The following is a 44,573-nucleotide window of genomic DNA, read 5'->3' as shown; positions in this document are numbered from 1 at the left end:
CTAACGACCTTGTTTGATTGGCTGTGTTTCATAGTTTAAATGGTTTTTAAGTGGTTAATAATTAATAGTTTATGAATTGCCAAGGGCAATATCTTTTCTTATCTAATTGCCTTATAATTAGAATAAAGAACATTATATGTTATTGAAAAGTAAAGGCAATAGAATCCCTGTACGCATCTAAGTGGCTGATCTTAGTAATAGCGTATTGTGATTGTTTTCGATAAGTAAGAGGATTGCTTTTGCAATAAGCTATCTTATAAGTAAATAAGAGGCTTAAGTACAATTTGAGTTTTGGCGGACTTTTTCATTTTTTATGTTTTTTGTGGTTTGTCAATTAAAAAATACCATTACTGTTACTAAGTAGTATTACTTGAATAACAAGTAATGGTATAGGGTGGCCTGGTCGCGCTTCAATATCCCATTGAAAAATGCGAAAATAAACTAGTAACCGTGCCTTTAGGNTGAAAAATGCGAAAATAAACTAGTAACCGTGCCTTTAGGCAACTAACTAATCAACTAATTCAATTTAAAATGTTAAAATCAACTGCTTTACTAAGAGTAGGTAGGATTTTAAAGAAGATCCAAATAGGAATAAATTACACATTTGGTTTAAGTTATAAACTACCCTTGTAAAGCGAAATGTTTCATGAATTTAAATGGTTTAGCTTGGTTAATAATAGTTTGTTGTAATAAAAAAATAATTGAAAAATTCTCGAATAGATTTATTCGATAAGTCCTTTAAGGATGAGGTACTGATCTTTTAAAAGAGCAATACTAAGTTTTAAACCTCTTTATGCTTATTTGGGAGACAGCAGAATAAGAGGTTATAGTATGTTTTGTCATAGAATAGAAGATAAAAATCTAATATTTTATGAATTTAGTTTCTCTGATAGTCCAGTACAGAGTACTGAACTATCGTGTATTAGCATCACATTATAAAAATCATGTACTGATTTTAAGTCTTCCTTTTGGAAAACATATAGAAAGGAGTTACTTTTAGAGTGCGAATCTTAAAAGAAAAAACCAATTTCTATCTACGTTCACTAATGTGAAGGTAGGTGGGGATGCTATGTGTATGAATAAGGGAGTTAACTCCTTTATTCACTATACTGTTTTGTGTGAAACAATCTAAATATTACTCTTCATTTAAAACAACCCTTTTTCTTTCTAAGAGCCGTATTAACAGAATTATAAATAAAAAAATCGCTCACATAATTTATATGAACGATGTCTCTGTAGTATGATAAATCAAACCTTGTAAAAATGCAAGGAGCGGCTATATACTTCCAAACCGTAGGGGGCCTATTCCCTATAGAACAAAAATTCTATTTGCTTTTGAAAGCATACGTGAGTACCGCTCACATGCAGTACAAAAGTAAGAAACTTTTTTGCATGGAGCGACTTCACGGTTACTCGTAAGCAAAATAGGCCTTCACGGAACGAGATAACATCGTTTTAAGCGGTTAAGCTTAATAGTCATTGTAATTATTATAGACAAATATATAAATAAAAAACCAAATACCAAAAAGCTTTATATAAAACTTTATTGTATTTGAGTTTTGAGCGGATATCTATTGAAAAATGACAACTAGAAAAATAATTGGAGCAAAAATTAAAACTAGAAGAGAAGCAATGGGGTATTTGCTGAAAGATATTGTGCCTTTAGTTGGTATTTCTCTTTCTAGTGTTAAAGGTGTAGAGTCTGGAACTGCAAAAGATATTGATTTGTATCTAAAATATGCTGAATTTGTGAAATGTTCTATCGATCTAATTTGTGAGAAAAATGACTTTATTAAAAATAGCAAAACATATAAGCCAACTGATGCTGTTCGAACTTTATTAAAGGATAGTTTTTTTGATATTCCTAAGTTTGCTTTTGAAGTACGTGATAAACTTTTGAGTTTAGATTTAATTGATGAGAATGCAAGTAGTAGTTATGTGAGTAATATTCTGACTAATCTTGAGGAGCAAGGTGAAATTAATGTTGATCGTAGCAATAAAATACATAAGTATTATAAATAGGAAGCTTTACTCTTTAGAACACGTTATTTTAGAATTCTAAATACAAAATAATGTAATAAAGAATTTATGGAACATAGAATTAGTGAGTATATTAATATGAAGCTAACTCAAAAAAGAATGAGTTTGAAAGAGCTAGAATTTAAATCTAGTATTTCACAGAGTCAGATTAGTAAATTAAGTAGGGGATTAGTTTCAAAACTAAGTGCAGGTACTTTTTATTCTTTGATAAAAGCTTTTGACGATAATGTTAAAGATGCTAGTGGTATAGTCTATAAAGAATTTAATTTTAAGCTAAATAAAGTTGATTATAAAAAGAGAAATGACTTTGGTGAACTTATGAAGAGTTTTGAAACTAAAGAAAATACTATTGATATTATAGCTCAAAAAGCGGGATTGAAGGAATCAAGAGCTTTTGATTTGTATTATCGCAATGGGGCATTAGAAGCCTTCGAATTAATAATGATAGAAAAAGCGATTGGAGTAGAAGCAGGAACCTTGTTTGAATTGTATTTTAAAGAAAACTAACCCAACCAAAAGGATACTTTAAGCCAAATAATGCCAACTATTGTGTATTGGCATACATTTAGAATTTTGTTATGTAGCTTTCAGATAAATAAAAATATATTTATTATGGAAACAAAGAAAACTATAACAAAAAAGAGTGCTTACCACGGTTTTCATCTAAACGAAGCAGAGAACAAACAGTTTCTGGATTTACTGGAAAAGTATCAAGTTAGAAATAAGTCTCAGTTTATTCGTAAGCTTATTACTAAAAGAATAAATAAAGTGGTAGTTGTTGATCCGGTAACTAGTCAATATCATGTAAGCTTATCCTCCTTAGTTAACGAGTTTAGAACTTTAGGTGTAAACTATGCTCGTGTTGCAGATACTTATGTTAAAAATAAAGATTGTATTATCGCTTTTACTTCTTTGCAAGAACAAACCCTTGTTTTGTCAATGTTATGTGAAAGAATCTTAGAATTAGCTCTTGAGTATGAAAAAAAGCATTTATCTAAATCAAATTAGATATGATTTCAAAGATAGGGAAGAGTAATAATTTAGAAAATGCTTTAGATTATAATATATTAAAAGTAAATCTAAATCAGGCGTATATTCTTTTGAGTGATTATGTTTCTATACCTCTTGATTCTAATGCAGGTCTTAGAAGGGCTATACAAAAAAGCTTTGAGCCTTTTCTGTTGTCAAACTATAGGTCAGAAACTACAGTTAGGCATATCTCTTTGAACCCTAATCCTAAAGATAAATTAGACGATCTCACACTTAGAAGTATCGCAAAGGATTATATGGAAATTATGGGATATGAAAATCAGCCCTATATCGTGTTTAAGCACTTCGATATAGAGCGTATTCATCTTCATATTGTAACTACGCCTTTGACTCTTAAAGTAGCTAATAATCAACGTGACTTTGAGTTTTTTAGATCGATGGAAGCATGTGAGGATATTACCCGGAAGTATGGATTAACACCTTGGCTTAAAAAAGAGAAGATTAAAAAGGACTTGTCTTTGGCGGTTGTTGATTATCGCAAGCCAGATTTAATAGGTCAAATAGATAGCGTACTTAAAACCCTTCCTTATCATTATAGTTTTAAAGATATTGAGAGCTTTAATGCTTTACTTAGTTTATTTAAGATAAAATGTATAGTTAGCGTAAGTAAAAAGACCGGTAAAAAGCAAGTAGGGTATTTGGCATTAAATCTCCAAAATAATGCTGCAAGTAATTTTATAGTACATCACCGGTTATCTTCTAAATGTGATTTTGATTTTTTGACTATGTGTTTTAAAGAGTCAATTAAACGTATAGATAAACAAAGCGAGGTAGAAGAGGATTTAAAAAAGAAGATTCTAATGTGTTTGAAGGATGCCTTGGATTATAACGGGTTTAAAACCTCTTTAAAAGGAAGCGGGATTAATATTGTCAGACAAAAGGATAGTGCTTTAGAGCATAGCTATTATTTTATTTCTCATAAATACAAACATGTTTACTCATGTAAAGAGATTGACCAAAGATTAGTTAATAAGCTTGATCAAATAGGGTTTAATACTCTTGATTATGATAAAGAAAAAAGACAAGAGTATCTCGATTCTCATAGTTCTAAAATATATAATCAAATGAAGGATAGTTATAATGATTTAAAAATACACCCCTATTTTTCTTTTTTAGACGATTATACCACAGAATATAATAAGGGTGTATTTGTTAGCTTTTTTAATGCTTTTATGAATAAGGCAACAATGCAGGATAACACCCTTGAGTTAGAGGAGGATTATAGACGTAAAAAGAAAAAGAAGTCTAAGGGTGTTAAAGTGTAAATTTAATTTGTGAGTGAATATGGTTTATTTAATTGTTACAGGTAGCGTGCTTATTGGCTTGGTGTTGCTTTTATTAAAGGTTTATTTTAGTAAATCCAAAATAGGACACCCTGTTCAACCTGAAGATGTAATAGGGGAGAGTAAGACAGAATTTAGCAGAGGTGTTTTAATTAAAGAACATGAGTCTGAGCTTGATAGTCTAATTAAACAAAATACAGATTTATCAGCTAAAACTTTAGCTGATAAACTGGATTTGTGATGACTTATTTTCGGTTTAAAAGATGAATCAGATCAGGGTCGTTTTCAATTCTCTTGATTTCACTTTTGATAAGGTTTTGGATATCTTTTTTAATCTTATAATAGTTATCTTCGATAGCTTTGTCCAATAAATCTTCTTTATTAGAATTGGTAAAAGAAGTAATTATTGGGATTGGTTTGTAATTTCTCTCTTGCTGGCTTACTTTTTTATGATCCACTACTATTTCACAGTGAAATATCTTTTGATGTATTTTTTCATTAAAATTATCGGATACCGCACCAACAAACATTCCTTGTGATAAAGTTGATATTTTAGAAGTAGGAATAAGCATATCAAGTTGTGTGGAGAAAGATTGTGATCGATCGTTTCGATTAATAGAAATGCTTTGACGCTTTTGTAAAACCTTCCCAAAGCGCTCAGAAAGGCTTTTAGCTGAATCCCCTACTACTTGACCAGAGAATATATTTCCTACTGTGTTTTGGATAACCCTACTTTCTTTATCTCCGTAGTCTCTATTTAATTGAGAAAAATCCTGAAACCCTAAACAGACAGCTACTTTATTGCTTCTAGCTGTAGCAATTAAGTTGTCTAGGCCTCTAAAGTAAATTGTAGGTAGCTCGTCAATAATGACAGAACTTTTAAGTTGTCCTTTTTTGTTTATTAATTTAACAATGCGGGAGTTGTATAACCCCAGAGCTGCAGAATAGATATTTTGACGCTCAGGGTTATTTCCAACGCATAGTATTTTAGGCTCTTTTGGATTGTTTATGTCTAAAGAAAAATCATCACCGCTCATAACCCAATACAGCGATGGTGATATCATACGAGATAATGGAATCTTAGCCGAGGCTATTTGTCCTTGTAATTGATCTTGAGCTCCTCCTTGCCATGCATCCATAAAAGGAGAGAGGTAATTCTCTAAAGAGTCATAAGAGGTTAGAATGGTAAACACATCCGCATACCTTTGATTTAATAGTTCAATAGCGTGAGGAAAAGTGCAGTATTGTCCGTTTTTATAGATTTTTAAATACCATATTATTGAGGCTAATAGTATAATGGGTGACTCTACAAAAAAGTCACCTTGTTTTTGGATCCACGATCTATTTAGGTTTAGCATAATGGTATAGGCCGATTCATACGCATCAGATATATCGGTTATAAACTCAGGGTTAATGGGATTACAACGATGACTTTTTCTTGGGTTATCGAAGTTTATAACATAAAACTTAGGGCTAACTTCATATTTATCTTTGTGTTTCAGTAAATGATTGTATGCTATGGTTGAGAGATCATCATGTTTGAAATCATAGATATACATGGCAAAACCTTTTTCAATGTGTTGTTTGATATAATTATTGATAACGGCATAACTCTTCCCTGATCCAGGAGTTCCTAAGGCAATCGTGGCTCTAAAGGGGTTGACTATATTAACCCAGCCTTTATGCCACTTTTTTTTATAATAAAACTTTGTAGGTAGGTTCACTGAGTAAGGATTCTCTATAAGTTTGGTTTCTTGCATAAAGCTTTCATTCTCGGTGTTAAATACATCATCGAGTAAGTTTTCGTTTAGTAAACGACTTATCCAACTACCCGATACTAAAAGTAAAATATAACCTGTAAAGCAGGTTACTATATATAATAGGTGAGTAGGAGTGGATTCGATGTATAATAGAAAGAAGTTTAAAAAATATAACATGATTCCTAAAGAAAAAACAACAATGATTTTTTCTTTGGTTATTCTAGGGGTTTTAATACCTCTGTTTCCCCAAAGGCTTAAACTAAGAAGTAAAACACAGAAGAGTTTTGTGTATAATGGATGGGTAAAGAGATTTATTTTATAGTTAAACCCTATTAAGATTTTATTGACTATAAAATGAGTAAAACCTACTTTATCAAAAACTAAGTAACAATACCAGTATAAATGCATAAGTAAAATAATAATACTTACAGCTCTTAGAAAAGCTAATATTTTAGCTAGTGATCTTAAGTCGTCTTCTGATTGCATATCTATATTTTAAATGGTTAATATTTAAAAATAGTATGTGAAAAAATAAATATGAATTTTATCAGTTTATAGGAAACGTTTGGCGGGATAAGTCCTTTAAAATGAAAAAATGTCTTTACAGAGATGAGATTATGGCTTTTTGTTTTTAGGTGTTATATTGAAAAAAATATAGATAAATATGCATATTAAATATCATATTTCTTCTATATTCACGTGTAATATAGGTATGAAGAGTATTGTTGTTAAATTATTGTTTTATTAGAAATATATGATAAAACAATAAGTTTTGTCTTCCCTCATAAAATATAACCTTTCACACAAAAAATTGTGTTTTTAGTATAACTCAATATTTTAAAAGTGTACATTTGTAACTTATTGTTAAAAAACGTTGACACTTACTGACGGAGAAGTATTTTTTAAGACGAACAATAAACGAAAAAAGAAGATGAAAAAAGACATTAAAATTGCTGTAATAGGGCAAGGGTATGTAGGACTACCTTTGGCGCTTGCCTTCGCACAACATTATCCCGTTATTGGATTTGATATCAAGGCGAGTCGTGTCGATGAATTGACCCGAGGAATAGACTTGACCAAAGAGGTGGACGAAAGTCAACTCAGTGTTTCGGTTGTGACTTATACTACTTCTGGTGGGGTAAAGGGATATAAGCCGAGTACGGATATCAGCGATATTGCAGATGCTAATGTTTATATCATAACGGTGCCTACACCGATCAATCAATTCAATGCTCCTGACCTGAGCCCGTTAAAAGCTTCGTCTAAACTGGTAGGGTCTGTACTGAAAAAAGAGGATATTGTGATTTATGAATCGACAGTATATCCTGGCTGTACAGAGGAGGAGTGTATCCCTGTGTTGGAACAGGCATCACAGTTGGTGTTTAACCGTGATTTTTACGCAGGCTATTCGCCAGAGCGTATCAACCCAGGGGATAAAGTTAATACCTTAGAGACGATTGTCAAAGTGACTTCGGGAAGTACCCCAGAAGTAGCTGATTATATCGATGAATTATACCGCACGATTATCAAAGCGGGAACCCATAAAGCCCCTTCACTAAAGGTGGCAGAGGCAGCTAAAGTGATAGAAAACGCTCAACGCGATGTCAATATCTCTTTTGTCAATGAGCTAGCCTTAATCTTCGATCGCCTAGGCATCGATACACGAGATGTATTGGAAGCGGCAGGGACGAAGTTTAACTTCCTTAAATACAAACCGGGATTGGTAGGGGGACACTGTATCTCCGTTGATCCGTATTACTTAGCTCATAAGGCGATTCAAGTGGGGTATTACCCCGATGTGATTCTTTCTGGTCGCCGTGTAAACGATGAGATTCCGGTCTTTATCGCAAGTAAGGTGGTCAAGCTCATGATACAGAAAGGAATTGATGTGAGTCGCTCTCGCGTCTTGTTGCTGGGTATGGCGTTTAAGGAGAATTGCCCGGATACGCGTAATACCAAGGTGGCTAAGATCTATGAGGAGTTGATCTCTTACGGTTTGACTGTTGATGTGTACGATCCTTGGGTGAATAAGGCGGAAGTGATGGAGGAGTATGGGATAGAGGTGATGACGACGAAGGAGGAGTTGAGTCATCCAAAAGATGTGACGTGCGATCATCGTTTTGGAAAAAACACACAGTGCTATAATGCCGTTTTACTCCTAACTGCTCATGGTGAATTTAAGGAGCTTGATGTTTTTGATTACCTTGTGGAGCAAGGGGTGGTTTATGATGCCAAGGCGGTATTGGATAGAGGTATTGTAGATAGTAGATTGTAAAAGAAAAATAAATAATAAATCTCAATGAGAACAGATTATAAAATAGCAGTAATAGGACAAGGATATGTTGGATTGCCTTTAGCAATTGAGTTTTCAAAGCATTTCCCAGTAATAGGGTTTGATATTAATAAAGAGAGAGTTGATGAGTTAGACAGAGGAGAAGATCATACTCTAGAGGCTGATTTAGAACAGTTGAATTCTTCTTTAAGAGAAGCTAAAGGAAATAACTTCGAAAAAGGATACCAAGCTTCAAATGATTTATCGATATTAAGTACTGCTAATGTATTTATAGTAACTGTTCCTACTCCTATTGACGAGTTTAATGCACCTGATTTACAACCATTAAGAGGAGCATCTGCTATGTTGGGTAAAGTATTGAAAAAAGGAGATATTGTGATTTATGAATCTACTGTATATCCTGGTTGTACTGAAGAGGTGTGTGTACCCTTATTAGAAGAATTTTCAGGATTAGTGTTTAATCAAGATTTCTACGTTGGTTATTCACCTGAGCGTATTAATCCAGGAGATAAGGTAAATACCTTAACGACTATTATGAAAGTAACTTCAGGAAGCACGCCTGAGATAGCAATCGAAATAGATAATTTATATAAGACAATCATTAAAGTAGGAACGCATTTAGCGCCTTCTTTAAAAGTGGCTGAAGCATCGAAAGCAATAGAGAATGCACAACGTGATGTGAATATCTCTTTTGTGAATGAATTAGCTTTAATTTTTGATAAAGTAGGTATAGATACCAACGATGTGTTAGAAGCAGCAGGTACAAAGTTTAATTTCTTGAAATATAAACCAGGTTTAGTTGGAGGACACTGTATTTCTGTAGATCCTTATTATTTAGCTCATAAAGCTACTCAATTAGGATACCATCCAGAAGTGATTTTATCAGGACGTAGAGTAAATGATCGTATGGCATCGTTTGTAGCGTCTAAGACGATCCAATTAATGATAGAAAAGGATCTACATATTAAGGGAGCTAATATTTTGATTTTAGGAGTTACTTTTAAAGAGAATTGTCCTGATGTACGTAATACCAAAGTAGCAGATATATATAAAGAGTTGAAGAAGTTTGGAGTAAATGTAGATGTTTATGATCCATGGGCTAAAGCTTCAGAGGTATATCTTGAATATGGTATTGAGATAGAAGAAACATTACCAAAAGATAAGAAATATGAAGCTGTGGTAATAGCAGTTGCTCATAAACAGTTCTTAACGTTAGAGTTAAAGCACTTGACTGTAGATAATGCTGTGGTGTTTGACACTAAAGCATGTTTAGATAGAAATATTGTTGATGCTAGATTATAAGTAAATTAAAGAGAATGAAAAAGATAGTAATCACAGGAGGAGCAGGATTTATAGGTTCCCATGTAGTTAGACAGTTTGTAAATAAATACCCAGCGTATCAGATTTACAATTTAGATGCCTTGACGTATGCGGGTAACTTAGAGAATTTGAGAGATTTAGAAAAAGCTTCTAACTATACTTTTGTCAAAGGAGATATTACAGATGAACAGTTTATCTACGAATTGTTTCAAAGAGAACAGTTTGATGCAGTAATACACTTAGCGGCAGAGTCACATGTAGATCGTTCGATTACAGACCCATTGGCATTTGTTAAAACCAATGTAATTGGTACTGTGAATCTATTACAAGCTTTTAAAGAGGTATGGCAAGACAATTGGGAAGGAAAGCGTTTTTATCACGTGAGTACAGACGAAGTATATGGAAGTTTAGGAGAAACAGGTTTCTTTTATGAAACCACTGCTTATGATCCTAATTCGCCCTATTCGGCTTCTAAGGCAAGTTCTGATCACTTTGTACGTGCATATGGAGAGACTTATGGCATGCCTTATGTAGTGAGTAACTGCTCTAATAACTATGGTCCAAACCACTTCCCTGAGAAGTTAATTCCACTGTGCATTCACAATATAATCAATAAGAAACCATTGCCTATCTATGGAAATGGAAAATATACTCGTGATTGGTTATTTGTAATTGACCATGCAAGGGCGATAGATGATGTGTTCCATAAAGGTGGAAATGCAGAGACTTACAATATCGGTGGATTTAATGAATGGCAAAATATCGACTTAGTTAAAGAACTGTGTAAACAAATGGACGTGGTCTTAGGACGTGAAGCAGGAGAGAGTGAGCAGTTGATTACGTTTGTAAAAGACAGGCCAGGACATGATTTACGTTATGCTATTGATGCGACGAAGATTAATAAAGAATTAGAATGGTCACCCTCTGTTACATTCCCAGAAGGATTAGCAAAAACGATTGATTGGTATATGAATAATCAAGAATGGTTAAACAATGTGACTAGTGGAGCGTATGCGGATTATTACGAAGTACAGTATAAATAAACTGTTTTTTTGTTGTTTGTTTTTTCGTGTTTTGTCAAAGTAGCTAACTTTGCAACTGAAATATGGAATTACAGGAAGGCAAAACCACAAAATTAAAAAAAAACAGAAATACATAAAAAATGAAAGTAATAGAGACACATCTAAAAGGATGTTTTATTATAGAACCTCAGAAGTTTGGAGATAGCAGAGGTTATTTTTTTGAGAGTTTTAATGCGAAGCGATTCAACGAATTGACAAATACGGAGACGTTGTTTGTACAAGACAATCAGTCTTATTCTACTAAAGGGGTGATTCGTGGATTACATGCACAACAAGGAGAATTTGCTCAAGCAAAATTAGTACGTGTATTACAAGGAAAAGTGATTGACGTAGCTGTAGATGCTCGTCCTGACTCACCTACTTTTGGACAGCATGTAGCGGTGGAACTCTCGGAAGAGAATAATTTACAGCTTTTTATTCCAAGAGGGTTCTTACATGGATTTTCTGTATTGTCAGAAACAGCAGTGTTCTTTTATAAATGCGATAATTTTTATAACAAAGACTCAGAGCAAGGAATAATTTATAATGATCCAGCTTTAGGAATTGACTGGAGAGTAGAAGAAGAAAGTGAAATAGTATCTGATAAAGATATCATCTTACCAACTTTTAATGAAATCTATAAGAAGTAAGATGAAAATACTTGTAACAGGAAGTACTGGTCAATTAGGCTCTGAATTGAAGGATTTGGTAGTACACTATCCACAATATAACTTTGTATTTATGGATAGAGAGAAGATGTCTTTGGATGATGCAGAACGTATTTTGACAGTATTAAATGCAGAGCATCCTGATTTTATTATTAATGCAGGAGCCTATACTGCTGTAGATAAGGCAGAGTCGGAAAGAGAGTTAGCAGATAGAGTTAATCACCAAGGAGTGCGTGTATTAGGAGAGTGGTGTCAAGAATATGACGCTCATTTAGTACATTTATCTACAGATTATGTGTTTGATGGAACTTCTTCAATTCCTTTGACTGAAGAAGCTGAATCAGCTCCTATCAACATTTATGGTGCTACAAAGCGACAAGGAGAAAAGGCATTAATGTCTGTTCATCCAGATGCTGTTATAATCCGTACTTCGTGGGTGTATTCTACTTATGGTAATAATTTTGTAAAGACAATGAGTCGCCTGATGCAAGAGAGAGAAATTTTAGGTGTTGTCAGTGATCAAATTGGAACACCAACGTATGCTGCAGATTTGGCACAAGTGATCATGCAGATAATCAGTAGTAATATCTGGAAAGGTGGATTGTACCACTATTCCAATGAGGGAGAAATTAGCTGGTATGATTTTGCATCTAAAATAAAAGAGATTAAAGGTTTTGGGTGTGATGTAAATGCTATAGAAAGTAGTGCTTTTCCTACGTCTGCAAAGCGACCAGCGTATTCACTATTGGATAAAAGTAAGATTAAAAAAGAGTATCATATAATAGTCCCACATTGGGAAGATAGTTTAAAAAGAATGCTTGCCAAGTTATAATAAGATAAAGAATAAAAAAGTATATGAAAGGAATTGTTTTAGCAGGGGGATCAGGAACGAGATTACACCCATTAACATTAGCAGTAAGTAAGCAGTTAATGCCAGTATATGATAAACCGATGATTTATTATCCTTTATCTACGTTGATGTTAGCAGGGATCAATGAGATATTGATAATTTCTACACCACATGATTTACCACATTTTGAAAAGTTGTTAGGTGATGGAAGTCGTATAGGGTGTAAGTTTAGTTATGCAGTACAACATGAACCAAATGGATTAGCACAAGCTTTTGTGATAGGGGAAGAGTTTATCGGTGATGACAAAGTTGCATTAGTATTAGGAGACAATATTTTTTACGGTAGTGGTATGTCTAAATTGTTGCAATCTTGTACTCAAGAAGAAGGAGGAGTGGTATTTGCTTATCCAGTGCACGACCCTGAGCGTTATGGTGTTGTGGAATTTGATCAAGACAATAATGTAATTTCTATAGAAGAGAAGCCAGTAGAGCCTAAATCAAATTACGCTGTACCAGGTTTGTACTTCTATGATAATTCTGTAGTGGAGATTGCGAAAAATATAGTACCTTCTGCTCGTGGAGAGTACGAAATTACAGATGTAAATAAAGAGTATTTAAAGAGAGGGAAACTAAGAGTAGGGGTGTTTGATAGAGGTACAGCATGGTTAGATACAGGAACTTTTGCATCATTAATGCAGGCAGGACAGTTTGTTCAAGTAATAGAGGAGCGTCAAGGAATGAAGATAGGAGCAATTGAGGAAGTTGCTTATCGTATGGGATATATTTCTCTAGAACAATTGCATAAGATAGCTGAGCCTTTGTGTAAAAGTGGGTACGGTAATTATTTAATTAAACTTTAATGGGTAGTGTAGGGAAAGAACTCAAACAGGGGTTTTTAGTGACTCTATTATCTCAATATAGTACAGTAATAGTTCAAGTTGTTCTTGGAATTATTTTAGCTAGGTTGTTAACTCCAGAAGAATTTGGAATTGTTGCTGTAATACTAGTTTTTGTTTCACTTTTTCAATTAGTATCAGGAAGTTTTAGTTCAGGTATTATTCAGATTAAAGAATTGAACCAAAAAGATTTTATACAGCTATTCATCTTAACTTTTTTTTTAGGTATTATTTTAAGTATATTATTCTGTATTTTAGGGTATTGTATTGTATGGTTTTACACAAATGAAGTTTACTTAGAATTAAGTATTTATCTTTCAATAGGAGTTTTTTTTTCAGCAATTAGTATGCTACCAATGGCATTAAACCGTCGTAATAAGTTATTTTTAGAAACCGGTATATCACAATTACTATCGGCTATTATTTCGGGAGCAGTTGGTGTGTTTTTAGCTTATAACGGATACGGATATTATACTATAGTCTTGCAGTCATTATTAAATTCATTTTTAGTTTTTGTATTTAATTTTTATTTTTCTAATGAACTACACTGTGTTAATAGGTATATGCCTAACAATAAAGACATGAAAGCTTCTTTTTATAAGATTAAAGATTATGTGTTTACTAATCTAGGATTTGATGTTTTAAATTTTTTTTCAAGAAATTTAGATTCTATACTTATTGGTAAGTTTTTGGGAGTGTCCAATTTAGCATTATATGATAAATCTTATAGATTAGTATTGTATCCTGTTGCAAACCTACAACAAGTAGTAGGTAGAGTATTGCATCCTGTGTTATCAAGTTATAGTTCTAATTTACCATTAATCTTAAGTAATTATAAGAAGGTACTTTATCATTTAGGAACTATAGGGGCATCAATAATGGTTTTTATTTATTTTTCAAGTACTGAAATAATTACCATTATGTATGGTGAGCAATGGTTAGATAGTATTCCAATATTTAGGATTCTATCCCTAACAATTTGGTTTCAAATAATTCAATCCTCTACTGGTAGTATTTTTTTGTCGACAAATAATCCACGATTGTATTTTTATTCAGGTGGAGTTGGTGCAGTTTTTATTATTTTTTCTACATGTTTGGGAATTTATTTAGGCGATCTTGTCAATGTAGTGTATTTAGTTAGTTTGGGATTAGTTTTGAACTTTGTGCAATCATTGTTATTTATTTGTTATAAAGTTTTCAATTGTAGTTTATATGAATTTTTAAAAGTACTATTTTTAAGTGTTATAGGGGCTTTATTTAGCACAGTATTGTTAAAGTTAAATATAGTAACTTGGGATAATTATTATATTAAACTTATATATAATGGTATTGTATCTTTCTTACCGTTAGTAGTTATTTATAGAAAAAAGATTAAAGAATTTCTTTAGTATGGCAGTTTTATTTATAGTTTTTGAAAAAATTACTGAAGGAAAGGGGATTTCAAAGAAAATTCTTCAACAAGTTAGTAGTTTAAAAAATATAGGAAAGAAGGTAGATTTTGTTTCTTTTGAATATAATAATGGTTTTTATACTAGAACGGTAAATAACGTTATTTGTAAACGATTTAAGAAGAATAAGGTTGTGTCTTTCTTTCAACGTTTTTACACTTTTGAAGATATTATTGATGTATATCAGAAGGGCGAGTATGATGTAGTTTATATACGTTATAATCATATTGCTAGTTACTTCTTTTTAAAGTTTTTGTTTCTGTTAAAAAAGACAGGAAATGCGAAAGTTATTTTAGAAATACCAACCTATCCCTATGATGAAGAGTATAAAAGTGTTAATTTGTTTACTTGGGTAAGGCACTGCGAAGAGAGGATGTTTAGGAGTAGTATGAGAAAATATGTAGATTATATTGTTTCATATGTCAATGATAACAGTATATTTGGAATACCTTCAATATCTATAAGTAATGGTATTAGCTTAGATAATATACCTTCTTATGTTGAAAATAAGCATATTAGTAATGGACATGATATTGTTCTAACAGGTGTTGCTTCAATGGAATTTTGGCATGGATATGATCGTATGATTAAAGGAATTGGTGAGTATTATAAGAGTGGAAATAATACTGTTAAGATTTATTTTAATTTAGTAGGACCAGAAAATACATTAGCATCTAAAGAGTATAAAAAGTTGGTTACCTTCTATAAATTAGAAGAATATGTTGTTTTTCATAATGTTTTAAGTGGCGATGTTTTAGATAGAGTATTTGCTTCTACTGATATTGCAATTGGTTGTCTTGGATGTCATAGAAAGGGAATTGAAGATATTAAATCTTTGAAGAATAGGGAGTATTGTGCTAGAAGTATACCTTTTGTTTATTCAGAAAATGATAGTGATTTTGATAGTAAAGATTTTGTTTTTAAGGTTGTTCCAGATGAGAGCATAGTTGATATAGCGAAACTTGTGAACTGGTTCTATACTTCTAAATTTGATAAGAAAGCTATGAGAGAGTTTTCTGAAACTGATTTAAGTTGGGAGAAGCAATTTTCTAAGATTTATGATGTAATGGATAATCAATTTTAGTATGTTTTATTTTTTTGGTTTTTTACTATTTGTTTTATCAGTGTTACTTTCTAAATGTTACCATAATGGTAGTATAGGTAGATTTGTGAATAATCTAATGGTTTTTGTATGGTGTTTTGTTTTATGTGGATTAGTTACTTATACAACAGATAGTGAGTCATATCAAACTATGCTTGATCTCGAAATAGAGAGAGATTTTTTTTACAATGTAATTTCTGAGGGGATTGTGAAAAGATTTAGTTCTGATTATTTTGTAATGCATAAGATTTATAGTGTCTTAATATTATTGTCATACTTATATTTTTTGAATCAAGTATGTAAAGGTTTTAATGTTTTTACAATTAGTTTTTTATATATACTAATACTTTATCTTTTTTTTACGGTTCAAATCCGTTATTTTTTAGCATTTTTTTTAATGCTAAACGGTTTTTACTATTATTATAAAAAGGAACGGATATCATATTTGGTTTTTTTTGGATTGTCTATCACAAATCATATCAGTACAATATTGTTTTTACCTTTTTTGTTTTTTTTTAAATATTCATTTAAGAATATTGTTAAATATGCAGGTCTTATAAGTATAACATCATTTGTTTTATTTTATGTTTTGAAATTTTCACTAGGTGGGTTTTTTAGTAGATTTCATGGTTATGATGTGTATTTAACAAAAGAGTCAGAATCTACTTTTTTGGGTGGTATGTTTTTTATGATGCCTTACTTTTACTTGGTGTGGTTTCTTAAGAGAAGATATTGGGAAAGCTACAGTATTGATAATTTGACTGAATTTTTAGTGAAATTGTATGCTTTGTGTTTTATGTATATGGGAATTGCAATTCAACTATTGATTATAGGGCATCGTATAATAATTCCAATGTATCTAGTATTTTTAGTAGCATGTGTTCGATTAAATGTAAAAAAATATAAAATTTTTTTAATAACTATTGGGTTAGCTATTCATCATTATATAGTTCCCATATTTTTATTTGGAAGATCATTCTGGTTGAATGAAATAATTAAAATGTTAGAATCAATTAAAATATGAAAAGTATATCTTTCGTAATTGTGTCTTATATTTCACAAGAGTTATTAAGAGATTGTATAGAATCAATCATAAAGGAATGTGAAGTTATTAATATAGAATATGAAATTATAGTAGTGGACAATAGCCCTAATGAGTATAAAGAGATTATTCGGTTATTAATAGCATCTTTTAATATACCTATAATGTATATTCCTAGTAAGAATATTGGATATGGTGCGGGAAATAATTTAGGTTGTCAAAGTAGTAAAAAGGATATAATTTGTATAATTAATCCTGATGTAAGGTTAAAAGCTTATACATTAAAATATGTTTTTGAAAAATTAAATAATGATTTAAATTTAGCTTTACTTGGAGGGAAGCAAATTGGAGGTAGAAATATTAGTTTTTATTTATTACCTGAGTTTTTTGTCCCTTTTTTAAGTGCATTAATTGTTTTGATTTCTAATAGATTTAATTTGTTTAACAGTAGATTTTTTTTTCTTTCTGGTGCTTGTTTTTTTATGCCAAGGGAAAAGTTTGAGGAAGTAGGTGGGTTTGATTCGAATATTTTTTTATATCATGAAGAATCAGATCTTAGCAAACGTATTTTAGCTAATAATTATAAGATTGAGTATGATAAACGTATTGAGTATATTCATGAAATGGGGGAGAGAAATAATTTAAGTGATAAAACATTCATTTGTATGCTAGAATCTTTGTTTTATTATTTGAATAAGTATGACTTATCTGTCAAAAGAGTTGGTTTTTTTAAAAAAATATATTTTAGATTTACAGATAAAAGATTATATGAATTATTTTGTGAGTTCTATAATAAAGGTAAATTATGATTGTTATAGATTGTATTTATATTAATAATGGTGGAGGAAAAGTGTTATTAGATTATTTAGTAGACACTATCGAGAATACAAATTTGAGTGTTCTTTATTTGTTTGATAATAGAATCAAAAAACATTATAGTATTAAGAGCAGTAATGAAGCTCTTTATATGAAGCCGTCGTTAAGATCTCGATTTTTATTTTATTTAAAAAATCAACAGAGAATTAGTAAAGTGTTTGTTTTAGGGAATATTCCCCCTTTATTAAGAATTGAGAATGCTACAGTTTATACTTATTTTCATAATACTATTTATTTAGATGTACCAAATGATTTTAGTTTAATAGAACATATTAAGTATTATTTTAAAGTATTGATCATTAAGATGGTCTCAAGAAATACGAATTTTTGGATTGTACAAACTAATGAAGTGTATTTTCAGTTTATTCAAAAATTTAAACAGAAAAATAAAATTAAGATAATCCCTTTTTTTTCAGAGTTTAAAGAGAAGGAAGGAATTAGTTGTAGTCGTATTCAGAATACTTTTTTGTACGTTAGTAATGGTCAAGCTAATAAAAATCATATTCGTTTAATAAAAGCGTTTTGTAAAGCGTATGATATATCAGGTAAAGGAGAACTTATATTAACTGTAGGTGAAAATTTTTCAGAAATAGTTCTTTTGATTGAAGAAATGCAAAATAAGGGCTATCCAATACATAATTTAGGATTGGTAGAAAGGGAAGATCTTAGAAAGATATATTTGAGTAGTGAATATATTATTTATCCTTCTTTATCAGAGAGCTTTGGTTTAGGTCTATTAGAAGGAGGAAATCAGGGATGTAAAATTATTGGTGCAGATTTACCTTATACTTATTCAATTTGTGAACCATCTTTAGTTTTTAACCCTTTCTCAGAGAATTCTATTCGTGATGTTATTATTAGTGCTTTGAATAGTTGTCAAGTTGGTAGTAAAATAAAAGTAAGAGATCAAATAAATGAAATTGTTTTTTTATTAAGAAAGAAATGAATCAGATAAAAGTATTATTAGCTAGTTATAATGGTAGCAAATATATTGTAGAACAAGTTAAATCTATATTAGATCAGGAAGGTGTTGTAGTTGACTTAGAAATAAGAGATGATAGTAGTACTGATGATACTGTAGATAAAATCAAGAAGTTATATTTTGGTTTAAAGATTAATGTTAACAATACGGGGACAGGATCTGCTGCTTGTAATTTTCTTAAGATGATTGAGTTGCTTGATTTTAAAGAATCGTTTGATTATGTGTCATTTGCTGATCAAGATGATTTGTGGTTGCCTCAAAAATTAAAATCTGCCATAGATCTTTTAGAAGCAACCAATTCTGTTCTATATTGTTCTAATCTGACAAAGTGGGATATCAGTAAAAATGTTTATTCACTTTTAAAAAAGGATTACAAACAAGAGAAGTTTGATTTTTTATTTGAAGGAGGTAGCGCTGGTTGTACTTATGTTTTTAGTCGTGATTTTGCTTCAAAACTTCAATCTATGTTGAAAAATGTAGATTATCTTAGTTGGAGTAATTTATCACATGATTGGTTGGTGTATTTTTATGCACGATTACAGAAATTGCCTGTAGTGATAGATGGTGATTCTTACATTCATTATAGATTACATGGAAATAATGTACATGGACATTTGAATCAATTAAGTTTTCAGACAATTAAAGAAAAGTTTAATCAAGTATTGGATGGTTATCACAAGGAAGTAGCTAGACAATTTATTCAATTAGTTCCACAGGGATCAGAAGAGTATCAGATCTATAGTGCTTTCTTAGGAAGTTATTGGAAAAGAAATAGTATGATTTGGAAATATAATACGACTTTGATGAGAGATAAGAAAAAATTAATTGCTTTTATGTTTTTAAATCTATTGAAATAGTATAGTTATGTATAAACATTTTTTTAAACGAGTATTTGATTTTATAGCTGCTTTAATAGGATTAACATTATTAAGTCCTATTTTTATTGTTGTGGTTATAGGGTTGTATTTTGTTAATCAAGGAAAACCTTTCTTCTTTCAGGCACGTCCAGGTAAAGGAGGAAATATCTTTAGGATAGTGAAATTTAAGACAATGAATGATAAGATAGATAGTGAAGGTAATTTACTATCTGATGCTGAGCGATTGACTTCTATTGGAGCATTTGTACGTAAAACATCTCTTGATGAAATACCCCAGTTAATTAATGTGTTAAAAGGGGATATGAGTTTAATAGGACCTCGTCCATTGCTACCTCAATACTTACCATTATATAATGCGGAGCAACAACGCAGGCATGAAGTGAAACCAGGAATTACAGGTTGGGCACAGGTCAATGGTCGCAATGCAATTTCTTGGAAGAAAAAGTTTGAATTAGATGTTTATTATGTAGATAATCTTAGCTTTGTATTAGATATAAAGATTTTCTTTTTAACAATTAAGAAGGTTTTTGTTAGGGAAGGAGTAAATCAAGCTGGACAAGCTACTACAGAACCGTTTAGAGGAAATAATTAAAAATTATATTATGAAAGAATTTTTAGAAAAAATAAAAGAGGCATTAGAGATTGAAGATAGGGATATTCAAATGACAGATAATTTTAAGGAATATGATGAATGGGATTCTTTAAATAAGTTATCATTGATAGTAATGATAGATGAGGAATATGATGTTCAAGTTCCTGATGATAAGGTTAATTCTTGTAGTTCATTACAAGAATTATATGATGAAATTCAAAAATTAAAATAAGATGCCTTTATTAAAATTTAATAATGTAGGTATTCGAGGTTTTAGTGCTGCTGTACCTGCAACAGTTATAAATAACTATGAATATACGGAGTTCTTTAAGTCAGAAGACGTGAAGGAAGTAGTTGATAAAATTGGAGTTAAAGAACGTAGGTTTGTTACACATGAGCAGTGTTCTTCTGATTTGTGTTATGCTGCGGCTAATAAATTATTAGATGATCTAAACGTGAGTAGAGAAGATATTGATCTTTTGGTGTTTGTTTCCCAAACTCCCGATTATCGTATGCCCGCTACAGCAATTAGTTTGCAAGATAGGTTAGGCTTAAATAAAGATACTATAGCATTCGATATTTCACTTGGGTGTTCTGGTTTTATTTATGGCTTATCAACTGTTTATGCTTATATGCAAACCGGAAATTTTAAGAAAGCTTTACTTTTAAATGGAGAGACACGTTCAAAGGTTTATTCTCCAAAAGATAGAAAAACAGCCTTTTTATTTGGTGATGGTGGTACAGCTGTTTTGATTGAAAATGATGAGAAATATGGTGAAAGTTTTTTTTCAATGAATTCAGATGGAGCTCTGTCAGACTTAATTAAGATAGAAGCGGGTGGATATAGAAATATGAGTACTTGTGAAACAGTTGAAGAAAGGGTAGTAGATGAATATGGTAATATCCGTAGTGCTGAACATGGTGTTATGAAAGGAGGAGACGTTTTTAATTTTGTTTTAAAAGAAGTTCCGAAAGATTTTAAGAAGTTAATATCTTTTGGTAATATAGATACAAATTCTACAGACTATTTTGTTTTTCATCAAGCTAATGATTTTATGAATTCTTATTTGGCTAAAAAATTAAAGGTTAGTATTGATAAAGTTCCTAGTAGCATTGCAAAATTCGGAAACACATCTTCTGTTTCAATTCCTTTGACAATTGTTTCTGAATTAAGAGGCAAATTAGAAGGAAATAAAAGCTTGTTTTTATCAGGTTTTGGTGTTGGTATGTCATGGGGATGTGCATATATTAAAATAGCGGATAGTTATATTAGTCATATTGTAGAAATATAAAATATTTATGAATAATTCTCTTTTTTCTCTTGAAGGGAAAACAATTTTAATTACAGGGGCTTCCTCTGGTATTGGGTTAGCTTGCGTGGAATTACTTGATAAGATGGGAGCTAATCTTGTACTTATAGGAAGATCTCGTGAAAAATTAGAATCAATTAGATTAACTTCTAAGGGAAAACATCATTTAGTTTCTGTTGATGTTACAGATTATGAAGAAGTAAATAAGGCTTTATCTAGTTTGAATTTGATTTATGATGGAATAATTCATTCTGCAGGAATATCAACAACCCTACCTTTAAAATATATCAATCCTGCTAATATTGATAAGTTTATGCAGACAAATGTGTATGGCGCTGTTAATTTGACAAAATTAGTAACAGGTATGAAATTTCGTAATAAAGAAGGAATGAGTGTTGTTTTCATATCTTCTGTTATGGGTATTGTTGGAGAGTCGGGTAAAACAATATATAGTTTGACAAAAGGAGCTCTTATTTCTGGTTCAAAATCCTTGGCATTGGAGTTAGCTTCAAAAAAGATTCGTGTTAATTGTATTTCTCCTGGTGTAGTAGAGACCCCTATGAGTGGTAATGCTGTTTATGCTAAAAGTGAAGATGCATATTCGAGAGTTGAGAAGTTACATCCTTTAGGTTTAGGTAAACCTGAAGACATTGCTAATACGTGTGTTTTCTTACTATCTGATGAAGCAAGATGGATAACTGGAACAAATGTAATTGTAGATGGAGGTTATACAGCAAAGTAATATGAAGAAAATTATTATAATAGGAGCAGGCGGCAATGCCATAGAAATTGACGAATATATAGCATTTAATAATCGTCAGAATTTTGAGTATGAGGTTGTAGGTGTGATTGATGATAATATGGAAAGTTATGGGAAGTATAATTTTTCGGCACCTTATCTTGGGAGTATTAGAGATCATAAAATTATCAAAGATGTATTTTATGTAATAGCAATAGCTAATGCTGTTTATAAATTGCCTATTGTAAAAAGGTTTTTAGAGGCGGAAGCAAAATTTGTTAATATTATTCATAATACGGCTTATGTTTCTCCATCAGCAAAGTTGGGAATAGGAGTAGTTATTGCACCATTTGTGAATTTGGGACCAAATACAAGAATAGGAGATTTTACATTGGTTAATTCAAGAGCAAGTATAGGTCATGATACTAGAATTGGAAAGTTTAATTTTATAGCGCCAAATGTTAGTTTTTCGGGAAATACTTGTATTGGAGATGAAAATTTATTTGGTGTTAATTCTGCAAGTATCCCTAGTATTACTGTAGGAAACCGCAATAAAATTGCTGCGGGGATGATTTTGGATAAGAACATAGGAGATGATTCAGTCATTTTTCATAAGTTTAAAGAAAAGATTATTACTGTATTGAAGTAAGTATAATAACACTTTAATAAGGTAATTTCCTCAAGCCTATATAATCTGATTCAATTTGAGAGTAATATATTTTATAAATTTATACCTTTAACACTTCAAAATTTAGAACAAAAATACACAACATAATGAAAGCAAAAATATGGTTATCTTCTCCTCACATGGGAGGAAATGAACAGAAGTATGTAAACGAAGCTTTTAAAATGATTTGGGAGGCGCTACTAGGACCAAATGTGAATGGATTCGAAGCTGATTTGAAAAGTGCCTAGGTGGTGGGTATAAGAGATTGTTTATTAGTAAAATTACATATATATCTTAATATTGCCTGGTAGGAAATGTAGAAGTAGGCGAAGGAACGCATATCGGGATAGGTACTTCTGTTATACAAGGTATTAAGATAGGAAAGTGGTGTACTATAGGAGCAGGAGCTGTTATTATTCGAGATGTGCCTGATTACGCGATAGTCGTCGGAAATCCAGGAAAGATTATAAAATATAACAATAACTAAAATATATTATGGATGAAATAAGAGTTAAATGTCAGGGATGTGGTGATGAAGTAGAAGTAAAAATACCAAAGGAACCGATAGCTGAACATAAACAGGATGGAGTTTCTTATGCTATATTAGAACAATTGGTTGAAAATGATTCAGATACTCTGGCTATACGATCAGTAACGCAGTTTATTAAATTAGAGTGTCTCGCTTTAATATTATATTTAACAGCTAACCAACAATGGGAATGGTGGTGGATTTTTGCCTTGTGTGTGGTGTCTTTTATTCTATTAAGCAGTAGGCGATTGCGTTTCGTATTTGTGTTAGGGATAGCCATAGCTTCTGCTTATATCGTTTTAGAACATTTGCTAGTAGATAATACTTATCGTTGGATATATGCCATTGGGATATTTCTTGTTTTGTTACTTATACATGGAATCGCTTTTTTTAGGGAAAAGCGCTCAGTTGAGATTATGGGAAAATAGAATAAAAAAAACACGCTTTTTAGCGTGTTTTTCTATTAATAGACCTTCTTAGGTCTTAGATCTCGTTTGTTATAATACAGTTTAATGTCTTTATTGATACAAACCTGTTTACCAGTAAAGTCTTTGTGTTTGTATTCTTCTCCTAGGATACGTAAATCAATTTTATAGATGCTTAAAATATCTTCTAAGTCTTGTTCTGTTTCATAGGGTATAATTTCATCTACATATTTACATCCTTTAAGGGCGATGTATCGTTCTATTAAAGAATACTCTTTGACAAGAGGGAGTTTTCTTTCTTTTTTAGCAGTGGTGTTAATGCCAACGATAAGGTAATCACATTGGGTTTTGGCTTCTTCAAGCATTTGAATATAACCAGCGTGTAAAAATTCGAAGGCAAGGAAGGTGATTCCTACTTTCATAGTTATAAGGTGTTGTTTGAAGAAACAAAATTAGTTTTTTTTAAAGACTCTACATTATACAATGTGTAAAAAAAATTTATATAAAACCCCTGATTTATATAAAAGTTGTATAAATCTCTTTACCTTTAACACTTCAAAAATTAGAACAAAAATACACAACATAATGAAAGCAAAAATATGGTTATCTTCTCCCCACTTGGGAGGAAATGAGCAGAAGTATGTAAACGAAGCTTTTGAGAGTAACTGGGTGGCACCACTAGGGCCTAATGTAAATGGATTCGAAGAAGATTTAGAGAAGTTCTTAGGTGAAGAGGTGCAAGTAGCCGCACTAAGCGCAGGAACAGCTGCTTTACACCTTGGATTGGTGAATCTTGGCGTTGTGGCAGGAGACGAGGTAATCTGTCAAACTATGACGTTCTCAGCCTCTGCAAACCCAATTGCTTATCTAGGGGCTAAGCCGGTGTTTGTGGATAGTGAAGCAGATACGTGGAATATGTGCCCAGTAGCACTAGAGGAAGCGATAAAATCGCGTGCTATGGCTACCGGACAAAAACCCAAAGCGATTATTCCAGTTCACTTATACGGTATGCCTGCGAAGATGGATGAGATCTTAGCTGTGGCTAAGAAATATGAAATACCTGTATTAGAAGATGCTGCAGAGGGACTAGGAAGTACCTATAAAGGAAAGATGTGTGGTACCTTTGGTACTATGGCAGCATTGAGCTTTAACGGGAATAAGATTATCACGACTTCTGGGGGTGGCGCACTGGTGTGTCAGACGAAAGACCAAAAGGATCAAACGGTGTTCTTATCTACTCAAGCGCGTGATAATGCTCCTCACTACCAACACTCTCACATCGGATACAACTACCGTATGAGTAATATCGTGGCAGGGATTGGTCGTGGTCAAATGGAGGTATTAGCTGATCGCATTGCGTCTCGTCGTGCTAATCACGCTTTTTATGTAGAGCTCTTTAAAGAGATTGCTGGTGTAACCGTATTTACAGAGCCAACGAGTGATTTTTATTCCAACCATTGGTTGAGCTGTATTACGCTTGATGAGGCAGTGTGTGGTCACAGCAGAGAACAATTGCGCTTAGCATTATTAGAGGAAAATATAGAGACGCGTCCACTGTGGAAACCAATGCATATGCAGCCTATTTTTCAAGATGCTCCTTACTACGGGGGTAGAGTAGCCGAGAAATTGTTTGAAACAGGGCTTTGTCTTCCATCGGGTAGTAATCTCTCTGATGAAGATAGAGAGCGTATTGCCATTGCGGTTCGAGCTTTTTTTAAAAAGTAAGTATTAAAAAAATAATATTATAGTTAACAAGAGAAACCACTGCTATTTAGTAGTGGTTTTCTTGTTTATAGTAAATAAAGGGTTTGTTAGAAATGATAAATAAGGTAAATTTGGTGTTTGAATTTTAGCAAAATATAAAGCATTTCTATTAGTCGATAGAAAAAAGTATAAATAGAAAAATAAGCGGATGAAAATAGTAGTTACAGGAGGGTTAGGGTTTATTGGATCACATACCGTAGTGGAGTTACAAGCAAAGGGGTATGAGGTTATTGTTATAGATGACTTGTCTAACGCCTCTATAGAGGTTCTAGAGGGGATTGAAGCAATTAGTGGAGTTAAACCTGAGTTTGTGAAAATGGACTTACGCAATAAAGCGCTGGTTCATGCCTTTTTTAACGAGTATAAAACATCGATAGATGGAGTAATTCACTTTGCAGCTTCTAAAGCCGTAGGAGAGAGTATGGCTAAACCATTGATGTATTACGAAAACAATTTCTTTTCGCTTATTAATGTACTATCAGCTATGCAAGAAAGTGGTTTAGATAAGCTTATCTTTAGCTCTTCTTGTACCGTATATGGTCAAGCGGAAACTATGCCTGTAGCTGAAAATGAATCAATAAAATCGGCTTTATCTCCGTATGGGAATACTAAACAAGTAGGGGAAGAGATTATTATTGATTTGTCTAAGGTTTACCCAATTCAGGCAATCTTACTTCGCTATTTTAATCCAATAGGCGCACACGAATCTGGTCATATAGGAGAATCTCCTTTAGGAGTGCCTTATAATTTGATTCCTTATATAACACAAACAGCTGTTGGGGTTCGTGAGTTTTTATCAATCTATGGTAATGACTATAATACTCCTGATGGTACGTGTGTTCGCGATTATATCCATGTAGTGGATTTAGCCGACGCTCACGTACGTGGTTTAAAGCGTCTACTGGATAAAGAGAACACTGAACAAATAGAATCGTTTAATGTTGGTAATGGACAGGGATATTCTGTCTTAGAACTAGTTCATTCTTTTGAGCGGGTTAGCGGTATCAAACTAAACTATAAAATTGTTGATCGCCGCCCTGGGGATGTGGATATGGCCTATGCTGATAACTCGAAAGCTCGAGATGTACTGGGATGGAAACCAACTAAGACTCTTGATGATATGCTTTCAAGTGCTTGGAAGTGGGAACAGAAGGTAAGAGGGTAGCGTATAAAAATAAAGATATAAAAGCTATGACATGAGTGTTGTAGCTTTTTTTGTTTTTAGAAGTAGAGGGTTTAAAATTTAGAATCTTCGATGCTTTACTAGTAAAAAGTGGATGGTTACCCAAAATATCTTTTATAGTTTTTAAAGTTGTATTTCATTTGTATTGCAGTGATAATTTATCATTATAGTTTTTTATTAATTTAATATTAGTGATTATGTTTTTTAATAGTGCAAAAAAGGAAAGTATTCAACGTTTAAGACAAAGTGAAGTAAGACTTAAAGAAATAATTGATGTAGTAAATGAGAAAGCCATTAATCTTTATGTACAAAGAAAATCTGCTTCCATAGCTATACAAAGAGTTGAAGAATATATAAATACGTTAGCTAATACACCTAAGGAATTTCTTAGAGACATTCAGGAAGTAAAGTTAAATATCAAAGAATTTAATCAAGCAGTGCGTATTGAAGATGAAAATATGTCTAATAATATAAAAGGAGCATCAGCTGCAGGAACTGGTTTAGTGGTTGGAGGAGCTGTGACTTCGTTAGGACCAACGGCAGCAATGGCTATAGCAACGACTTTTGGTACAGCCTCTACAGGTACTGCTATTGCATCACTTTCAGGAGCAGCGGCGACAAACGCAGCTTTAGCATGGTTAGGTGGAGGAGCATTAACAGCAGGAGGTGCAGGTATGACAGGGGGAAGTGCCTTGCTTGCATTAGCAGGTCCACTTGGATGGGGAATTGCTGGGGTTTTAATTGCTGGTGGTGGTGCATTTGCAGCTAGTAAAAATAAAAAGGCTGCAGAGCAAGCTAAAGAAGAAATTATTAAAGTTGAAGAGCAAATAGCTGAATTAACCCAAGTATCAACAAAGTTAAATTATTATATCGAAGAAACGACTTCTTTAAAATCAGCTTTAGATTTGACACTTTTATTACGTTTATGTCCTGATAATTACTTGGATTTTGATGACATTCAGAAAAAAAGGTTAGCTGGCTTGATTAATAATACAAGAGCGATGGGAGAGTTAATTAATAAACGTATCGTTTAGTTTATTCTTATCCATGAATAGTAAAAATATAATTGTTGATCAATTTGTAGCTAGTAAAATTGTCAGTGAGATTCAAAAGCAAGGCGCTCTATATTCAGATACATTAACCAAAATTCAATGCCAGGCAATGGAAAAGATGCAATATGCAGATACTGCGTTAGCTGGTAGTTTTGTTCAGGTAGAAAAAATTAGAGATTTTGTTTCTTCACCTCAGAATATTCTAGGTTCTATTAAAACTAAACATGGAGAAGTAGCAGAACAAATTGAGGTTAATATACGTAATGCTCGTTCAATAATGCAAGGAGTAAGACCTACTGCAACTTTTGAAAATGTAGGTAGGTTAGCACCTGAAGATTATATTGTTAATAATCAATTAGTTCAGTCTAAATTTATCAATGGTGCTAATGCTGGTTTAAAGCACGTTTATTCTCACTTAGAAAAGTATCCTAACTTTACTGACAATGGTGGTTCTTATCACATTCCTAAAGATCAGTATGAGCTTATTGATAAGGCGTTGAAAGGGGAGCAACTCGGAAATTTAAGTAGTAGAAGTGTTGAAAAATTAAAAGAAACTATATTAAAGCTAGAGCAATATACAGGGAAGCCTTTTCATAAAATTGTAAAACCAGGTATTTCTACTTACGGAGAAGTACAATTAGGTGCTGTTGATAAAACTCTGAATAAGTATGAAACAGAATTTATATCTACTCATAATGATAAGCGCAAAGAAATATTCTTAGAAAGGGATCAGAAAACGATACAAGCACAAAACATATTACAACCCTCTTGGGGTGAGGCATTTAAATTTTCAGCCATTGGAGCAGGTGTGTCAGGGGCTATGGCAGGAGGGTTAAAAGTGTATTCAATCATAAAACAAGGCAAGGATATTACTGAATTTACAATTGATGATTGGAAATCTATAGGTTATGATTTTACAAAAGGTGGATTAACGGGAGGTATTAGTGGTCTAGGGATATATGGGGCTACAAAAGTTATAGGTTTTTCTGCTCCATTTGCAGGTGCAATAGTTAGCGTAACAGTAGGAGCCTCATCTTTATATTTTCAATATAAAAATAAAACTATTTCTAAGCAGGAATATATTGATTCGTTAAGTGCTTTATCAGTAGAAGGCGGATTAGCGGCAATTGGTGCTTCTTTGGGGCAAGTTGTTATTCCAATACCTGTATTAGGAGCGATTCTTGGTGTTTGTATAGCAAAGGCAGGTCTGGAGGTTAGTCGCTTTATTTTTTCTGAAAAAGACAAAGATTTAGCAGAAAAAATGCGAAAGGATTATGATGCATTGATTAATAAGCTTGATCAACAAACTAAAAGTATTATAAGTAAAATGGATGCCTACTTTACTAAGCGCGGGAGTTATTTTCAAGCTGCATTAAGTAAAGATGCTGCAGTTAGTTTTTATGGTAGTATTGAGCTTTGTAGATTATTGAATGTAAGAGAAGATCTTATTATAAAAAACATGGATGATTTAGATAATTTTATGATTAATTAGTTTATAAGGTATAGTTTATCGATGTACAAAACTGTGAATCTGTTAAGGGGCATATTAGTGATGTAATGTATGAAGAATCTATTATTAGATTCTTTTTTGTTGAACAAATGATATAGCTATGTGAAGTAGATTAAAAAGCACTCCGAAATCACTGGCATAAATCAAACTGAGTTATCTAAATAGTATACTTTTTAGTTTTAAGATTTTTTAAAATGATAAAAAAGTAAAACTTTTTGATAAGGTTTGTTTGTAGTTATTTGATTTTAAGGTGTTTGTGGTTTGTTTTTGTAGGCTTTGATAATTATCATTAATTATTAGTTGTTTGGTTTTTACTTTAGTTTGAAAATTAAAAAACATGAAACAATCAAAAAAAACTAACTCCAAACAAGTGTCTTATACATCAGAACAAGCCATTGAGGCATCTACTGTTTATTTTAATGGTGATGCTCTAGCGGCGAGCGTATTTGTAAATAAATATGCATTGAAGAATTCTCAAGGTGATATTTTTGAAGATACACCTGATAAGATGCATAGACGCATAGCAAAAGAAATAGCCAGAATAGAAAAAAAGTATAGTAATTCTCTGTCTGAAAATGATATTTATGACTTAATTGATAAATTTAGATATTTAATTCCTCAGGGTAGTCCGATGACAGGAATTGGAAATCCTTATCAAATAGCTTCTTTATCAAATTGTTTTGTAATTGGAAATAATGGAGAAAGTGATTCTTATGGAGGAATTATGAAAATTGATCAAGAACAAGTCCAGTTGATGAAGCGTCGTGGTGGAGTTGGTCATGATTTATCACACATAAGACCTAAGGGAGCAGAGGTAAAAAACTCAGCATTAACCTCCACAGGATTAGTTCCATTTATGCAGCGTTATTCTAATTCAACAAGGGAAGTTGCCCAAGACGGTAGAAGGGGAGCCTTGATGCTTTCTGTATCTGTTAATCATCCAGACTCAGAAGATTTTATTGATGCAAAACTACAAGCAGGACAGATAACAGGAGCAAATGTGTCGCTGCGTATCGATGATTCTTTTATGAAAGCAGTTAGAGATAAACAACAATACACTCAGAAATATCCAATTTTTAGTTCTAAACCACTTTTCTCAAAACAGATTCAGGCTAATGACCTGTGGGGTAAAATAGTACATAATGCATGGAAGTCAGCTGAACCGGGTATACTATTTTGGGATACAATTATAAATGAATCAATACCGGATTGTTATGCGGATTTAGGTTATAAAACTATCTCAACTAACCCGTGTGGAGAGATTCCATTGTGTGCCTATGATTCCTGCCGCTTATTAGCGATTAATTTGTTTTCATATGTTGTTAATCCATTTACATCAAATGCTTACTTTGATTTTGATTTGTTTAAAAAACACGTGGAATTAGCTCAAAGATTAATGGATGATATTATTGATTTAGAGCTTGAAAAAATAGAGATCATTTTAGATAAAATTAACCAAGATCCCGAAGATGATTCTGTCAAAAAAATAGAAAAAGAACTATGGATTCAGATTTATAACAAAGCAAAGCAAGGCAGAAGAACAGGTCTAGGGATAACAGCAGAAGGCGATATGCTAGCTGCATTAGGTATTCAGTACGGTAGTAGTCAAGGCATAGATTTTTGTGTTGAAGTTCATAAAACATTAGCCTTATCCGCATATAGGTCATCGGTTGAATTAGCCAAACAAAGAGGTGCTTTTACTATATATGATAGTGATAGAGAAAAGAATAATCCGTTTATTTTACGTATTAAACAAGCCGATGCTCAACTATATAAAGACATGATTGAAAATGGTAGAAGGAATATAGCTTTGCTGACTATCGCCCCAACAGGAAGTACTTCTTTAATGAGTCAAACAACCTCTGGTATTGAACCTGTATTTATGCCTGTGTATAAACGAAGAAGAAAAGTGAATCCAAATGATAAACAAGCAACAGTTGATTTTGTTGATGAAATAGGAGACTCATGGCAGGAGTATATCGTATTTCATCATCGATTTAAACAATGGATGCAAATAAACGGATATGATACACAGAAGAATTATACACAAGAGCAAATAAACCAATTAATAAGCGTGTCTCCTTACGCTAAGGCTTGTTCTAACGATATTGATTGGTTGAGTAAGGTTGAAATGCAAGGCGCTATTCAAAAATGGGTTGATCACTCTATCTCAGTAACCATTAATATTCCAAATCATGCCACTGAACAATTAGTTGATCAGTTGTATATGCGCGCGTGGGAGGTTGGATGTAAAGGTGTAACTGTTTATAGAGATGGTTCTCGTTCAGGAGTTTTAATTTCAACCGAATCTAAAGACTCTTCCAAAGAATCAGGTCAATTAAGCTTTTCAACTAAACGACCTCAAGTTTTAGAATGTGACATAGTACGCTTTCAAAATAACAAAGAAAAATGGATTGCGTTTATAGGGAAAATTGACAACAGACCTTATGAGATTTTTACAGGTTTAGCTGATGATGAAGATGGAATCTTACTACCGAGAGGAATAAACGAAGGTTTTATTATTAAGAATAAAGATGAGCAGGGAAATTCTCGTTATGACTTTCAATTCACAAACAAACGCGGATATAAAACCACTATAGAAGGGTTGTCTTATCGCTTTAATCCAGAATACTGGAACTATGCCAAACTAATCTCAAGTACTCTTAGACACGGGATGAAAATTGAAAAGGTTGTTGAACTGATCAATTCTTTACAGTTAGATAGTGAATCTATCAACACATGGAAAAATGGAGTATCAAGAGCTTTAAAAAAGTTTGTTCCTGACGGTACCCATGTAAAAGGACAACAGTGTGATAACTGCGGCTCAACATCGCTGGTGTATCAAGAAGGATGTCTTATTTGTAAGGATTGTGGCTTGTCGAAATGTTCTTGATTAAAAAAGCTTTTTTTAAATCAGGCAGAAATTGGTTTAAACGGATACTTTGTACTGGGTTAAACTTAGATATAAGTAATTTAGTGGATATTCCACTAGCTACTCTACCACTTATTCTATACTGCATACTCATTGATAGGTAATATGTTACTTTATATCATATAATGCTTATTAAAATAAAAGTGCTGATGTATAAAAACTACACAGCGCTTTTGTTTTAGAAAAAGTAAACAAACTTTTGAATTTTAAAGGAATGAAAAATGATGTCAAGAATAGTAAATGAGTAATTACTGTGCTATTGTGATTTATTTTAAAAATATGATTGTTTTTTAATTTTACTATTAAATGACAAATAATGTCTTTGTTTGTTTTTTGAGAAAAAAGATTTAATTTTGCTTAAAATTAATATAAAGTAAAGTTATGAAAAAAAATTTTTATTTGCAGTTATGGCTGTAATGGGGGTTAGTGTATTAGCATGTTCTAGTGATGACAATAGTAATGGGACACCAGATTACAAGACAGAAATTCAAGGAACATGGAAAGATTCAAAAATTATCTTTTTAGATAAAGATAAGAAAGTAATTGGTGAGCAACCAGCTTCTAATAATGATGGATGTGGTAATGATGAGTTAGAGTTTAAAGGTGATGTTTGGACTTCAAAATACTCTTATAAATATATAAATGGTGACATTAATGAGTGTAGAACTGAAACAAGCAGTAATAAATTTGTAATTACAGGGAGTAAAATTTCTATTACTGATGAAGAAGGATATAATGAAGAGTATGAAATCACAGAAGTGAGTAAAAGTAAATTAGTCCTTTTGGATCTTGAACCTTTGACAGAGTCAGCAGTAGAAGGAGAAAAATATCCTAAAGGAACTACTTTCGTTAAGTTAGAGTGTGTAAGCAAATAGTTTTATTATAGAGTAAAATATAAGAGCTATCTAGATTTTCTAGGTAGCTTTTTTTTGTTACTCTAAAAACCAATACAACCCATTAAATATCAATTGCTTTAGTTTTTTGTCGTGTACTTAGTACCAAATTATAATTTATTTAATAAAATCAGATATTGCTTTTCTACTTTGTAAAGTATATTTAAATGGTTTTGTTGATTTATCTTCAACCAATAAACCTAATTTAATAAGTTCACTTAAATCTTTACTTGCTGTCTGCCTTACAACTTCATGTTTTTCTGCATAAGAACTTAAAGTTATATTATTTTTTTCTTTTAAGTATAAAAAACCTACCAAATCAGCTTGTCTTTTGTTTAAACCTTTAGAAAGTAATTCATAAGAAACAAGATTGGCTTTTTTTCTTTCTTCAAGCTTTTTGTCTCGATATTGAGTTAATTTTTCAAATGCAATACGTATATTTTTAATTGAATAGGTTATAAAATAATTTAAATCGTTCTGGTCATACTCTGTTTTTAAAAATGCTTTGTCATATTGAGATCTTGACTCTAAAATGACTCTTGATATAGAAATGTTTCTTACTAAGGAATAACCTTTTTTTAATAAATACCAATAAAATAAAGCTCTTGCTGTTCTACCATTTCCATCTTTAAATGGATGTATAAAACCAATCATAAAATGTATTATAGAAGCTTTTATTATAGGATGTATAAAGGTTTTCTCATCATTAATAAATTCACATAATTCACCCATTAATTCTGTAATTTCTTTCCAATCAGGAGGAATGTGCGCAATTTCGCCATCTACATGATCTGTGACATAAACTTCTCCATCTCTAAAGTCGCCTGAATATTTCTCTGCATCTGTATTGGCAGTGATGATTTTCTGTAAATCAATTATAAGCTTAAAATCAATATTGTTATCTGAAAATTCACTTATATATTCAATTGCTCTTAAATTATTGAATATCATTTGTTCTGATTCATTTCTCGGAATTCTTCCTGTCTTAAGCATATCCCTTGCTACCTCTGTAGTTGTAGCAGCGCCTTCTACTTGAGAAGAAGCAACAGCTTCTTCTAGTAGTGAATTTTTAAAAAATTCAATTCTATCAGATGGAAGAATAGAATTTTGTTGTAATCCTCCAATTAACTTTAAATCAAAATCATGTAAGTTTTTAGAAATATATTCTGATTGAAAATATCTAAAACTATAAGTACCAAAAGTTATTTCTTGATATTTAGAAGTTCTGTAAGTTTTTAATAAAATCCAATTGTCGATCTGAGATCCAAATGGTACGTCTTTTTTATACTTAATATCGTCCCAATAATAATATTTCTCGTCTGATTTAATGATAAAATCTTTGAATTCACCTCTCCAAATTCCTTGAAGATAGTCAAAATTTAATTCGCATTTTGGTGGTTTTTCAAGTTTCATTTTTCATCATTGTTAAATTGTCTTCAAAAGTTAACAATAATATGTATGTTCCACAAATTTATTCCAGTTAAACGCATTTTTACGAATATAGAACAGTGTTTTTTACACTAAGTAGGCGTCATTATAAACCTGAAAAATCATTGGTAATAGCAAAATTATTTATTGCGGATTTAAGGTTGAATTAAACTTGTATTTTGTCAACCTTTTATCTCCAGTTTTAATTAAAATTTCTTGTTCTACTGCCCATTTTAAATCTCGGCTTGCTGTGGCTTGACTAATATCTTTGTATTTTAATAAATAATCTTTACGGCTAAAATCACTATCTCCAATAATATCTTTGTATAGTTCAATTCTATCTTCTGCTGTAAGGGTTCTATTTTGTGTTTTTAGGAGGTTCTCTAATGCTTGAAGTATAATGTTTAACATAAACTCTATAAATGGCGTAGAAGTCGCCTTTTTGTCCGAGATACTCAGTGCTTTATAGTAAGCCTCTTGATTTTCTTTTATCAGGCTTTCAACTGGCAGATATTCAAAAACTGGGTACTTCTGCATTAAGATTAATGTTTGCCATAGTCTGCCCATTTGTCCATTACCATCTAAAAAAGGATGTATAAATTCAAATTCGTAATGAAACACACAACTTTTAATTAGTAATACATCTGTGTCGGTTTTCAGGTAATCAAATAAATCATTCATCAAACCTTTTATCATAGTTCCACTTGGCGCAACGTGCTCAACTTTTGATCCTTTTACAATACCAACATTTTTAGTTCGCAGTTTTCCAGCATCATCAATCAATCCTTTCATAAGGATTGCGTGTGCATTTTCTAAATCCTTTAACTTATTAGGATTAAACTCTCGTAGTTGCTCATACACTTTTATAGCGTTCTTAACCTCTAAAATATCCTTTTGTGGTGCAATTACTCGTTTATCGTTTAAAAGTGCTGTTATCTGCTCTTCTGTAAGTGTATTACCCTCAATCTCTAAAGAAGATTGTATTGTTTTTATGCGGTTCTTTTTCCGTAGTTTTGTTGGAGGCTTATATAAGTGGGTAGCATTAATTTCTCCCAAACGCTCTGAAATGTCAACAACTAACTTAAAAATGGTATCGGTAATCTGATAAGGTGGCTTCATTTATGATAGTATCACAAAGATATTTAAATATATTTAATCAATAGCGTTCTAAATAAATTTAAGCTAAGTACACGACAAAAAACTAAAGCAATTGATATTTAATGGGTTGTGTTGGTTTTTAGAGAGTAATAATCTAGATAAGTAGTCAAGTCCAAGTTTAAAAACACTAATAAGCCTATTGCCATGTTTTTTGATTGTGATAGGCTTGATTACTAATGTTTAATAATATCTTAATACAAGTGTTTACTTTTAATTCTACTTTTACCCAAGTTAAACTTTTGACCATGGACAAAAACAAATGGATAGAGGTAAATTACGATTTATATTGGAGTGACTTATACAGATATGCTTATACCATATTAAAAGATAGAGACTCGGCAAGTGATGCCGTACAGGAAGTGTTTGTATCTATCTATAATAATTATGATCACTTACATATTCAACAGTCTAAGTCTTATTTGCTTAGAGCAGTAAAGTACAAAAGTCTTTCCATGCTAAGTGAAAGCTCTTTTGATACGGTTCAACTAGAATCAGTTTATAAGGCATTAAGTGATAATGAAATGCTCAGTGATAAAGAAGCTGAATTGTTTAGAAAACAATTAGTGGATATAGTTTATAAAAAAGCAAAAGAGATATTACCCGATAGATGTTTTCAGGTATTCTCTTTGAGATATTATCAAAATTATAGTTATAGAGAAATCGCCAAAGATTTAGGTATTTCTGAGAGTACAGTTGAAAATCAATTAGCAAAGGCATTAAAAATTCTTAGAACAAATTTGCCTTATTCGGTTGATTTACAGGTGTTAGTTGTTTTAGCTTTTCCATTAGTAAATTGCTAAGAGTTTGATTGGTTGTTGTATAAAAGTCTTCTTTTAAGAGGGCTTTTTTTTTTGCTCAAGTGTTAAGAATACTTAACGCTTAATGCTTTTTTTAGGTGATTTATTACCAAATCGTTAACAATGAAAATAGCGTAGGTGATAAGGGGGTAGATTTTTCTCTTGTATATATAAGCCAAATATAATGGAGAAGAAATTTAAAGAGATACTCAAGCATTACCTCACAGGTAAATCCACCCCTTTACAAGATAAAGTAATAGAGGATTTTATCTATAATATGCAAACAACAAATAAATCTTCTAATGATCTGATAACTGATCAAAAGCTCAAGCAGAAGATCAGACTATCAATACTAAAAAAGATTCAACCAAGAGTCAGAAAAAAAAGAAAGTATGTTTTTCTAAAAAGTGCTTTCGTTGTATTACTAATCGGTTTATCAATAAGTGCTATTGTTAATTACTCACAGCAGCCTTTAAATTACACGACTTACTTAGAAAGTAAAACAATTACTCTTTCAGATGGTTCCTTTGTTGAATTATATCCTCATTCGTCACTTGAAGTAAATAAACAATACAATAAACAAAACAGATCATTGTCCTTAAAAGGGAAAGCCTTTTTTAAGGTTACTCCAAATAAAGAGTTAGCCTTTTTAGTAAAAGGACAAAGACTAACTACTAAAGTACTTGGAACTTCGTTTTTACTTGATGAGCAATCCCAGCAGAATTCAGTTAAGGTAACAACTGGAAAGGTAGAGGTAGCTACGCAGAATCAGCGCGTTGTATTAACTAAAGATCAAAGCGTGTATTTGTATTCTGATGGACTGTTTAAATACTCTGCAGATAATCAGATTATTTCCTCAACAAGTGATGCGTTACTGATGAATAAAGCCTCATACCAGTTGTGGAGTACAACTCTTGAAAAGGAGTTCAAAGTTAAAATTCAAACTAATAAAGCCTTTGTTAAACAACTTAGAATAACGGCAGATTATAGAGATAGTAAGCTTATTGATATACTTGATAGCTTCTGTTTTATACACAACCTTTCCTATAGTATTAAAAACAATATCATAACTATTAACTAATTAAAACATGTTTACATCCCCCGGTATTAAAGCCAAGACGCGTTTGTATATAGCTTGTTGTATACTAATGTATAGTCAAAGTAATTTTGCACTGAATCAAAGCAGTCAATCTGTATTTGAATCACAAAGTATTGTGCTAAATAAGGGCAGTGTGCCGATTTCCACTGTCTTTGATAAAATAGAGCACCAGTCCTCTTATAAAATTGTCGTGAGTCCGATGATAGATAAAAACCAAAAAATCTATATAGATACTCAAAACAATGATATAGAATCGCTATTAATGCAAATAGCAGAAAATAGTTCAACGCTCTACCAGATTAACAATAATCTAATCTCTTTTAAAGAAAAACCTAAACCTGTAAAAACTAATTCTAGTCAGCAAAAAAAGACCCTAACAGGTAAGGTATTAGATGAGTCAAACCTTGGTCTTCCAGGGGTAGTGGTACAGGTAAGTGGAAGTAATCAAAGTACTTTTACTGATGTTGAGGGAAACTATACTATTGATGTTTTAAAACACAACAGTAGCTTAACTTTTTCATTTATGGGCTATAAAACTCAAAAGGTAATAGCTAAAGACAATTTAATTATAACCTTAGAACAAGCCTCTAGTGATTTGGATGAAATTATCATTGTTGGATATGGGACTCAAGAAAAGAGAACATTAACCACTGCAATTGATAAGCTTTCTGTTTCTGAAAAAGATATGCGTAACGTAGGCTCAGCTGTTGAACTTTTACAAGGTAAGATGGCTGGTGTGAATGTTAACTTAACTTCAGGAAATTTAGGAACAGGTGAGCGCGTGTCTATTAGAGGGATTTCCTCTATAAGCGCTAGTAATGAGCCATTGTATGTAGTGGATGGTATTCCAATTTATAATCCATCAGCTCAGCTTTTTAACATGGGAGAATCCATGAGTTCTCTAACTACTATAAACACCAATGATATTGAATCTATAGAGGTTTTAAAGGATGCAGCTGCTGCAGCTATTTACGGATCTAGAGCAAATAATGGGGTTATTTTAATTACAACTAAAAGTGGAAAGAAAAACTCTAGCCAAGTAAGATTTAATTTTAATACAGGAATATCTGAGTTTTCTGGAAGAAACAAACTCAAGATAACCGATTCAAAAATGTATATCGCCCAATATAACAGTGCAGTGGATAATTATAACAAACAATATGGTTTAGTTGTAGGCGATCCAGATTTTAAAACTCATATTTATAATCCCTTTGGAGATCTTCCAGATACTGATTGGCTTGATGTGGTGACACAAAGAGGAAGTTTTACAAATGCAGATCTATCTTTCTCGGGAGGATCAGAAAAAACAACTTATTACATTGGTGGGACTTTTTTAGAACAACAAGGAGTTATTAAGACTAATAGTATGAAACGCTATAATCTTAATACCAAAATAGAATCAGAGCTCACCCCATGGTTAACCATAGGAACAAACAGTAATCTGGCTTATGTAAAAAACAATCAAGTACCTGGACCTAATTTAGGCTCTACAATTATAGGTCGATCAATCGAACAACGTCCTTTTGATAGACCCTATAAACCCAATGGAGAATACTATATCGGAGGAACACAAGAGATGATGAGACATAACCCTGTTCAGATTCTAAATGAACAAACCTCTTATTTAGATATGTATAGATATATCGGTAATTTATATGCTGATGTTAAACTACTACCAGGGCTATCTTTTAAAAATAGTTTGAATACAGACTATAATTATACTTATGATTATTTGTACTACAATGAAAAACATCCTTACGGGACAGGTGTAGGTAGATTGGTTGATTCCAAGCGTACAATAACGAATATTGAAACAGAAAGTGTTTTAATTTATCAAGGGGTTGTTAATGATTTTGGAATCAATGCAATGGCTGGTCATACTTTTCAAAAGGTAAAAAATAATACAACCGGTATTGATGCACGTGGTTTTCCATCGGCATCATTTGATGTAATTAATGTGGCCTCTGAAATTAAAGGTGCTACCGGGTATATTACCGAATTTGCCATGGAATCATATTTCTCCAGATTATCAATTGATTATTTAAGTAAATATATGCTTAGCATGTCACTTCGAACCGATGGGTCCTCAAAGTTTGCACCCGATACGCGTTGGGGATGGTTTCCTTCGTTTTCTGCTGGGTGGAATATTGATAAAGAAGCCTTTATGGAAAATATAGACCTAGGAGCTAAACTGCGCCTTAGTTATGGTAGTACTGGAAATCAAGAAGGAATTAGCAACTATGGTTATCAGTCTCTTTTATCAGGAGGGAATGATTATGGACTTGCAAGTGGGATAGCAGTGTCTGGTTTTGGTAATCAAAGACTTACTTGGGAAAAAGCAAATCAAGTTAACCTTGGAATTGATTTAGCTTTTTTAAAGCGAAGAGTAAATCTAACGGTGGATATGTATAAAAAGAACACCAATAATTTGTTGTATTCAATGCCCATACATGCAACCTCAGGAATGTCTACTGTCTTAAGCAATATAGGTTCTATGCAAAACAAAGGAATAGAGGTTTCTTTGGCAACTGATTTTGATTTTGCAGACTTTAATTGGAAGTCTAATTTTAATATAGCCTCAAATGAAAATAAAATCACCCAGCTTATTGACAATAATGGAGAGCCTTTATCCATCGGGGCCAATAGGGCTCTTCAAGTGGGAAAAGATATAGGTTCTTATTATTTGTTTGTTCAAGAAGGGATTTACCAATACGATGGACAGGTGCCACAACAGCAGTATCAAAGAGGTGTTCGAGCCGGAGATGTGAAGTGGAGAGATCGCGATGGAAATAATATCATCAATGATAACGATAGAGAGGTTATTGGGAGTTCGAATCCTAAGTTTTTTGGAGGGTGGAACAATAGTTTCTCTTATAAAGGATTTGAACTGAATATTCAAACTACATTCTCTTATGGTAATGATATCTACGCCCAGTGGAAGTCTGGAGTATTGGGTAGGCTAGGAGATAGGTTCCCAATTTTAGAGGAGTATTATGTGAATCGTTGGCAAGGCCCTGGTACGACTAATAAGTACCCTAGAGCAATAATGGGGGATACTAATAATCATAGAAACTCAGATAGATGGCTTGAGGATGGATCGTATTTCAAAATACAATCGATGACCTTGGCTTATAATTTTAATTCAAAACTACTAGAGAAAATACACCTAAGTGGATTAAGAGTGTATATGCAAGCAACGAACCTTCTTATTTTGACGAAGTATTCTGGTTGGGATCCAAGTGTTAGTGCAAATCTAGATGCTAGATTCTACGGAAATGATGCTCTGGGTGTACCACCTACTAAAAACTTCTCAATAGGATTAAATGTAAACTTTTAAAAGCTTTTAAAATGAAAAAAATTATTATAGGACTCTTATTTCTGTCATTATATTCATGTAGTAATGAACTGGATTTATACCCAAGTACTGGGTTATCACCAGATGCAATAACACCTAGTGATTTGCCAGCACTCGAGCGCGGGATGTATAACAATGTACAAAATGACCCTAGACGAGAATCATGGATTTTCTATGATATCATAGGGGGTAATGTTCAAGGGACAACCACAACAAGTAAAGATGTTATAAACAATACACTAAATCCTTTAAATAGTCTTATTGTTAATGGATGGAAGGGGTATTACAGTGCACTTTATCAAGTAAATAACGTTTTATCGATAACAGCAAACCTACCAAAGGATCAAACAACCACAAGGGTTAGTGGTACAGCATATTATTTTAGAGCCTATATCTATTATAGTTTAGTGACTCGTTGGGGAGATGTTCCATTGTTACTAGAAAACTCTTTAGAGAAACCCTCAAGAACAGATAAAAGCCTTGTATGGCAGCAAATAGAAGCAGATTTAGAAATGGCTCAACAGCTTTTGTCTGATTCTAAAAATTACTACTATGTGTCTAAAGATGCTGTTGTAGCATTGCAGGCAAGAGTGATGCTTTCACAAAATAAATTAGATAAAGCCTCAGAACTAGCAGAGTCTCTAATTGAAAGTGGAAAATATGCACTGGATTCATTTGAAAAAATCTTTCGTAAACAAGACAATTCAGAAGTGATTTTTGCCTTTGAGAATCTTTCCTCAGAGAGTTCAATAACCATTAGTACTTTGTTTTATAATTATGGGCATCCCAATAAGGGTAGTTATGTATATGCTCCTTCCAAAGAGATACTCTCTCTTATTAAACCAGAGGACAAAAGACATGCAATTTCTTTTGTTAATGCCGGAGGACAGGACTGTATAAATAAATACCCTAGTGGACAAACAGGAACTGATCCGGTTATTATCTCAAGACTTGCAGAAATGTACTTAATCAGTGCAGAGGCCTCTTCGATAGGTTTGGCCACAAAAAGATTAAACCAATTAAGAGAAAAAAGAGGACTTGACCCAGTTTACCCCTCTAACAAACAACAGATGTTAGAACTAGTATTAAAAGAGCGTAGAATGGAACTATTAGCCGAAGGGTTTTCATACTATGATTATGTGCGTACCGGTAAGGCTACAGAGCATTTAGGACTTTTAGACTATCAACACCTACTGCCTATCCCAGGTGGAGAATTACAATTAAACCCAAACTTAACCCCTAATCCAGGATACTAATGAAAACAATCAAATTTTTACTTTTTACTTTATTTATTAGTTTGCAAGTTTCTTGTCAAACTACTGCTGAGGATAGTTTTACAGATTATAAATCAAACCCACAAACTCCAAAAGGTGAGCTACTTGTTAACAATAGCAATTTAGTGGCTCAGGTATTCAAAGATTCAACCTATAGTTTAACCCCTGGGGTTGAAGTACATGAATTTGCTTTTCTTTCTAAAAAAGGTCTAGCCATGAAAACCTTTCTATACGATATTGATTTAAATAAACCTGATGTATCAGTGGTGGCTTCAATGCCGGATAATAAAATGGAATTCTCCATGCAACCAATGACTCAACAAGCAAAGGCATTAGTCAATGACCGCTTTGAGGTTGTAGGTGGGGTAAATGGAGATTTCTATGATATGACCACTGGAGTTCCAAGAGGGGTGTTTGTCTTTAATGGAATGGTTTTAAAAGATAGTTATATAGATAGAAATAAAGGATACCTCGCAGTAGATAAATTCAATAAGGTTTATCTAAAAGACATTGAGTTGTTTAAACAAGAAAAACAATCTTTGCAATATGCTGTATCAGGTGGGGTATGGCTGGTTAAGGACTCAGAGAAAGTCCTGCAAACAGACAATGCAGTTCATCCCCGAACAGCTATTGGAACAACAAAGGATAATCATCTTTTATTAATGGTTGTTGATGGGCGTAATTATACATGGTCTAACGGTATGGATTATGATGACTTAGCTGAGTTTATGAAAGCCATAGGAGCTGATCGTGCTCTTAATTTTGATGGAGGAGGAAGCTCTACATTTTTTATTAATCCAGGTTCATTTAGCAACAATTTTGATATTAGAAATCTACCTTCCGATAATGGAGGTGATCAAAGAGCGGTTGCTAATGGAATTATCATAACTAAAGCAAAATAGTAACCCATGAAAACGCAGTTTAATTTTTCAATCAAATATTTTTTATTGCTACTAATTTCAGTTTTTTCTCTTAGCTGTTCTAGTGATGATAATTTATACAGTTTTAGTGTTTTAGATCCAGACCTATCTATTGATAAAACAGATTTTCAGGTAAGTAAAAATAAAGGTGAACTAAATCTTGTTGTAACCTCTAATTTACCGTGGAGGATAGAGTCGAAATCCTCATGGATTACCACCAGTGTTAATCAAGGTGATAAAGGACAAACAAATATTGCTATTTCTTATGCAAGAAATTATGCCTTAGAGCCTAGGTCAGCACAGGTGAAGGTTTGGATAACTGAAAAAGCTGTTCAAACTGTGTCCATTAAACAAGAAAAAGCTAGTATTGAAGATACTTACAATAATTACTATGTTAGTGAAAATGGACAGTCAGATGGGAGTAGTTGGCAAAATACAACTAGTCTATCAAAGGCCTTAGAATTGGCTAAAAACAATAATGATATTATCCATTTGCAACAAGGAACCTACTATCCAAGTGATAATGCCCAGATTGATACTGGACTTGAGAAAGATCGTACGTTTTTAATTAATGCCAATATTAAATTAATTGGTGGATATCCAAAGGATGCAACCACAGGTAGTAAGCCAAGTGCGGAATATAAGTCTGTACTTTCAGGAAACAATATCAGTGTGCATACAGTGACTGTTTTAGCCCAAAAAATTAATGGATTACAAGTGCATTTAGAAAACCTTCAAATAACCCAAGGTAATGGAGATGCTCAATCTAGTAAAGTTACTATTGGCTCAAGGCAATTGCCAAGAGACCATGGGGCGGGAATGATTGTTATTGGCTCAAATTTAAATGTGGTAAACTCTGAGATAATTAATAATACCTCGGGGCGTCATGCAGCTGGTATGTTTATCGATAATAATAGTAGAGTTAATATACACAATTCACTAATTAGTAATAATACAGGGGTAAATACAAACTCAAATGCTGGTGGTATTTTTGTTAATGCCTCTGAGTTAAATGTTTTTGATTCTGAAATATCTAACAACACAGCAGCAGGAGTATCCGGAGGATTGCAGTCACTGAATAAATCTACGGTTAACTTAACATCTGTAAAGGTTTTTAATAATTCATCTAGGGCTAATGCTGGTGGTTTTTATCATAGAGGAAGCTCTAAATCAACAATTGTAAATTCTTATTTTTATAATAACTCTGTTACAAGTGGTGATGGTGGGGCTATATCAACTCATGATAATGCTATATTAACTATTATTAGTTCTACGTTATACAACAATACTAGCCCTAAGAGTTATGCCTGTATAAATAATCAAAGCAATAATACTGTAAATCTTTATAATACTTTATTGCACAATAATACCTCGAGCGTTGAAAATAATGGTATAAA

Annotated in this window: 39 protein-coding genes and 2 pseudogenes; 37 read left to right on the top strand and 4 right to left on the bottom strand. The window is 32.4% G+C overall.

The window, feature by feature from the left end; all coding sequences use genetic code 11:
- The first annotated feature begins 1,581 nt into the window (after window positions 1–1,581).
- The 5 genes from GJV77_RS10840 to GJV77_RS10820 all read left to right on the top strand — a co-directional run bounded on the left by GJV77_RS10840 (window position 1,582) and on the right by GJV77_RS10820 (window position 4,614).
- Window positions 1,582–2,022, top strand: a complete 441-nt coding sequence (locus tag GJV77_RS10840) for a helix-turn-helix domain-containing protein (RefSeq protein WP_155036376.1) — start codon at window positions 1,582–1,584, stop codon at window positions 2,020–2,022.
- A 66-nt stretch (window positions 2,023–2,088) separates the two neighbouring features.
- A complete protein-coding gene (locus tag GJV77_RS10835; protein WP_155036375.1) occupies window positions 2,089–2,547 on the top strand; it encodes a transcriptional regulator in 459 nt (152 codons plus the stop codon).
- A 105-nt stretch (window positions 2,548–2,652) separates the two neighbouring features.
- On the top strand, window positions 2,653–3,048 hold the full coding sequence (locus GJV77_RS10830) for a plasmid mobilization protein (RefSeq protein WP_155036374.1): 396 nt from the start codon (window positions 2,653–2,655) through the stop codon (window positions 3,046–3,048).
- Between the two features lie 2 nt (window positions 3,049–3,050).
- Window positions 3,051–4,355 carry a relaxase/mobilization nuclease domain-containing protein gene (locus GJV77_RS10825; RefSeq protein WP_155036373.1) on the top strand — a complete coding sequence of 435 codons (1,305 nt, stop codon included), beginning with the start codon at window positions 3,051–3,053 and terminating at the stop codon, window positions 4,353–4,355.
- A gap of 19 nt (window positions 4,356–4,374) precedes the next feature.
- On the top strand, window positions 4,375–4,614 hold the full coding sequence (locus GJV77_RS10820; RefSeq protein WP_155036372.1) for a hypothetical protein: 240 nt from the start codon (window positions 4,375–4,377) through the stop codon (window positions 4,612–4,614).
- A gap of 4 nt (window positions 4,615–4,618) precedes the next feature.
- Here the strand turns inward: GJV77_RS10820 and mobC are convergent, their stop codons facing one another.
- A complete protein-coding gene (mobC, locus tag GJV77_RS10815; RefSeq protein ID WP_155036371.1) occupies window positions 4,619–6,619 on the bottom strand; it encodes a conjugal transfer protein MobC in 2,001 nt (666 codons plus the stop codon).
- Between the two features lie 445 nt (window positions 6,620–7,064).
- Between mobC and GJV77_RS10810 the strand changes: the two genes are divergently transcribed.
- From GJV77_RS10810 to GJV77_RS10715, 20 genes and pseudogenes are all read left to right on the top strand, one after another.
- The gene (locus GJV77_RS10810) at window positions 7,065–8,408 is read left to right on the top strand and encodes a nucleotide sugar dehydrogenase (protein ID WP_155036370.1); all 1,344 of its coding nucleotides are present in this window, start codon (window positions 7,065–7,067) and stop codon (window positions 8,406–8,408) included.
- Between the two features lie 24 nt (window positions 8,409–8,432).
- On the top strand, window positions 8,433–9,728 hold the full coding sequence (locus tag GJV77_RS10805) for a nucleotide sugar dehydrogenase (protein ID WP_155036369.1): 1,296 nt from the start codon (window positions 8,433–8,435) through the stop codon (window positions 9,726–9,728).
- A gap of 14 nt (window positions 9,729–9,742) precedes the next feature.
- Entirely contained in the window at window positions 9,743–10,789 is a 1,047-nt protein-coding gene (gene rfbB, locus GJV77_RS10800) for a dTDP-glucose 4,6-dehydratase (protein ID WP_155036368.1), read from the top strand.
- 119 nt (window positions 10,790–10,908) lie between these two features.
- Window positions 10,909–11,457 carry a dTDP-4-dehydrorhamnose 3,5-epimerase gene (rfbC, locus tag GJV77_RS10795; RefSeq protein WP_155036367.1) on the top strand — a complete coding sequence of 183 codons (549 nt, stop codon included), beginning with the start codon at window positions 10,909–10,911 and terminating at the stop codon, window positions 11,455–11,457.
- Between the two features lies 1 nt (window position 11,458).
- Window positions 11,459–12,307: a dTDP-4-dehydrorhamnose reductase gene (gene rfbD, locus GJV77_RS10790; RefSeq protein WP_155036366.1), complete on the top strand. Its 849-nt coding sequence runs from the start codon at window positions 11,459–11,461 to the stop codon at window positions 12,305–12,307.
- 23 nt (window positions 12,308–12,330) lie between these two features.
- Window positions 12,331–13,185 carry a glucose-1-phosphate thymidylyltransferase RfbA gene (rfbA, locus tag GJV77_RS10785; RefSeq protein ID WP_155036365.1) on the top strand — a complete coding sequence of 285 codons (855 nt, stop codon included), beginning with the start codon at window positions 12,331–12,333 and terminating at the stop codon, window positions 13,183–13,185.
- Entirely contained in the window at window positions 13,185–14,609 is a 1,425-nt protein-coding gene (locus GJV77_RS10780; protein WP_155036364.1) for a lipopolysaccharide biosynthesis protein, read from the top strand. Before rfbA ends, GJV77_RS10780 begins: the two co-directional genes overlap by 1 nt.
- A gap of 1 nt (window position 14,610) precedes the next feature.
- Window positions 14,611–15,753 (top strand): glycosyltransferase family protein, encoded by a 1,143-nt coding sequence (locus GJV77_RS10775; protein WP_155036363.1) that lies wholly within the window; start codon window positions 14,611–14,613, stop codon window positions 15,751–15,753.
- A 1-nt stretch (window position 15,754) separates the two neighbouring features.
- Window positions 15,755–16,795, top strand: coding sequence for an EpsG family protein (locus GJV77_RS15085; RefSeq protein WP_155036362.1), 1,041 nt, complete (start codon window positions 15,755–15,757; stop codon window positions 16,793–16,795).
- A complete protein-coding gene (locus GJV77_RS10765; protein ID WP_155036361.1) occupies window positions 16,792–17,622 on the top strand; it encodes a glycosyltransferase family 2 protein in 831 nt (276 codons plus the stop codon). Before GJV77_RS15085 ends, GJV77_RS10765 begins: the two co-directional genes overlap by 4 nt.
- Window positions 17,619–18,635: a glycosyltransferase gene (locus tag GJV77_RS10760; protein WP_155036360.1), complete on the top strand. Its 1,017-nt coding sequence runs from the start codon at window positions 17,619–17,621 to the stop codon at window positions 18,633–18,635. Before GJV77_RS10765 ends, GJV77_RS10760 begins: the two co-directional genes overlap by 4 nt.
- The gene (locus GJV77_RS10755; RefSeq protein ID WP_155036359.1) at window positions 18,632–19,528 is read left to right on the top strand and encodes a glycosyltransferase; all 897 of its coding nucleotides are present in this window, start codon (window positions 18,632–18,634) and stop codon (window positions 19,526–19,528) included. The genes GJV77_RS10760 and GJV77_RS10755 overlap by 4 nt, the downstream gene beginning before the upstream one ends.
- Before the next feature lie 7 nt (window positions 19,529–19,535).
- Window positions 19,536–20,141, top strand: coding sequence for a sugar transferase (locus GJV77_RS10750; protein ID WP_155036358.1), 606 nt, complete (start codon window positions 19,536–19,538; stop codon window positions 20,139–20,141).
- Between the two features lie 10 nt (window positions 20,142–20,151).
- The gene (locus GJV77_RS10745; RefSeq protein ID WP_155036357.1) at window positions 20,152–20,373 is read left to right on the top strand and encodes an acyl carrier protein; all 222 of its coding nucleotides are present in this window, start codon (window positions 20,152–20,154) and stop codon (window positions 20,371–20,373) included.
- A 1-nt stretch (window position 20,374) separates the two neighbouring features.
- Window positions 20,375–21,433 (top strand): 3-oxoacyl-ACP synthase III family protein, encoded by a 1,059-nt coding sequence (locus tag GJV77_RS10740; protein ID WP_155036356.1) that lies wholly within the window; start codon window positions 20,375–20,377, stop codon window positions 21,431–21,433.
- Window positions 21,434–21,440: 7 nt separating this feature from the next.
- Window positions 21,441–22,193 carry an SDR family NAD(P)-dependent oxidoreductase gene (locus tag GJV77_RS10735; RefSeq protein ID WP_155036355.1) on the top strand — a complete coding sequence of 251 codons (753 nt, stop codon included), beginning with the start codon at window positions 21,441–21,443 and terminating at the stop codon, window positions 22,191–22,193.
- Window position 22,194: 1 nt separating this feature from the next.
- Window positions 22,195–22,839, top strand: a complete 645-nt coding sequence (locus tag GJV77_RS10730; RefSeq protein ID WP_205012529.1) for an acetyltransferase — start codon at window positions 22,195–22,197, stop codon at window positions 22,837–22,839.
- A gap of 125 nt (window positions 22,840–22,964) precedes the next feature.
- Window positions 22,965–23,096 (top strand): annotated as a pseudogene (locus tag GJV77_RS10725) (pyridoxal phosphate-dependent aminotransferase); the annotation flags it as partial.
- Between the two features lie 65 nt (window positions 23,097–23,161).
- A pseudogene (locus tag GJV77_RS15080) lies at window positions 23,162–23,344 on the top strand (hypothetical protein); the annotation flags it as partial.
- An 8-nt stretch (window positions 23,345–23,352) separates the two neighbouring features.
- Window positions 23,353–23,814, top strand: coding sequence for a hypothetical protein (locus tag GJV77_RS10715; protein WP_155036353.1), 462 nt, complete (start codon window positions 23,353–23,355; stop codon window positions 23,812–23,814).
- 35 nt (window positions 23,815–23,849) lie between these two features.
- On the opposite strand, the gene GJV77_RS10710 is transcribed toward GJV77_RS10715, so the two are convergent.
- Window positions 23,850–24,233: an adenylyltransferase/cytidyltransferase family protein gene (locus GJV77_RS10710; RefSeq protein WP_155036352.1), complete on the bottom strand. Its 384-nt coding sequence runs from the start codon at window positions 24,231–24,233 to the stop codon at window positions 23,850–23,852.
- 163 nt (window positions 24,234–24,396) lie between these two features.
- On the opposite strand from GJV77_RS10710, the gene GJV77_RS10705 reads away from it, so the two are divergent.
- From GJV77_RS10705 to GJV77_RS10680, 6 genes are all read left to right on the top strand, one after another.
- Window positions 24,397–25,536 (top strand): DegT/DnrJ/EryC1/StrS family aminotransferase, encoded by a 1,140-nt coding sequence (locus GJV77_RS10705; RefSeq protein WP_155036351.1) that lies wholly within the window; start codon window positions 24,397–24,399, stop codon window positions 25,534–25,536.
- Window positions 25,537–25,723: 187 nt separating this feature from the next.
- Window positions 25,724–26,740 carry a UDP-glucose 4-epimerase GalE gene (gene galE, locus GJV77_RS10700; RefSeq protein WP_155036350.1) on the top strand — a complete coding sequence of 339 codons (1,017 nt, stop codon included), beginning with the start codon at window positions 25,724–25,726 and terminating at the stop codon, window positions 26,738–26,740.
- 215 nt (window positions 26,741–26,955) lie between these two features.
- Entirely contained in the window at window positions 26,956–27,792 is an 837-nt protein-coding gene (locus tag GJV77_RS10695) for a hypothetical protein (RefSeq protein WP_155036349.1), read from the top strand.
- 13 nt (window positions 27,793–27,805) lie between these two features.
- A complete protein-coding gene (locus GJV77_RS10690; protein WP_155036348.1) occupies window positions 27,806–29,302 on the top strand; it encodes a hypothetical protein in 1,497 nt (498 codons plus the stop codon).
- 355 nt (window positions 29,303–29,657) lie between these two features.
- Window positions 29,658–32,213, top strand: a complete 2,556-nt coding sequence (locus tag GJV77_RS10685; RefSeq protein ID WP_155036347.1) for an adenosylcobalamin-dependent ribonucleoside-diphosphate reductase — start codon at window positions 29,658–29,660, stop codon at window positions 32,211–32,213.
- Between the two features lie 446 nt (window positions 32,214–32,659).
- Window positions 32,660–33,127, top strand: a complete 468-nt coding sequence (locus GJV77_RS10680) for a lipocalin-like domain-containing protein (protein ID WP_155036346.1) — start codon at window positions 32,660–32,662, stop codon at window positions 33,125–33,127.
- Window positions 33,128–33,262: 135 nt separating this feature from the next.
- On the opposite strand, the gene GJV77_RS10675 is transcribed toward GJV77_RS10680, so the two are convergent.
- Together GJV77_RS10675 and GJV77_RS10670 are read right to left on the bottom strand one after the other, a co-directional pair.
- The gene (locus GJV77_RS10675; protein WP_155036345.1) at window positions 33,263–34,558 is read right to left on the bottom strand and encodes a Fic family protein; all 1,296 of its coding nucleotides are present in this window, start codon (window positions 34,556–34,558) and stop codon (window positions 33,263–33,265) included.
- A gap of 159 nt (window positions 34,559–34,717) precedes the next feature.
- Window positions 34,718–35,692: a Fic family protein gene (locus GJV77_RS10670; RefSeq protein WP_155036344.1), complete on the bottom strand. Its 975-nt coding sequence runs from the start codon at window positions 35,690–35,692 to the stop codon at window positions 34,718–34,720.
- Window positions 35,693–35,976: 284 nt separating this feature from the next.
- Here GJV77_RS10670 and GJV77_RS10665 point away from each other — a divergent pair, with 284 nt between their 5' ends.
- The 6 genes from GJV77_RS10665 to GJV77_RS10640 form a co-directional block, all read left to right on the top strand.
- Window positions 35,977–36,531 (top strand): sigma-70 family RNA polymerase sigma factor, encoded by a 555-nt coding sequence (locus tag GJV77_RS10665; RefSeq protein ID WP_240142856.1) that lies wholly within the window; start codon window positions 35,977–35,979, stop codon window positions 36,529–36,531.
- 181 nt (window positions 36,532–36,712) lie between these two features.
- On the top strand, window positions 36,713–37,609 hold the full coding sequence (locus tag GJV77_RS10660) for a FecR family protein (protein ID WP_155036343.1): 897 nt from the start codon (window positions 36,713–36,715) through the stop codon (window positions 37,607–37,609).
- 7 nt (window positions 37,610–37,616) lie between these two features.
- Window positions 37,617–40,964: a SusC/RagA family TonB-linked outer membrane protein gene (locus GJV77_RS10655; protein ID WP_155036342.1), complete on the top strand. Its 3,348-nt coding sequence runs from the start codon at window positions 37,617–37,619 to the stop codon at window positions 40,962–40,964.
- An 11-nt stretch (window positions 40,965–40,975) separates the two neighbouring features.
- Window positions 40,976–42,238, top strand: coding sequence for a RagB/SusD family nutrient uptake outer membrane protein (locus GJV77_RS10650; RefSeq protein ID WP_155036341.1), 1,263 nt, complete (start codon window positions 40,976–40,978; stop codon window positions 42,236–42,238).
- Window positions 42,238–43,158, top strand: a complete 921-nt coding sequence (locus GJV77_RS10645; RefSeq protein WP_155036340.1) for a phosphodiester glycosidase family protein — start codon at window positions 42,238–42,240, stop codon at window positions 43,156–43,158. The genes GJV77_RS10650 and GJV77_RS10645 overlap by 1 nt, the downstream gene beginning before the upstream one ends.
- Window positions 43,159–43,164: 6 nt before the next feature.
- A partial coding sequence (locus tag GJV77_RS10640) for a BACON domain-containing protein (RefSeq protein ID WP_155036339.1) occupies window positions 43,165–44,573 on the top strand: 1,409 nt, incomplete at its 3' end.

The sequence above is a fragment of the Myroides pelagicus genome (genome assembly GCF_009711055.1).
Taxonomy (GTDB): Bacteria; Bacteroidota; Bacteroidia; order Flavobacteriales; family Flavobacteriaceae; genus Flavobacterium; species Flavobacterium pelagicum.
This window is presented reverse-complemented; position numbering and strand designations above follow the sequence as displayed.

Bases quoted from the DNA above. Each gene is read 5' to 3' on its own strand.
- GJV77_RS10835 (WP_155036375.1), top strand. From the start codon at position 2,089: ATGGAACATAGAATTAGTGAGTATATTAATATGAAGCTAACTCAAAAA.
- GJV77_RS10655 (WP_155036342.1), top strand. From the start codon at position 37,617: ATGTTTACATCCCCCGGTATTAAAGCCAAGACGCGTTTGTATATAGCT.
- GJV77_RS10830 (WP_155036374.1), top strand. From the start codon at position 2,653: ATGGAAACAAAGAAAACTATAACAAAAAAGAGTGCTTACCACGGTTTT.
- GJV77_RS10665 (WP_240142856.1), top strand. From the start codon at position 35,977: ATGGACAAAAACAAATGGATAGAGGTAAATTACGATTTATATTGGAGT.
- GJV77_RS10695 (WP_155036349.1), top strand. From the start codon at position 26,956: ATGTTTTTTAATAGTGCAAAAAAGGAAAGTATTCAACGTTTAAGACAA.
- GJV77_RS10675 (WP_155036345.1), bottom strand. From the start codon at position 34,558: ATGAAACTTGAAAAACCACCAAAATGCGAATTAAATTTTGACTATCTT.
- GJV77_RS10730 (WP_205012529.1), top strand. From the start codon at position 22,195: ATGAAGAAAATTATTATAATAGGAGCAGGCGGCAATGCCATAGAAATT.
- GJV77_RS10680 (WP_155036346.1), top strand. From the start codon at position 32,660: ATGGCTGTAATGGGGGTTAGTGTATTAGCATGTTCTAGTGATGACAAT.
- rfbC (WP_155036367.1), top strand. From the start codon at position 10,909: ATGAAAGTAATAGAGACACATCTAAAAGGATGTTTTATTATAGAACCT.
- GJV77_RS10690 (WP_155036348.1), top strand. From the start codon at position 27,806: ATGAATAGTAAAAATATAATTGTTGATCAATTTGTAGCTAGTAAAATT.
- GJV77_RS10765 (WP_155036361.1), top strand. From the start codon at position 16,792: ATGAAAAGTATATCTTTCGTAATTGTGTCTTATATTTCACAAGAGTTA.
- rfbB (WP_155036368.1), top strand. From the start codon at position 9,743: ATGAAAAAGATAGTAATCACAGGAGGAGCAGGATTTATAGGTTCCCAT.
- GJV77_RS10840 (WP_155036376.1), top strand. From the start codon at position 1,582: ATGACAACTAGAAAAATAATTGGAGCAAAAATTAAAACTAGAAGAGAA.
- GJV77_RS10775 (WP_155036363.1), top strand. From the start codon at position 14,611: ATGGCAGTTTTATTTATAGTTTTTGAAAAAATTACTGAAGGAAAGGGG.
- rfbD (WP_155036366.1), top strand. From the start codon at position 11,459: ATGAAAATACTTGTAACAGGAAGTACTGGTCAATTAGGCTCTGAATTG.
- GJV77_RS10670 (WP_155036344.1), bottom strand. From the start codon at position 35,692: ATGAAGCCACCTTATCAGATTACCGATACCATTTTTAAGTTAGTTGTT.
- GJV77_RS10740 (WP_155036356.1), top strand. From the start codon at position 20,375: ATGCCTTTATTAAAATTTAATAATGTAGGTATTCGAGGTTTTAGTGCT.
- GJV77_RS10825 (WP_155036373.1), top strand. From the start codon at position 3,051: ATGATTTCAAAGATAGGGAAGAGTAATAATTTAGAAAATGCTTTAGAT.
- GJV77_RS15085 (WP_155036362.1), top strand. From the start codon at position 15,755: ATGTTTTATTTTTTTGGTTTTTTACTATTTGTTTTATCAGTGTTACTT.
- GJV77_RS10780 (WP_155036364.1), top strand. From the start codon at position 13,185: ATGGGTAGTGTAGGGAAAGAACTCAAACAGGGGTTTTTAGTGACTCTA.
- GJV77_RS10705 (WP_155036351.1), top strand. From the start codon at position 24,397: ATGAAAGCAAAAATATGGTTATCTTCTCCCCACTTGGGAGGAAATGAG.
- GJV77_RS10805 (WP_155036369.1), top strand. From the start codon at position 8,433: ATGAGAACAGATTATAAAATAGCAGTAATAGGACAAGGATATGTTGGA.
- GJV77_RS10820 (WP_155036372.1), top strand. From the start codon at position 4,375: ATGGTTTATTTAATTGTTACAGGTAGCGTGCTTATTGGCTTGGTGTTG.
- GJV77_RS10715 (WP_155036353.1), top strand. From the start codon at position 23,353: ATGGATGAAATAAGAGTTAAATGTCAGGGATGTGGTGATGAAGTAGAA.
- galE (WP_155036350.1), top strand. From the start codon at position 25,724: ATGAAAATAGTAGTTACAGGAGGGTTAGGGTTTATTGGATCACATACC.
- GJV77_RS10660 (WP_155036343.1), top strand. From the start codon at position 36,713: ATGGAGAAGAAATTTAAAGAGATACTCAAGCATTACCTCACAGGTAAA.
- rfbA (WP_155036365.1), top strand. From the start codon at position 12,331: ATGAAAGGAATTGTTTTAGCAGGGGGATCAGGAACGAGATTACACCCA.
- GJV77_RS10685 (WP_155036347.1), top strand. From the start codon at position 29,658: ATGAAACAATCAAAAAAAACTAACTCCAAACAAGTGTCTTATACATCA.
- GJV77_RS10650 (WP_155036341.1), top strand. From the start codon at position 40,976: ATGAAAAAAATTATTATAGGACTCTTATTTCTGTCATTATATTCATGT.
- GJV77_RS10745 (WP_155036357.1), top strand. From the start codon at position 20,152: ATGAAAGAATTTTTAGAAAAAATAAAAGAGGCATTAGAGATTGAAGAT.
- GJV77_RS10760 (WP_155036360.1), top strand. From the start codon at position 17,619: ATGATTGTTATAGATTGTATTTATATTAATAATGGTGGAGGAAAAGTG.
- GJV77_RS10750 (WP_155036358.1), top strand. From the start codon at position 19,536: ATGTATAAACATTTTTTTAAACGAGTATTTGATTTTATAGCTGCTTTA.
- GJV77_RS10810 (WP_155036370.1), top strand. From the start codon at position 7,065: ATGAAAAAAGACATTAAAATTGCTGTAATAGGGCAAGGGTATGTAGGA.
- mobC (WP_155036371.1), bottom strand. From the start codon at position 6,619: ATGCAATCAGAAGACGACTTAAGATCACTAGCTAAAATATTAGCTTTT.
- GJV77_RS10735 (WP_155036355.1), top strand. From the start codon at position 21,441: ATGAATAATTCTCTTTTTTCTCTTGAAGGGAAAACAATTTTAATTACA.
- GJV77_RS10710 (WP_155036352.1), bottom strand. From the start codon at position 24,233: ATGAAAGTAGGAATCACCTTCCTTGCCTTCGAATTTTTACACGCTGGT.
- GJV77_RS10755 (WP_155036359.1), top strand. From the start codon at position 18,632: ATGAATCAGATAAAAGTATTATTAGCTAGTTATAATGGTAGCAAATAT.
- GJV77_RS10645 (WP_155036340.1), top strand. From the start codon at position 42,238: ATGAAAACAATCAAATTTTTACTTTTTACTTTATTTATTAGTTTGCAA.